General features: G+C 69.4%; 47 protein-coding genes, 1 pseudogene and 3 riboswitches (1 of these 51 only partly in view). Of the genes and pseudogenes, 31 read left to right on the top strand and 17 right to left on the bottom strand.

The window, feature by feature from the left end:
• The 15 genes from GH815_RS12320 to cobJ form a co-directional block, all read left to right on the top strand.
• Positions 1–564, top strand: the 3' portion of a protein-coding gene (locus tag GH815_RS12320; protein WP_343030836.1) for a substrate-binding domain-containing protein. It extends 294 nt beyond the left edge of the window; the window shows 564 of its 858 coding nt (coding positions 295–858); the start codon falls outside the window, past its left edge; it ends in the stop codon at positions 562–564.
• On the top strand, positions 561–1,991 hold the full coding sequence (locus GH815_RS12315) for a sensor histidine kinase (RefSeq protein ID WP_343030834.1): 1,431 nt from the start codon (positions 561–563) through the stop codon (positions 1,989–1,991). Before GH815_RS12320 ends, GH815_RS12315 begins: the two co-directional genes overlap by 4 nt.
• Positions 1,991–3,202, top strand: coding sequence for a sigma-54-dependent transcriptional regulator (locus GH815_RS12310; RefSeq protein ID WP_153749075.1), 1,212 nt, complete (start codon positions 1,991–1,993; stop codon positions 3,200–3,202). The genes GH815_RS12315 and GH815_RS12310 overlap by 1 nt, the downstream gene beginning before the upstream one ends.
• 150 nt (positions 3,203–3,352) lie before the next feature.
• The gene (locus GH815_RS12305) at positions 3,353–3,868 is read left to right on the top strand and encodes an arsenate reductase (azurin) small subunit (RefSeq protein WP_153749074.1); all 516 of its coding nucleotides are present in this window, start codon (positions 3,353–3,355) and stop codon (positions 3,866–3,868) included.
• Between the two features lie 12 nt (positions 3,869–3,880).
• Positions 3,881–6,337, top strand: a complete 2,457-nt coding sequence (locus tag GH815_RS12300) for an arsenate reductase (azurin) large subunit (protein ID WP_153749073.1) — start codon at positions 3,881–3,883, stop codon at positions 6,335–6,337.
• A 63-nt stretch (positions 6,338–6,400) separates the two neighbouring features.
• On the top strand, positions 6,401–6,958 hold the full coding sequence (locus tag GH815_RS12295) for a DUF2478 domain-containing protein (RefSeq protein ID WP_343030833.1): 558 nt from the start codon (positions 6,401–6,403) through the stop codon (positions 6,956–6,958).
• A 163-nt stretch (positions 6,959–7,121) separates the two neighbouring features.
• The gene (locus GH815_RS12290) at positions 7,122–8,888 is read left to right on the top strand and encodes an OmpA family protein (RefSeq protein WP_153749071.1); all 1,767 of its coding nucleotides are present in this window, start codon (positions 7,122–7,124) and stop codon (positions 8,886–8,888) included.
• A gap of 89 nt (positions 8,889–8,977) precedes the next feature.
• Positions 8,978–9,186: riboswitch (cobalamin riboswitch) on the top strand.
• A 34-nt stretch (positions 9,187–9,220) separates the two neighbouring features.
• On the top strand, positions 9,221–9,595 hold the full coding sequence (locus GH815_RS12285) for a hypothetical protein (RefSeq protein ID WP_153749070.1): 375 nt from the start codon (positions 9,221–9,223) through the stop codon (positions 9,593–9,595).
• Between the two features lies 1 nt (position 9,596).
• On the top strand, positions 9,597–12,026 hold the full coding sequence (gene tcuA, locus GH815_RS12280) for an FAD-dependent tricarballylate dehydrogenase TcuA (protein ID WP_153749069.1): 2,430 nt from the start codon (positions 9,597–9,599) through the stop codon (positions 12,024–12,026).
• 30 nt (positions 12,027–12,056) lie between these two features.
• A riboswitch (cobalamin riboswitch) is annotated at positions 12,057–12,270 on the top strand.
• Positions 12,271–12,391: 121 nt separating this feature from the next.
• Positions 12,392–12,763, top strand: a complete 372-nt coding sequence (locus GH815_RS12275; RefSeq protein ID WP_153749068.1) for a DUF1636 family protein — start codon at positions 12,392–12,394, stop codon at positions 12,761–12,763.
• Positions 12,760–13,797: a cobalamin biosynthesis protein CobW gene (gene cobW / locus GH815_RS12270; RefSeq protein WP_153749067.1), complete on the top strand. Its 1,038-nt coding sequence runs from the start codon at positions 12,760–12,762 to the stop codon at positions 13,795–13,797. The genes GH815_RS12275 and cobW overlap by 4 nt, the downstream gene beginning before the upstream one ends.
• Positions 13,798–13,803: 6 nt before the next feature.
• The gene (cobN, locus tag GH815_RS12265) at positions 13,804–17,112 is read left to right on the top strand and encodes a cobaltochelatase subunit CobN (RefSeq protein WP_153749066.1); all 3,309 of its coding nucleotides are present in this window, start codon (positions 13,804–13,806) and stop codon (positions 17,110–17,112) included.
• Positions 17,102–17,731 carry a precorrin-8X methylmutase gene (locus GH815_RS12260; protein WP_153749065.1) on the top strand — a complete coding sequence of 210 codons (630 nt, stop codon included), beginning with the start codon at positions 17,102–17,104 and terminating at the stop codon, positions 17,729–17,731. Before cobN ends, GH815_RS12260 begins: the two co-directional genes overlap by 11 nt.
• Complete coding sequence (cobI, locus tag GH815_RS12255; protein ID WP_153749064.1) at positions 17,728–18,456, top strand: precorrin-2 C(20)-methyltransferase; 729 nt, start codon at positions 17,728–17,730, stop codon at positions 18,454–18,456. The genes GH815_RS12260 and cobI overlap by 4 nt, the downstream gene beginning before the upstream one ends.
• Complete coding sequence (cobJ, locus tag GH815_RS12250; protein WP_153749063.1) at positions 18,453–19,205, top strand: precorrin-3B C(17)-methyltransferase; 753 nt, start codon at positions 18,453–18,455, stop codon at positions 19,203–19,205. Before cobI ends, cobJ begins: the two co-directional genes overlap by 4 nt.
• Here the strand turns inward: cobJ and GH815_RS12245 are convergent.
• A complete protein-coding gene (locus tag GH815_RS12245) occupies positions 19,178–19,933 on the bottom strand; it encodes a cobalt-precorrin-6A reductase (RefSeq protein ID WP_153749062.1) in 756 nt (251 codons plus the stop codon). The genes cobJ and GH815_RS12245 overlap by 28 nt on opposite strands.
• On the opposite strand from GH815_RS12245, the gene cbiE reads away from it, so the two are divergent.
• Genes cbiE through cobF form a run of 6 tightly spaced genes read left to right on the top strand, consistent with a single transcriptional unit; the run spans position 19,932 to position 25,042 of the window.
• Positions 19,932–21,131, top strand: a complete 1,200-nt coding sequence (gene cbiE / locus GH815_RS12240; protein ID WP_153749061.1) for a precorrin-6y C5,15-methyltransferase (decarboxylating) subunit CbiE — start codon at positions 19,932–19,934, stop codon at positions 21,129–21,131. The two genes, GH815_RS12245 and cbiE, sit on opposite strands and share 2 nt — an antisense overlap.
• Positions 21,128–21,496: a cobalamin biosynthesis protein gene (locus tag GH815_RS12235; RefSeq protein ID WP_153749060.1), complete on the top strand. Its 369-nt coding sequence runs from the start codon at positions 21,128–21,130 to the stop codon at positions 21,494–21,496. The genes cbiE and GH815_RS12235 overlap by 4 nt, the downstream gene beginning before the upstream one ends.
• Positions 21,493–22,269, top strand: coding sequence for a precorrin-4 C(11)-methyltransferase (gene cobM / locus GH815_RS12230; RefSeq protein ID WP_153749059.1), 777 nt, complete (start codon positions 21,493–21,495; stop codon positions 22,267–22,269). The genes GH815_RS12235 and cobM overlap by 4 nt, the downstream gene beginning before the upstream one ends.
• Positions 22,262–23,578 (top strand): cobyrinate a,c-diamide synthase, encoded by a 1,317-nt coding sequence (locus GH815_RS12225; RefSeq protein WP_153749058.1) that lies wholly within the window; start codon positions 22,262–22,264, stop codon positions 23,576–23,578. Before cobM ends, GH815_RS12225 begins: the two co-directional genes overlap by 8 nt.
• Positions 23,575–24,306, top strand: a complete 732-nt coding sequence (gene cobA, locus GH815_RS12220; RefSeq protein ID WP_343030832.1) for a uroporphyrinogen-III C-methyltransferase — start codon at positions 23,575–23,577, stop codon at positions 24,304–24,306. Before GH815_RS12225 ends, cobA begins: the two co-directional genes overlap by 4 nt.
• Entirely contained in the window at positions 24,299–25,042 is a 744-nt protein-coding gene (gene cobF, locus GH815_RS12215; protein WP_153749057.1) for a precorrin-6A synthase (deacetylating), read from the top strand. The genes cobA and cobF overlap by 8 nt, the downstream gene beginning before the upstream one ends.
• On the opposite strand, the gene GH815_RS12210 is transcribed toward cobF, so the two are convergent.
• From GH815_RS12210 to GH815_RS12190, 5 genes are read right to left on the bottom strand one after another with little or no spacing between them, the layout of a single operon-like run.
• The gene (locus tag GH815_RS12210; RefSeq protein ID WP_153749056.1) at positions 25,039–25,695 is read right to left on the bottom strand and encodes an energy-coupling factor ABC transporter ATP-binding protein; all 657 of its coding nucleotides are present in this window, start codon (positions 25,693–25,695) and stop codon (positions 25,039–25,041) included. The two genes, cobF and GH815_RS12210, sit on opposite strands and share 4 nt — an antisense overlap.
• Complete coding sequence (cbiQ, locus tag GH815_RS12205) at positions 25,682–26,461, bottom strand: cobalt ECF transporter T component CbiQ (protein ID WP_153749055.1); 780 nt, start codon at positions 26,459–26,461, stop codon at positions 25,682–25,684. Before cbiQ ends, GH815_RS12210 begins: the two co-directional genes overlap by 14 nt.
• A gap of 3 nt (positions 26,462–26,464) precedes the next feature.
• A complete protein-coding gene (locus GH815_RS12200) occupies positions 26,465–27,010 on the bottom strand; it encodes a cobalt ABC transporter permease (RefSeq protein ID WP_153749054.1) in 546 nt (181 codons plus the stop codon).
• Positions 27,007–27,624, bottom strand: a complete 618-nt coding sequence (gene cbiM / locus GH815_RS12195) for a cobalt transporter CbiM (protein WP_153749053.1) — start codon at positions 27,622–27,624, stop codon at positions 27,007–27,009. The genes GH815_RS12200 and cbiM overlap by 4 nt, the downstream gene beginning before the upstream one ends.
• Positions 27,625–27,635: 11 nt before the next feature.
• Positions 27,636–28,409 (bottom strand): DUF4198 domain-containing protein, encoded by a 774-nt coding sequence (locus GH815_RS12190; protein ID WP_153749094.1) that lies wholly within the window; start codon positions 28,407–28,409, stop codon positions 27,636–27,638.
• A 155-nt stretch (positions 28,410–28,564) separates the two neighbouring features.
• Positions 28,565–28,773: riboswitch (cobalamin riboswitch) on the bottom strand.
• 110 nt (positions 28,774–28,883) lie between these two features.
• Between GH815_RS12190 and cobO the strand changes: the two genes are divergently transcribed.
• The 4 genes from cobO to GH815_RS19530 all read left to right on the top strand — a co-directional run bounded on the left by cobO (position 28,884) and on the right by GH815_RS19530 (position 32,784).
• On the top strand, positions 28,884–29,504 hold the full coding sequence (gene cobO, locus GH815_RS12185; protein ID WP_153749052.1) for a cob(I)yrinic acid a,c-diamide adenosyltransferase: 621 nt from the start codon (positions 28,884–28,886) through the stop codon (positions 29,502–29,504).
• Positions 29,505–29,601: 97 nt separating this feature from the next.
• Complete coding sequence (locus GH815_RS12180; protein WP_170290342.1) at positions 29,602–31,137, top strand: cobyric acid synthase; 1,536 nt, start codon at positions 29,602–29,604, stop codon at positions 31,135–31,137.
• Positions 31,134–32,600 carry a cobyric acid synthase gene (locus tag GH815_RS12175; RefSeq protein ID WP_153749050.1) on the top strand — a complete coding sequence of 489 codons (1,467 nt, stop codon included), beginning with the start codon at positions 31,134–31,136 and terminating at the stop codon, positions 32,598–32,600. Before GH815_RS12180 ends, GH815_RS12175 begins: the two co-directional genes overlap by 4 nt.
• 109 nt (positions 32,601–32,709) lie before the next feature.
• Positions 32,710–32,784, top strand: coding sequence for a VPLPA-CTERM sorting domain-containing protein (locus tag GH815_RS19530; RefSeq protein ID WP_407072179.1), 75 nt, complete (start codon positions 32,710–32,712; stop codon positions 32,782–32,784).
• A gap of 207 nt (positions 32,785–32,991) precedes the next feature.
• On the opposite strand, the gene GH815_RS12165 is transcribed toward GH815_RS19530, so the two are convergent.
• The 6 genes from GH815_RS12165 to nadA all read right to left on the bottom strand — a co-directional run bounded on the left by GH815_RS12165 (position 32,992) and on the right by nadA (position 37,992).
• Positions 32,992–33,606 (bottom strand): DUF1989 domain-containing protein, encoded by a 615-nt coding sequence (locus tag GH815_RS12165; protein WP_153749049.1) that lies wholly within the window; start codon positions 33,604–33,606, stop codon positions 32,992–32,994.
• A 208-nt stretch (positions 33,607–33,814) separates the two neighbouring features.
• On the bottom strand, positions 33,815–34,108 hold the full coding sequence (locus GH815_RS12160) for a CcdB family protein (protein ID WP_153749048.1): 294 nt from the start codon (positions 34,106–34,108) through the stop codon (positions 33,815–33,817).
• A 12-nt stretch (positions 34,109–34,120) separates the two neighbouring features.
• On the bottom strand, positions 34,121–34,342 hold the full coding sequence (locus tag GH815_RS12155; RefSeq protein ID WP_153749047.1) for a type II toxin-antitoxin system CcdA family antitoxin: 222 nt from the start codon (positions 34,340–34,342) through the stop codon (positions 34,121–34,123).
• 184 nt (positions 34,343–34,526) lie between these two features.
• Complete coding sequence (nadC, locus tag GH815_RS12150; RefSeq protein ID WP_153749046.1) at positions 34,527–35,378, bottom strand: carboxylating nicotinate-nucleotide diphosphorylase; 852 nt, start codon at positions 35,376–35,378, stop codon at positions 34,527–34,529.
• The gene (locus GH815_RS12145; protein WP_343030830.1) at positions 35,375–36,955 is read right to left on the bottom strand and encodes an L-aspartate oxidase; all 1,581 of its coding nucleotides are present in this window, start codon (positions 36,953–36,955) and stop codon (positions 35,375–35,377) included. Before GH815_RS12145 ends, nadC begins: the two co-directional genes overlap by 4 nt.
• Positions 36,952–37,992, bottom strand: a complete 1,041-nt coding sequence (gene nadA, locus GH815_RS12140; RefSeq protein WP_153749045.1) for a quinolinate synthase NadA — start codon at positions 37,990–37,992, stop codon at positions 36,952–36,954. The genes GH815_RS12145 and nadA overlap by 4 nt, the downstream gene beginning before the upstream one ends.
• A 332-nt stretch (positions 37,993–38,324) precedes the next feature.
• Between nadA and repA (GH815_RS12135) the strand changes: the two genes are divergently transcribed.
• The 3 genes from repA (GH815_RS12135) (at position 38,325) to repC (ending at position 41,786) form a co-directional block, all read left to right on the top strand.
• Positions 38,325–39,515 carry a plasmid partitioning protein RepA gene (gene repA, locus GH815_RS12135; RefSeq protein WP_153749044.1) on the top strand — a complete coding sequence of 397 codons (1,191 nt, stop codon included), beginning with the start codon at positions 38,325–38,327 and terminating at the stop codon, positions 39,513–39,515.
• A complete protein-coding gene (gene repB / locus GH815_RS12130) occupies positions 39,505–40,449 on the top strand; it encodes a plasmid partitioning protein RepB (protein WP_153749043.1) in 945 nt (314 codons plus the stop codon). Before repA (GH815_RS12135) ends, repB (GH815_RS12130) begins: the two co-directional genes overlap by 11 nt.
• 182 nt (positions 40,450–40,631) lie before the next feature.
• Positions 40,632–41,786 carry a plasmid replication protein RepC gene (gene repC, locus GH815_RS12125; RefSeq protein ID WP_153749042.1) on the top strand — a complete coding sequence of 385 codons (1,155 nt, stop codon included), beginning with the start codon at positions 40,632–40,634 and terminating at the stop codon, positions 41,784–41,786.
• A gap of 169 nt (positions 41,787–41,955) precedes the next feature.
• Here the strand turns inward: repC and GH815_RS12120 are convergent, their stop codons facing one another.
• Positions 41,956–42,129: a hypothetical protein gene (locus GH815_RS12120; protein ID WP_153749041.1), complete on the bottom strand. Its 174-nt coding sequence runs from the start codon at positions 42,127–42,129 to the stop codon at positions 41,956–41,958.
• Between the two features lie 11 nt (positions 42,130–42,140).
• Between GH815_RS12120 and GH815_RS12115 the strand changes: the two genes are divergently transcribed.
• Positions 42,141–47,447: an ExeM/NucH family extracellular endonuclease gene (locus tag GH815_RS12115; protein ID WP_211365077.1), complete on the top strand. Its 5,307-nt coding sequence runs from the start codon at positions 42,141–42,143 to the stop codon at positions 47,445–47,447.
• Positions 47,448–47,481: 34 nt separating this feature from the next.
• The gene (locus GH815_RS12110) at positions 47,482–48,051 is read left to right on the top strand and encodes a hypothetical protein (RefSeq protein WP_153749040.1); all 570 of its coding nucleotides are present in this window, start codon (positions 47,482–47,484) and stop codon (positions 48,049–48,051) included.
• A gap of 14 nt (positions 48,052–48,065) precedes the next feature.
• On the opposite strand, the gene GH815_RS12105 is transcribed toward GH815_RS12110, so the two are convergent.
• The 3 genes from GH815_RS12105 to repA (GH815_RS12095) form a co-directional block, all read right to left on the bottom strand.
• Complete coding sequence (locus GH815_RS12105) at positions 48,066–53,159, bottom strand: RecQ family ATP-dependent DNA helicase (protein WP_153749039.1); 5,094 nt, start codon at positions 53,157–53,159, stop codon at positions 48,066–48,068.
• Between the two features lie 643 nt (positions 53,160–53,802).
• Complete coding sequence (gene repB / locus GH815_RS12100) at positions 53,803–54,795, bottom strand: plasmid partitioning protein RepB (RefSeq protein ID WP_153749038.1); 993 nt, start codon at positions 54,793–54,795, stop codon at positions 53,803–53,805.
• Positions 54,795–55,979 carry a plasmid partitioning protein RepA gene (gene repA, locus GH815_RS12095; protein WP_153749037.1) on the bottom strand — a complete coding sequence of 395 codons (1,185 nt, stop codon included), beginning with the start codon at positions 55,977–55,979 and terminating at the stop codon, positions 54,795–54,797. Before repA (GH815_RS12095) ends, repB (GH815_RS12100) begins: the two co-directional genes overlap by 1 nt.
• Before the next feature lie 121 nt (positions 55,980–56,100).
• Between repA (GH815_RS12095) and GH815_RS19485 the strand changes: the two are divergent.
• A pseudogene (locus GH815_RS19485) lies at positions 56,101–56,253 on the top strand (PIN domain-containing protein); the annotation flags it as partial.
• 20 nt (positions 56,254–56,273) lie between these two features.
• Here the strand turns inward: GH815_RS19485 and GH815_RS12085 are convergent.
• A complete protein-coding gene (locus tag GH815_RS12085; protein ID WP_153749036.1) occupies positions 56,274–57,158 on the bottom strand; it encodes a recombinase family protein in 885 nt (294 codons plus the stop codon).
• Positions 57,159–57,270: the final 112 nt, after the last annotated feature.

Genomic DNA, 57,270 nt, shown 5'->3' with positions numbered 1-57,270 from the left:
CGCCTTGTCGGGGTGCCGGTCTGGCGCGGGCGGCCGCTTTACCGATCCTACCTGATCGCGGCGCCCGGGGACGCGGCGGCCGACCTTGCCGGTCTCGAAGGTGGCAGCCATGCCTTTTCCGATCCCGACAGCAATTCGGGCTGGCTCGTGACCGCATCGGACCTCGCGCGCATGGGTCGGACGCCCGAGGATTTCTTCGGCCGCACCATCTTTACCTATGGCCACCGCAATGTCGTGCGCGCGGTGGCCAGCGGCCTGACCCGGTCGGGCAGCGTCGATGGCTATGTCTGGGAGGTGCTGGCCGCGGTCGAGCCGGATCTGGCGGGGGCGACGCGGGTGGTGCGGAAATCCGAATGGCTGGGTTTCCCGCCCGTCGCCATCCGCAAGGACAGGGCGGAGGATCCGCTGATCCGCCGCTTTGCCGAGGTGCTGGGCGACCTGCCCGAAACCGATCACGGGCGGGCCACCTTGCGGCTGCTCGACCTCGACGGCTTCATCGCGGGCACGCCCGCGCTGTTCGACGGGATCGCGGCGCGGATGCGCGATGTGGAGCGGCTGCGGTGATCCGCGCGTATCGCCGCCTGCCGCTGGCCGTGCGGGCCCCCGCGCTGGTGGCCGCGCTGATGGTGCTGGCCGGGCTTGTCGCGTCGCAACAGGTGCTTGCCGAACTGGCCCGCGGACAGGAGGCCCGGCTGCGGGAACTTGTCCGTCTGCATGTCGACGGGCTGTCGGTGGCGCTTGGCCCGTCGGTCCTGCGCAAGGATGTCTGGGAGGTCTACGACACGCTGGATCGCGCAGGCCGGGCGGGCGATGCGCAGCGCATGGCGCTGACGGTCGTGGCCGATTCCGATGACCGCATCCTGGCCGCAAGCGATCCGCTGCGCGCGCCGGTTGACGGACATCTCCGCGATCTTGCAGGTGTGGCGGCGGCCTTGCCGGTCGATGCGATCACGCTGGCCTCGGACGCGCCGCGCGTGCGGGTTCTGGCCCCGCTGCAGTATCAGGGCCGCAATGTCGGCTCGATACTGACCGAACTCGACGTGGCCGATCTGGTCGCCGAACGGCGGCGCGCGGTCCGCGCCTTGCTGGCCTTCAACGGGGCGGTCACCCTTGCCCTGGCCTTTGTCGGCTATGTCGCGGTCCGGCGGATGATGCGGCCGGTCTCGGTGCTGGCCCGGCACATGGGCACGGGCGGCGCCGATCCCGTGCCGATCCCGCTTGCACAGCTGCCCGGGGGCGATACCGAAATGGCGCAGCTGTTTCGCACCTATAACGGCATGACCGGCGCGATCCGCGCCCGGGCCGAGGCCGAACGGCGCCTGTCCGAGCGCGAGCGGCTTGTCAGCCTTGGCCGGTTGTCGTCGTCGCTTGCCCACGAGATCAACAACCCGCTGGGTGGGCTTCTGAACGCCGCCGACACGATCCGCACCTATCCCGACCGGCCCGACATCGTGCGCGCCTCGGTCGATCTGCTGTTGCGCGGGCTGAACCACATGCGCGACGTGGCCAAGGCGATCCTCGATCACAACCGGCTCGACCGCGCCGGGCAGGCGCTGACCCCCGAGGATTTCGACGACCTGCGGCTGCTGATCTCGCCCGAGATGCAGCGCCTTGGGCAGCGGCCGGTCTGGTCCGTCGCGGTCTCGCGCGCGGATCTGGCGGGCTTTCCCGCTGCGCCGGTCCGCCAGATCGCGCTGAACCTGATGCTGAACGCCTCTGCCGCAGCGGGGCCGGGCGGGCATGTGGGCCTGTCGGTGACATGCCCTGACGGCAGCCTGACGCTGTCGGTCAGCGATGAAGGGCCGGGCCTGCCCGAGGCGGCGCTTGCGCGCCTTGTGGGGGCCGAGGGCCAGTCCGGCGGCGGCGTGGGGCTTGGGATCGTGCGCGATCTGGTGCGCGATCTCGGCGGACGGATCGAACATGCCCGGCAGGGCCGCAGCACGGAAATCCGCGTCACCCTGCCCGCCGCACCGGCCGGGGCGGCCGCCTGATGTTCGGGGGGGCGCATATCGTGCTGGTCGAGGATGACCCGATCATCGGCGCCTCGATCGTCCAGCGGCTAGAGATCGAGAATGCCAGGGTGTCCTGGCTGCGCAGCGCCGCGCGCGCCGTGCCCGCGATACGGTCGCCCCGCGCGGCCGTGGACGTGGTGATCTGCGACATCCGCCTGCCCGATGGCAGCGGCGAAGAGGTCTTCACCACGCTCTGCCAGACCTCGACCCCGCCGCCCTTCCTGTTCATCACCGGCCAGGGCGAGATCGACCAGGCGGTGCGGCTGATGCGGGCGGGGGCGGCCGACTACATCACCAAGCCCTTCGAGATGGGCGTCTTCCTCGACCGGTTGCGCCTGCTCATCAGCCCCCGCGACGAGCAGGCGCTGCCGCCGCTGCTGGGCATTTCGTCCGCAGCGCGGCAACTGGAGGATCTGATCGCGCGCATGGCTGCCGGATCCGGTCCGGTTCTGGTGCAGGGGCCGCCCGGAACCGGCAAGATCCGGGTTGCGCAGCGCCTGCATGCGCTGTCCGATCGCCGCGCCGCGCCCATGGCCGTGGTCAACCTGGCCCGCGAACCCGACCATGCGGCGGCGCTGTCGGCGGCGGTCGCCGCGACGGGCGAGGGAACCCTTGTCCTCGTCGGGGCCGAACGCCTTGACGCTGCCGCCCAGACGGCCCTTCTGGGCTGGCTGCGCGCCGGGTTTGCCGGACGGCTGGTGGCGACCTGCGGTCCGGGCCTGGCCGGGCTGCGCGATGCGGGCGGCTTCCGGGCCGACCTGCTGGCGGCGCTCTCGGCCGGCACGATCCCGATCCCGCCGCTGCGCGACCGGCCCGGGGATGCGGTCTGGCTGACGCAGGAAATCCTGTCGCGGCAGGCGGCGCCACCCGGCGGGCGGTTGCGGCTTTCGGCGCTGGCCGAGGCGGCGCTGCGGGCGCATGACTGGCCCGATAACGGGCGCGAGCTGCGCGCCCGCGTGGTGCAGGCCTGCGCGCTGGCGCAGGACGGGATGCTTCAGCCCGCCGACCTGTTCCCCGAACGGCGGCTGGGGGCGGCGCTACCCACGCTTGCCGAGGGGCGCGAGGCCGCCGAGCGTGACCTGATCCTTGCCGCGCTGGAACGCACCCGCGGTCAGGTGGGCGAGGCGGCGCGCCAGCTAAACGTCTCGCGCACCACGCTCTGGGAAAAGATGCAGAAGCTGGGCCTGTAATCCGCCGCCCGGATGTTCGGATTTCCGAACATCGCGCGCAGCCCTTCGTTTTCAATGACTTGCCGCGCTGCGGAAAGCGATCCTGGCCGGTCGCGGAGTGCGGGTCATTCCCCCTATGATGGCGCTCAGACAGTAAGGGAGGACTGTTCCATGACATGCAAACGGATGGTCGATGCCGGCCGCCGCCAGTTCCTGCGCGGCAGCCTGATCGGGGCTGCGGCGGCAACGGTGATGCCCGCGAACCAGGCCCGGGCGCGCAGCCTGGCCCGGGTGGAATATCCGTCGAACCGGCTGGCGAACATCGCCGATCTGGCGGTCGATATGCCCCTTGAAATCGCCTATCCCGATGCCGACAGCCCGGGCGTGCTGCTCAAGCTGGGGCGCGCCGTCATGGGCGGTGTGGGGCCGGATGGCGACATCGTCGCGTTCTCGACGCTTTGCCCGCACAAGGGCTGGCAGCTTCAGTACCACGCCGCCGACCGCACCTTGAACTGCCCCGGCCACTACTCACGCTTCGACTGCGAGGCGGGCGGGCAGGAAGTCTGGGGTCACGCCACCCAGAACCTGCCGCAGTTCGAACTTCGCGTGGACGACAAGGGCGACATCCATGCAGAGGGCGTGGACGAGCTGATCTATGGCCGTCTGTCGAACGTGCTGGATGCCTGAGGGGGGATAACAATGGCCTACAAGCGTTTCATCGACCGCCTGCCGATCATCCCGGCGGATGCAAGGGAATTCAACGTCACCTGCCATTACTGCATCGTCGGTTGCGGCTACAAGGCCTACACTTGGCCGCTGAACCGGCAGGGCGGCACCGCACCCGGCGAGAACTGGCTGGGCGTGGATCTCTCTCGTCAGCAGGAAACCGAGACCGAGGCCTGGTATGCGCCCTCGATGTACAATGTCGTCAAGCAGGACGGGCGCGACGTGCATCTGGTCATCAAGCCCGACATGGGCTGTTCGGTGAATTCGGGCCTCGGCTCGGTCCGCGGCGCCCGGATCGCCGAGAACCGCCGCTCCGATGTCACCGGCACCCAGCAGCAGCGCCTGACCGATCCGCTGGTCTGGCGCTATGGCACCTGGCAACCCACCACCTGGGAGGATGCGCTGGATCTGGTGGCGCGGGTGACGGCGCGGGTGACCGACATCGACAACGAGGACGATCTTTTCGTGTCGATGTTCGACCATGGCGGCTCGGCGGGCGGCTACGAGAACACCTGGGGCACCGGCAAGCTCTATTTCGACAGCATGAAGGTCCGGAACTGCCGCATCCACAACCGTCCGGCCTATAATTCCGAGGTCCATTCCACCCGCGACATGGGCGTGGGCGAGTTGAACAACGCCTACGAGGATTACCAGATCACCGACACCCTCGTTCTGGTCGGCACCAACCCGCTGGAATGCCAGACGAACCTGTTCCTGAACCACATGATCCCGGGGATGCGGAACGGGGCGCGGGTGGTCGTGGTCGATCCCCGCCGCACGGTCACCGTGAACGCCTGCGAGGAGGCGGCCGGGGCCGAGAACGTGCTGCACCTTCAGATTGCGCCGGGCACCGATCTTGCGCTGGCCAACGCGATCTTCACGCATATCGCCGATCAGGGCTGGGTGGATGCCGGTTTCATCGCGGCCTCGACCTATCCGGGCGAGGTGGCCCAACCACAGGACGAGGCGCATCCCACGGCGCTCGGCTCGTTCGAGGCCGCGCGCGCGGCCTGCCGGATCTCCGCCGCCGAGGCGGCCGAAATCTGCGGCGTGGCCGAGGCCGATATCGTCAAGGCCGCCGAATGGATCGCCCGGCCCCATGCCGACGGATCGCGCCGGAAATGCGCCATCGCCTACGAAAAGGGGGTGATCTGGGGCAATGACAACTATCCCACCATCGGCGCGCTGGTGAACATCGCGCTTGCCACCGGCAATGTGGGCCGCGAGGGTGGCGGCGTCTGCCGTCTGGGCGGCCATCAGGAGGGGTATTTCCGCCCCTCCGACGCCCATGTGGGCCGCCCGGCCCCCTATCTCGACCAACTGGTGATTGCCGGGCTCGGCAAGGTCCACCATGTCTGGGCCGTGGATCACTACAAGACCACGCTGAACGCGTCCGAGTTCAAGCGCGTCTACAACCGCCGCAGCAACATGGTGAAGGACGCGATGGACGCCCGCGCCGGGGCCACGCGCGAGCAGATGGTGGATGCCATCGTCGGCGCCATCGAGGCCGGCGGCCTTTTCGTCGTCAACATGGACGTGATCCACACCCAGATCGGACAGGCCGCGCATGTGATCCTGCCGGCCGTCGAGTCGGGCGAAATGAACCTGACCTCGATGAACGGCGAAAGGCGGCTCAGGCTGACCGAGAAATACATGGACGGGCCCGGATCGTCCAGGCCCGACTGCCTGATCGCGGCGGGGATTGCCCAACATCTCGAACGGGTGCTGCGCGAACAGGGGCGCGACGCCTATGCCGACCGGTTCAGGGGCTATGACTGGCAGACCGAGGAAGACGCCTTCATGGACGGCTATCACACCGCCAACCCGGACGTGACCTATGACCGGCTGCGCGCCATGGGAAACAACGGCGTGCAGGAACCGGTCACGGGCTTTCAGGACGGCAAGCTGGTAGGCACCAGGCGGCTTTACAGCGACGGCACGTTCGGGTCGGCGGATGGCAAGGCGCGGTTCTGCCTTGCTGCGTGGCGCGGGCTTCAGGCGCCGGGCAAGGCCCAGCAGAAGGCGAATTACCGGTTCCTGATCAACAATGGCCGCTCGAACCTGAACTGGCAGAACTGGTTCCTCGATCAGGACAACGATTTCGTGATCGACCGCTTCCCCCTGCCCTTCATCCAGATCAATCCCGAGGATGCGGCGGAACTGGGCTTGAAGAACGGCGACATGGTCGAGGTCTTCAACGATGTCGGCGCCACCCAGGCGATGGCCTATCTCGAACCGACCGCGCGGCGGGGCGAGACCTTCATGCTGTTCGGCGCGCCCTCGGGCAGCCAGGGCAACGTCATCAATGCCGGGGTGAACGAACTGGTCCTGCCGAACTACAAGCAGACCTGGGCCAACATCCGCAAGATCGCCGATCCGAGCCCCGCAATGGCGAAGGTCAGCTTCAAGTCATGGGAGGTCGAACTCTGAGCCCCGCGCCCGTTCCGGTGTCGGGACGGGCGGCTGACCTGTCGGATGAAGGGATCTTGCGGAGTGAAACTCGCCTACACCATGCTGCCGGGCCGCGGCGATGCCGGTCTTCTGTTCCACCAGCTTGCACAGGAGCTGACGGGCCGGGGCATCAGCGTCGCGGGCCTGGTCCAGACCGAAGCCGCCGGACCGGACCGGCACCCTTGCGACATGTATCTTCGGGTTCTGCCCGGTGGCACGGTCTATCGCATCTCGCAATCCCTCGGGGCGGGTTCGCGTGGCTGCCGTCTGGATGCCGATGCCCTCGAGGCGGCGGCGTTCGAGGTCGGCCGCGCCCTGTCGCGCGGGACCGAACTGCTGATCGTCAACAAGTTCGGCAAGCTCGAGGCACAGGGACGCGGATTCCGCACGGTCATTGCCGAGGCGATCGGCAATGATGTCCCCGTGATCGTCGGCGTGAACGATCTCAACCTCGAGGCGTTTCTCGACTTCACCGACGGGCTCGGCTCTGCGGTGCTGCCACGGCATCAGGCCCTGCTGGACTGGGTTCTGCCCGTGCTGCGCGCGCCCGTCGCCGGCCGGTCGGCATGGCCTCCCGGCCCGATGCTTCGCGCCTTCTGAGGTCACGCACCCTTGAGGGCGGGCTTGCGACGATTTGCACGGCGGCGCGCGGGCGAAACCCGATCCGGGGGCAGCGCTTGCCGATCGAAAAGCCGCACGAAAAGCTGATTTCGCGACATCCCTGCGGGCCGCTATCAAGGGTCGACCGAAGGGAGAAATCGCAATGCACCGCCCGCTCTGGAAGACCTCGACCGCCCTGACGCTTTCGCTGTCGCTGTTGCAGCCGGGTCATCTGGCCGCGCAAGCTAGCCCCGCGCTCGAGGCATGCCGGGCCGATCCCGACGGCGAGGGCTGCGATGCGCTGCTGTTGCAGGCCGGTATCTGCGATGCCGATCCGGGCCTCGAAGGCTGTGCGGAGCTTCTTGGCCTCGATCCCGCGCCCGAAATCATGCCCGAGCTCGTTCCGGAGCCCGACCCTGAACCCGTGCCCGAACCCGAACCCTTGGCTGCCGAGCCAGAGGCCCTGCCGTCCGGGATTGCGGACCCGGCCCCCGAGGCCGCGCCGGTCGAGGATGCCCCGCCCGAGCCTGCGCCGCAGCCCTTGGCCGCGCCCGCACCGGCCCCCGAACCTGATAGCCCGGACCCCGCGCCCGAACCGGCCCCGCCGCCGGAGGCTGCACCGCCCATGCCAGCGCCCGAACCCGTCACCGAGATCGCACCCGAACTTGTGCCAGCCGAGGCGCCCATGGCGTCGGGCACCTTCGCGCCGCCGCCCGAACCCGCGCCCAAGCCCACGGTCGAGGAGGCCGCCGTGCTGGAGGTGCTGACCGCCACGCCCGAAGTGGCCGAGGCGCTTGACACGCTGGACCGTGCACTCGGGTCACAGGCGCGGCCCGCGCTTGTTGCCGCGGACACCGCCGGGGACGATGTCGGCGCCGAGGCGGTTGCCCCGGCGCTGCCCGCGGCGGCGGCCCTGCCCGAGGCCACCGCCCCGGCCACAGAGGTCGAGGTCACGGCGCGTGTCGTCACCGAGGAAACCAGCCGCGGCGCCGACGAGGAGTTCACCAGCACGATCTCGACCAGCGCCCCGCGCGAGGCGCGCCGCGACCGGGGCATGAGCGATCTGGAGCGCGCCGGTCTCGTCGCGCTCGGGACACTGGCGGTGGGAATGATCGTCGCCAACAATCGTGTCGTCGCCAGTTCGGACGACCGCGTGGTGGTGGACCGTGGCGGCGGCGACCTTGCTGTGTGGCGTGACGACGACGCGATCCTGCGCCGGCCGGGCGTGACCGAACGCATCGAGCGCTTTGCCGACGGGTCGACCATCACCACCATCGACCGGCCGGACGGCACCCGGCTGGTCACGATCCGCGATGCCACCGGGCGGACGCTGCGCCGCGAACGGGTCGAGCACGACGGCAGCCGGATGCAGATCTTCGACGACACCCGCCCGTTCGAGCCGGTCGAGGTCAGCATTCTGCCCGCCCCGCAGGTGGCCGAATTGCGGCTGCGGCCGGGGACGGACCCGGCGCTGTTCCGCGCGATCCTGGCCGAGATCGACCGGCAGCCGATCGGGCGCACCTTCAGCCTGGCCCAGGTGCGCGAGATCCGCGAGGTTCGCGATCTGGCGGCCGAGATCACCACGGACCCGATCCTGTTCGAAACCGCCTCGGCCATGGTGCGCCCGACAGAGGCGGCGAAGCTCGTCGATCTCGCCCGGGTGATGACCGCGCTGATCGCCGAGAACCCGCGCGAGCTGTTCCTGGTCGAGGGACATACCGACGCCACCGGCAGCGCCGCCTTCAACCTCGCGCTTTCGGACCGCCGGGCGGAATCGGTGGCGCTGGCGCTGACCCAGTTCTTCGGCGTCCCGCCCGAGAACATGGTGGTGCAGGGCTACGGCAAGCGGTTCCTGAAGGTTCCGACATTGCAGGCCGAACCCCTGAACCGCCGCGTGGCGCTGCGCCGGATCACCCGCCTGATCCACTGAGCCGCCGGGCCGCGCGCGCCCTCTCGGGGACACCGCGCCACAACATACCCCCCTGCCCCCGACTGCGTTGACCTGCGCACGTTTTGCGGGCTATTCCGGGCGCCGATGGTTCCCGCGGTCCACGATCCGCGGGTGAAAAGGGAATGCGGTGCGCCGGGTCTTCGGCAAGTCCGCAACTGCCCCCGCAACTGTAGGCGGCGAGCGTCCCCCGAAGCGACCACTGGGCCAGCGGCCCGGGAAGGATCGGGAAACGCCACGACCCGCAAGTCAGGAGACCTGCCATCGTCACGACCTGTTCAACCCGGGCGGGGTGCCCCGGAAAGGAGAGTCCGATGACCGATCGACCTGCCGGGCGGCGCCCGCTGCCAGAGGACCAGCCCGCCCGGGGGGCGGTGGACCGCCCGATGATGCTTGAACTGGTCCTGTTGCAGATGCAGGCGCGTGACCGCGACCCCGCGTGCGGGCGCGAGACCGGGCAGCTTGGCTTCATGCAATGGCTGGGCGGGCTGCCGGGCGGGTGCGACTACGCGGCCGCGGCGCGCGCCGCGCTGGCGCGTCTGGGCCCCGATGCGCCGTCATCGCCCGCGCTGGCGACATTCCGCGCTCTGCTTGTCGCCTCGCTCGCCGTACCGCCGCGGCCGCTTGGCCTGAGCCTGCCGGTGCCGCGCCGCCGGGGTGGGACCCGCGCGCGCCGGTTGCCGCACTAGAATGGACAAGACGCTTCACACCGGCGTTCTGGTCATCGGCGGCGGCTTCGCGGGGCTTTGCGCCGCGATCGAGGCGCGGCTGGCGGGGGCGCCGGTGCTGCTGCTCGACGCGGCCCCCCATGCGTTGCGCGGCGGAAATGCCCGCCATTGCCGCAACATCCGGCTGGCCCATGGGGCCGAAACGCCGTTCCAGCGCGCGCGCTATCCGGTGGCGGATTTCCTGAACGACCTGACGCGGATCGGCTCACCCGATCCGGCGCTGGCGGCGGTGCTGGCCGAAGGCTCGGCCGATCTTGGCCCCTGGCTGACCGCGCAGGGCGTGGCGTTCGAACCCTGGGCCGAGGGCAACCTGCCCTGGTCGCGGCGCACGGCTTTCCTGCGCGGCGGCGGGCAGGCGCTGGTGAACGCGCTTTGCCGCCGTGCGCAGGGGCTGGGGGTCGATATCCGCCATGGCTGGCGGGTCGAGGCGCTGAACCCGGGCATCTGCGCGGGGAACGGGCCGGGCCGGATCACGGCGCAGACACAAGGGGGCGCGCAGGTCGTGCAGGCCGATGCGGTCGTGCTGGCCGCGGGCGGGTATGGTGCCGACCGCGACAGGCTTGCCGCGCATCTGGGTCCGGGCGCCCGGGCGTTCGCCAATCGCGGCACGCCCTTTCAGCGGGGCGAGCCGCTTCTGTGGCTGCTCGACAATGGCGCCGCGGCGGCAGGGCGGCCGGGCGACGGGCATCTGGTGGCGGTCGATGCGCGCGCCCCGATGGAGGATGCGGGCATCGTCAGCCGGGCGGACGGGATGCCTCTGGGGCTTGTCGTGGGGGCGGACGGGCGGCGGTTCCATGACGAGGGCGCAGTTACCGGCCCCGCGCGCTATTCGCATTGGGGCGATGTTCTGGCCGCGTGCGCCGATCCCCGCGCATGGCTGGTGCTGGGGGCCGAGGCCGCGGCGCGGCTGCCGCCGATGCTGTACCCGCCGATGGCTGCCGACAGCCCCGCCGCGCTGGCCCGACTGTGCGGCATCGACCCCGCCGGGCTGGAGGCGGAGCTGGCCGCGCGTGATCCCGCCCCGCTGGTGGCCATCCCGCTGCGGCCGGGGCTGGCCTTTACCCGCCATGGCGTGGCGGTCGATGCAACGGCGCGGGTGCGTCTGGCCGCGGGCGGCCCGGCGCCGCGCCTGTTCGCGGCCGGGGCGGCGATGTGCGGGGCGGTGCTGGGGCAGGGCTATCTGTCGGGCAGCGCGCTGACCATCGGCGGCGTCTTCGGCCGGATCGCGGGACAACAGGCGGCGGCACTTGCCGGGCGGGCGGCTGTGCAGCGCCCCCCTGCCCGCAGGCCCGCGCCCCTGACGCACCCGGCCGCGCCTCCCCCCGATCCGCTGGCCGAGGCGCGGCGTGCGCTGAACATCTGCAACACCTGCGGCTTCTGCACGGGGCTGTGCGATGTCTTTCCGGCAGCGCAATTGCGCGCCTCCCTCCGCCATGGCGATCTGCGCCACCTGGCGCATCTGTGCCATGATTGCCGGTCCTGCCATGACGATTGCCAATATGCCCCGCCGCATGAACTTGCGGTGAACCTGCCCGCCACGCTGGCCGCCCTGCGGGCCGAGGAGTATCGTGGCGGCCTGCTGCCGCGCGGATCGGCCACCGCATGGCTGGCCGGGGTTTACGCGCTGTGCCTGATCGGCCTGCCGCTGGCGGCGCTGCTGCTGGTGCCGCCCGACCGCCTGTGGATGGCCCATGCCGGTCCGGGCAGCTTTCATGCCGTGATCCCGCGCGGGGCCATGGCGGGGGGCGCGGGGCTGGCCTTTGGCGCGGCGGCCGCGATCACCGGGCTGCGGCTCTGGCGGTTCTGGCGGGCGGGTGCGGGGCCTGCACTGCGGCCCTCGGCGGGCACGGTGCTGGCGGCGCTGCGCGATATCGCCACCTTGCGCAATCTCGACCGGTGCGAAACCCGCGACGGCCCCGTGGCCCCGACCCGCCGCCGGGCGCATCACCTTGTCGCCTATGGCTTCGGGCTGACCTTTCTGGCGACGCTTGCGGGGGCGGCCCAGCATCACATCCTTGGGCAGATCGCGCCCTATCCGCTGGCCAGCCTGCCCGTGATCCTGGGCACGCTGGGCGGTGTCGCGATGCTGGCGGGGCTGGCCGGGCTGTCGCTTCTGCGCCGCCATGCCGATCGCCGCCCGGCCGATCCGGGGATGGAGGCGGCCGACCGTTTCACCCGTGCCAGCCTTGCCATCGTCGCGGCAAGCGGTCTGGTGCTGCTGGCCCTGCGCGAGACGCCCGCGATGGGCCTGTTGCTGGCGCTGCATCTGGGCAGCGTGGTGGGGCTGGCGCTGACCCTGCCCTTTGCCAAGCTGTCGCACGGGTTCTATCGCGCCGCGGCGCTGTTGCGCCACCGCGCCGAACGCGCCGCAAGGCCGCCGCCGCAGATGTGACCACCCGGCTTGACAATCGGGCTGTCACATGGGCATGACACCCGCGCTGGTGCCTGCCTTCGGGCAGGTGAAAAGGGAATGCGATAAGGGCCGCAAGGTCCGAAGCGCAGCCGCCCCCGCGACCGTGACCGGAGAGGTTGCCCCACCGCCACTGGCCGACAGGCTGGGAAGGCAGGGCAACCGCCAGGGACATGAGCCCCTGAAATCCGCAAGCCGGGAGACCTGCCAGCCGAAGACGACGTTGAACCGGACGGGGTGTTCCGGTGTCGGGTCCGGCTGCGGCTTTACCCGTCATCTGCCCTTGTCCCCTGATCGAAGGGGCCAGACATGACACGATTCTTGCGCTTTTGCGGGGCCGAACGGCAATGAACACCGCGCATCCGGGTGCGGTCGATCTGCTGGTCTGCACGACCTGCCGCCGCGCCGACCCCGACGCCCCCCGCCCCGGCGCGCTGCTGCATGATGCGCTGGCGGCCCATGGCCTGCCCGAAGGCGTGCGCCTGATCGCCACCGACTGCCTGTCGAACTGCACCCGCGGCTGCACCGTGGCGCTGCGCGGCCCGGGCCGCTGGAGCTATGTCTACGGCAATCTCGACCCCGCCCAGGCGCCCCTGATCGCCGAGGGCGCTGCGCTTTTCCGCGATGCGCCCGGCGGCCTCGTGCCCTGGCGCGACCGGCCGGAGCATTTCCGCAAGAACTGCATCGCCCGCATTCCCCCCATGGAGGCCCCCGAATGACCGACCTTTCCAAGCTGCCCGTCACCGTCATCACCGGCTTTCTGGGCGCGGGCAAGACGACGCTGATCCGTCACCTGATGCAGAACGCGGACGGGCGGCGGCTGGCCGTGGTGGTCAACGAATTCGGCGATGTGGGCGTGGATGGCGACATCCTGAAATCCTGCGCGCTGCCCGATTGCCCCGAGGAAAACATCGTCGAACTGGCCAATGGCTGCCTGTGCTGCACCGTGGCCGACGAGTTCATCCCCACGATCGAGGCGCTTCTGGCGCTGGATCCGCGCCCCGATCACATCCTGATCGAAACATCGGGGCTGGCCCTGCCCAAGCCGCTGCTCAAGGCGTTCGACTGGCCCGATATCCGCTCGCGCATCACCGTCGACGGGGTGATCGCGGTCGCCGATGCCGAGGCGGTGGCCGCAGGCCGCTTTGCCCCCGACATCGCCGCCATCGACGCACAGCGGGCCGCCGATGACAGCCTGGACCACGAAACGCCGCTGTCCGAGGTGTTCGAGGACCAGATCTCGTGTGCCGATATCGTGCTCCTGACCAAGCCCGATCTTGCCGGCCCCGAAGGCGTCGCGACCGCGCGCGCCGCCATCGCGGCCGAGGCACCGCGCCCGCTGCCGGTGATCGAGGTGGCCGAGGGCGCGGTCGACCCCCGCGTGATCCTGGGGCTTGGCGCCGCGGCCGAGGACGATCTGCATGCCCGGCCCAGCCACCATGACGGCGCGGACGACCACGACCACGAGGATTTCGACAGCGTGGTGATCGAGCTGCCCGAACAGGCCGATCCGGCGATCCTGGCCGGTCGCATCGAAACCCTTGCCCGCAAGCAGAACATCCTGCGCGTCAAGGGCCATGCCGCCGTCGCGGGCAAGCCGATGCGCCTGCTGGTGCAGGCGGTGGGCGCGCGGGTGCGCCACCAGTACGACCGTCCCTGGGCGCCCGACGAGCCGCGCGTCACGCGGCTGGTGATCATTGCAGAGCATGACGATATCGACGAAGGCGCGATCCGCGCCGCGCTGGGGGGCTGAGGCGGAATGCATGTCGTCTTCCGCGAAAGCCACGGGCTGGACGAAACCGGCACGCCGACCGATCTGGGGCAGACGCCCGCCGATCTGGTGGTGTTGTCCTTTTCGGACAGCGATCTGGGGGCATTTGCGGCGGGCTGGCAGCGGGGCGGCGGGGCCGAGGGGCGGATGCCGACGCTGCGGCTGGCGAACCTTGCCGCGCTGAAACATCCGCTGTCCGTCGATACCTATGCCGAGCGGACGCTGGCGGGCGCCAGGGGCATCCTGATCCGGCTGATCGGCGGGCGGGCCTATTGGGAGTATGGCCTGCAACAGGTGCAGGCGCTGGCCCAGGCGCGGGGCATCGCGCTGGCCGTGCTGCCCGCCGATGGCCGCCCCGATCCGCGGCTCGATGCGGCCTCGACGCTGCCGGTTTCTACCCTGCGGCGGCTGGCGCAGCTTTGCGATACCGGCGGCGCGGTGGCGGCGCAGGCGGCACTGGCGCAGATGGCGCTGGCTGCGGGGCTTTATGCCGGGCCGGTGATCGGCGCCAAGGCGGTGCCGCAGGTCGGGGCCTGGACGCCCGAGCATGGCGTCACCTGCCCCGCGCGGCTGACGCCCGAACCCGGGCGGCCGCATATCGCCCTGACCTTTTACCGCGCCTATCTGACCGCGGCCGATCTGGACCCGATCGAGGCGCTTTTCCATGCCTTCCGTGCCCGCGGCTGCGATGTGACCGCGCTGTTCGTGCCCTCGCTCAAGACGCCCGAGGCGGCGGGCTGGCTGGCGCGGCAACTGGCGCATCTGGCCCCCGATGCCATCGTCAACGCCACCGCCTTTTCGGGCCGCGGCGCTTGCGGTGCCTCGCCGCTGGATGCCGCGGGGGTGCCGGTGTTTCAGGTGGCGCTGGCGACCTCGACCCGATCCGCCTGGGACGGGGCCGAGCGGGGGCTGTCGCCCGCCGATCTGGCCATGCATGTCGTCCTGCCCGAGGTGGACGGGCGCATCCTTGCCGGTGTCGCCTCGTTCAAGGAGGCGGGCGCGCGCGATCCCCATCTGCAATTCGCCCGCATCGCCCACCGCGCCGACCCCGAGCGCATCGCCGCCATCGCCGGGCGGGTGCTGGCCTGGCTGCGGCTGTCGCGCAGCCCGGCCGCCGACCGCCGCCCCGCGCTGATCCTGTCGACCTATCCCGGGCGGCCCTGGCAGATGGCGCATGCGGTCGGCCTTGACGCGCTGGCCTCGGCCGAGGCGGCGCTGGCGGACATGGCCGAGGCGGGCATCCCCACCGCACCCGGCGCGCCGCTGGCCGAGGCGCTGGCCCGTGAAACTCTGGACTGGCCGCTTGACGCCTATCGCGTGGCGCTGGCCCGCCTGCCCGTCAGCCTGCGCGACGCGCTGGACAAGGCTTGGGGGCCGCCCGAGGCCGATCCGGCGGTGCGGGACGGCGCCTTTCGCTTTGCCGCCACGCGGCGCGGTTCGGTGCTGGTCGCGCTGCAACCCGAACGCGGCGATGGCCAGACCCGGGACAGCGACTATCACGACCTCGGCCGCACCCCGCGCCATGGCTATGTCGCCTTCTACCTGTGGCTGCGCGAGGCCGTGCATGCCGATGCGCTGATCCATATGGGCGCGCATGGCACGCTTGAATGGCTGCCCGGCAAGGCCGTGGCTCTGTCGCCCACCTGCTGGCCCGAGGCGCTGATCGCCACCTTGCCGGTGATCTATCCCTTCATCGTCAACGACCCCGGCGAGGCCGCGCAGGCCCGCCGCCGGATCGGGGCCGTCACCATCGGCCATATCCCCCCGCCGCAACGCACAAGCGGCACGCCCGACCGCCTTGCCCGGCTGGAATCGCTGCTGGACGAGTTTTCCAATGCCGACGGGCTTGATCCCCGGCGCCGCGACCGGTTGCAGGCCGATATCCGCGCCGAGGCGCAGGCGCTTGGCGTCGAGGACGATCTGGGCCTTGATGCCGCCGCCAGCCCGGCCGAGGCGATCACCCGGATCGATCGCTTCGTGTGCGACATCAAGGAAAGCCAGTTCGGCGACGGGCTGCATGTCTTCGGCCGCCTGCCCGCGGGCGGGTGCGGCTTCGATCCCGCCCCTTCGGTCGCCGCCGAACGCGCCGCGCTGCTATGTGCGCTGGCGGGCGGACGGATCGCGCCGGGGCCTGCGGGCTCGCCCCATCGCGGGCGGCGCGACGTGCTGCCCACGGGGCGCAACCTCTTTGCCACCGATCCCCGCGCCGTGCCCACCCGCGCGGCGCATGCGCAGGGCGTGAAACTGGCCGAGGAACTGGTGCGCCGCCACCTTCAGGACCATGGCGACTGGCCGCGCGGGCTGGTGGTGGACCTGTGGGGCTCGGCCACGATGCGCACCGCAGGCGAGGATTTCGCCATGGCGCTTCATCTTCTGGGCGTGAAACCGCTCTGGGACGAGGGCACCGACCGGGTTTCGGGGATCGAGGTGCTGCCCATCGCGCTGCTCGACCGGCCCCGTCTGGACGTGACGCTGCGCGTCTCGGGGCTGTTTCGCGATGTCTTTCCCACGTTGTCGGCGTTGTTCCAGCAGGCGGTGCGCGCACTTGCGGCCCGGGACGAGGCGCCCGACTGGAACCCCTATGCCGGGCAGGCCCCGGCGCCGCGCGTCTATGGCCCCGCGCCCGCAAGCTACGGGCTGGGCATGGGCGCGGCGCTGGACGAGTATACCGACGCCGCCCGCCACGCCGCGGGCGAGGCATGGCTTGCCGCAAGCGCCTGGGCGCTGGATGGCGAGGGCGCGCGACCCGACGCGCCGGGGCTGCGGGCGCGCGTGGCGGGGGCGGATGCGTTCGTGCATGCGCAGGATCTGCCCGAAACCGACCTGCTTCTGGCAGCCGATTATGCCGCGCACGAGGCCGGGTTTGCCGCCGCGCAGGCCGTCACGGGCGGCGCGGCTGCGCTTTATCACCTTGACAACACCGATCCCGCCCGCCCGCGCGCCCGCCCCCTGACCGAGGAAATCGCCCGCGTCGTGCGCGCCCGCGCCACCCATCCCGGCTGGCTTGCCGGCATGCGCCGCCACGGCTTTCGCGGCGCCGCCGAGATCGCGGCAACGCTCGATCACCTTGCGGGCTTTGCCCATCTGGCGGGCGTCGTGCCGCCGCATCTGTTCGATCTTTACTATGACGCGACGTTGGCCGATGCGGATCTGTGCGCCTTCATGCAGGCCGAAAACCCCGCCGCGCTGGCCGCGCTACGCGCCCGGTTCGAGGCGCTGGTCCAAGCCGGGCTCTGGCAGACCCGCCGCAATTCCATCGCCGCCGCCCTGATGACGGAGACCCAGAATGCCCCATGATTACGAAAAGGACGGCGCCGCGATCTACCGGCAGTCCTTTGCCATCATCCGCGCCGAAACCAACCTCGCCCGCTTCGATGCCGAGGAGGAACCTGTCGCGGTGCGCATGATCCACGCCGCCGGGATGGTGGGGCTCGCGCCGCATATCCGCTTTTCCCCCGGTTTCGTCGCCACCGCCCGCGCCGCGCTGGAGGCGGGCGCGCCGATCCTGTGCGATGCGCGCATGGTGTCCGAGGGCGTGACCCGCGCCCGCCTGCCCGCCGATAACGCGGTGATCTGCACCTTGCAGGCCGACGGCATCGCCGAGCGTGCCGCCGTCATGGGCAACACCCGGTCCGCCGCCGCGCTGGAATTGTGGCGCCCGCAGCTTCAGGGCGCGCTGGTCGCCATCGGCAACGCGCCCACCGCGCTGTTCCATCTGCTGAACATGCTCGAAGACCCCGCCTGCCCGCGCCCCGCCGCGATCATCGGTTGCCCGGTGGGGTTCGTCGGCGCCGCGGAATCCAAGGCAGCGCTGTGGGAGGCCCGCCCCGTGCCCTGCTGCATCGTCGAGGGTCGGCTGGGCGGCAGCGCGATCACCGTCGCCGCCATCAACGCCATCGCGAGCCGCGCGGAATGAGTGCAGGCACCGTCTATGGCCTTGGTCTTGGCCCCGGCGCCGCCGACCTGATGAGCGTGCGCGCCGACCGTCTGCTGCGCGGCGCCGCCCATGTCGCCTTTTTCCGCAAGGCCGGCCACGCCGGACAGGCCCGCCAGATCGTCGAGGGGCTGATCCCCGCGGGCGCGACCGAGCACCCGATGGAATACCCGGTCACGACCGAGATTCCCTTTGACGATCCGCGCTACGCTCAGGCGCTGTCGGGCTTCTATGCCGAGTGTGCCGCGCGCCTTGCCGCGCTGGCCGAGGGCGGCGCCGATGTCGTGGTGCTGTGCGAGGGCGATCCGTTCTTCTACGGCTCGTTCATGCATCTCTATACCCGCCTTGCGGGCCGCGTGCCGGTCGAGGTGGTCCCCGGAATCACCGGCATGTCGGCCGCCTGGACGGCGACGGGCGCGCCGATCACCTGGGGCGACGACATCCTGACCGTGCTGCCCGGCACCTTGCCCGAGGCGGCGTTGATCGACGGAATCCGCGCCGCCGATGCGATCGTGGTGATGAAGATGGGTCGCCACCTGCCCAAGCTGCGCCGCGCTCTGGCGCAGGCGGGCCGGGCCGGGCAGGCATGGCTTGTCGAATACGCCGCGATGCCGGGGCAGAGCGTGACGCGGCTGGATGACTATCCGGGCGAGACCGCCCCCTATTTCTCGATCGCGCTGGTCCACGGTCAGGGGCGCCGGCCATGAGAGGGTGGCTCGCCATCGCCGGGCTGGGCCCCGGATCGGAGGCGCTGGTGACGCCCGAGGTGACGGCGGCGCTGGCCGAGGCGACCGACGTGGTGGGCTACATCCCCTATGTTGCCCGCGTGGCCCGGCGCGAGGGGCTCACGCTGCACGCCTCCGACAACCGGGTGGAACTCGACCGCGCGGCCCATGCGCTGGCAATGGCCGCTGCGGGGCGGCGCGTGGTCGTGGTCTCCTCCGGCGATCCGGGGGTCTTCGCGATGGCCTCGGCGGTGTTCGAGGCGGTGGAGGCAGGTCCCGAGCCCTGGCGCGATCTCGACATCCGCGTGCTGCCCGGCATCAGCGCAATGCTGGCCGCCGCCGCGCGGGCCGGGGCGCCCCTGGGCCACGATTTCTGCGCGATCAACCTGTCCGACAACCTCAAGCCCTGGGCGCTGGTCGAGAAACGCCTGCGCCTGGCGGTCGAGGCCGACTTCGCCATGGCCTTCTACAACCCCCGCTCGAAGGCCCGGCCCGAGGGCTTTGCCCGCGCGCTTGGCGTGCTGCGCGACGCCTGCGGCGATGATCGGCCGGTGATCTTCGCCCGCGCCGTCACCACCCCCGAGGAAGCGATCCGCGTTGTCCCGCTGCCCGAGGCCCGGCCCGAAATGGCCGACATGCGCACATTGGTCATCGTCGGCTCGTCGCTGACCCGGATCATCGCCCGCGATGGCGCGCCCATCGTCTATACCCCGAGGTCCGCCCCGGAATGAGCCAGCCAGTCCAGAACCTCGGCCGGGGTCGAGACCTCTCGCCGCTCGGGCAGCGCCGGACGGTCGATCATCACCACCTTCAGGCCCAGCGCCCGCGCCGCGTCGATCTTGGCCCGCGCGCCCGTGCCGCCCGCGTTCTTCGACACCACGAGGTCGATCCTGTGGTCCTGCATCAGCGCGCGATCGTCTGCCTCTGTGAAGGGGCCGCGCGAGATAATGGCGTGATGATCGGGCAGGGGGATGGCCCCGTCCGGCGGATCGACGAGGCGCAGCAGGTAGAAATGCTGGGGCTGTACGGCGAAGGCATCCAGATGCATGCGCCCGACCGCCAGCATCACGCGCCGCGGGGGGCCGGCCAGAGCCGCGACCGCGCCTGCTATGTTGGGCACGCGCTGCCAGCGGTCCCCCGGCCCCGGTGCCCAGGCGGGCCGGGTCAGCGCAAGCAGCGGCACGCCGGCGGCGGCGCAGGCGGCGACGGCATTCCGGCTCATCTGTGCGGCGAAGGGATGGGTGGCATCGACCACATGGCTGATGCGCTGCGCCGTCAGCCAAGCTGCCAGTCCCTCGGCCCCGCCGAAGCCGCCGATCCGAACCGGGACGGGCTGCGGCTTGGGGCGCTCCACCCGGCCCGCGAAGGACATCGTGGCGGCGATGCCCTGCGCGGCCACGACCTGCGCCAGCGCGGTTGCCTCGGTCGTGCCGCCAAGGATCAGAAGGTTCGGGCGCATGGCTGAACGTCCGTGGTTGAACATCGTGGGTCTGGGAGAGGATGGCCCGGACGGCCTGCCGCCTGCAAGCCGCGCCGCGCTGGAAGCGGCCGAAATCATCATGGGCGCGCCCCGGCATCTGGCGCTGTTGCCCGATCTGACGGCCGAGCGCATCGCATGGCCCGTGCCCTTTGCCGACGGCTTGCCGATCCTTCAGGCCCTGCGCGGCCGCCCGGTTGCCGTTCTGGCCTCGGGCGATCCGTTCTGGTTCGGCGCGGGCGCGGTGATCGCCCGGCATTTCGCCCCCGGCGAATGGCACGCGCTGCCTGCGCCATCTGCCTTTTCGCTGGCCGCCGCCCGGCTTGGCTGGGCGCTGGACATCACAGCCTGCCTTGGCCTGCACGCCGCCCCCCTTGCCCGGCTTCGCCCGCATCTGGCGCCCGGCGCGCGGGTGCTGGTGCTGGTGCGCGACGGGCCGGCGGTGGGCGATCTGGCCGGATGGCTGAGCGCGCAGGGCTTTGGCGAAAGCACGCTCTGGGTGATGGAGGCGTTGGGCGGTCCGCGTGAACGGCTGCGCCGGGCAAGTGCCGGAACGCTCGATCCGGGCGATATCGCGCATCCGGTCTGCGTCGGGCTGGAGGTTGCCGGGACGGGCGCGACGATCCCCGCGGCCAGCGGCTGGCCCGACGCCATGTTCGCGCATGACGGCCAGATCACCAAGCGCCCCGTCCGCGCGCTGGCGCTGTCCGCGCTGGCGCCCCGGCCGGGCGAGCATCTTTGGGATATCGGCGGCGGCTCGGGCTCGGTCTCGATCGAATGGCTGGGCTGTCACCCCGCGATGCAGGCCACCGCCATCGAGGCCGATCCGGCCCGTGCCGCCCGCATCCGCGCCAATGCCGATGCCCTGGGCGCCGACCGGCTGCGCGTGGTCGAAGGCCGCGCGCCCGGGGCGCTGGACGGTCTTGACCCGCCGCAGGCCGTTTTCATCGGCGGCGGACTGTCCGAGGCGCTGTTGTCCGACCTCTGGGCGCGTCTTGTCCCCGGCACCCGGCTTGTCGCCCATGCCGTGACGCTTGAATCCGAGGCGCTGCTGGCCCGCTGGCATGGCGCAGAGGGCGGCAGCCTCCTGCGCATCGAGCTGGCCGAGGCGCAGCCGCTGGGCCGCAAGCGCGGCTGGCGCGCGGCCTATCCGGTCGTGCAATGGAGCGTGACGCGATGAAGGTGGCAGGCTTCGGGTTTCGTGCCGCCGCCGGGGCGCACAGCCTGGCCGATGCGCTGGCCCGCGCAGGCGGGGCACAGGGGCTGAGCGCGCTTGCCGCCCCCGCCGACAAGGCCGCCGCGCCCTGCCTGACCGCGCTGGCTGACCGGCTGGGCCTGCCGATCCGCGCCATCCCCGCCGAGCGTCTTGCCGCCATCGATACCCCCACCCAGGCGCCCCGCGTGCGCGCCACCCGCGGCACCGGATCGGTGGCCGAGGCCGCCGCGCTGGCCGCCGCCGGGCCGGGCGCGCGGCTGACCTGCCCGCGCCGGATTTCCAAAGACCGGATGGCCACCTGCGCCATCGCAACCGGAGACACCCCATGACCGTCCATTTCATCGGCGCCGGCCCCGGCGCGCCCGACCTGCTGACGCTGCGCGGGCGCGACCTGATCGCCGCCTGCCCGGTCTGCCTGTATGCCGGGTCGCTGATCCCCGAGGCGATCCTGGCCCATTGCCCGCCCGGCGCGCGGATCGTGAACACCGCGCCGCTGGATCTGGACGCGATCATCGCCGAATGCCGCGCCGCGCATGAGGCGGGGCTTGGTGTCGCGCGGCTGCATTCGGGCGATCTGTCGATCTGGTCGGCGATGGGGGAACAGATCCGGCGGCTGAAGGCCCTTGCCATCCCGGTCAGCGTCACCCCTGGCGTGCCCTCCTTCGCCGCCGCGGCGGCGGCGCTGGGGGCGGAACTGACCCTGCCGGGGCTTGCGCAATCGGTGGTGCTGACCCGAACGCCCGGCCGCGCCTCGTCGATGCCCGAGACCGAAAGCCTGGCCAATTTCGCCGGTACCGGCGCGACGCTGGCCATTCACCTGTCGATCCACAACCTTGCCCGCGTGGTGGCCGACCTGACGCCCGCCTATGGTGCTGATTGCCCGGTGGCCGTGGTCTATCGCGCAAGCTGGCCCGATCAGCGCATCCTGCGCGCCACGCTTGCCACGATCGAAGCCCTGCTGCCCGAGGACATCGAGCGCACCGCGCTGATCCTGGTCGGCCCCACGCTGGGCGCCGAAGGCTTCGACGAAAGCTGCCTTTACGCCCCGGATTACGACCGGCGCTTTCGTCCGCAGCGGGCCGGGGGCCGGGACCATGTCTGACATCCCCCCCGGGCTGGTGATCGCCGCCCCCGCTTCCGGCACGGGCAAGACGACCGTGACGCTGGGCCTCTTGCGCGCCTTTCGCGATCTGGGGCTGGCCGTCCAGCCCTTCAAGAACGGCCCCGATTATATCGACCCTGCCTTTCACGGTCTGGCGGCGGGGCGGGTATCGTTCAACCTGGACAGCTGGGCGATGGATCCCGGCCTGCTGGACGCGCTGGCGCAGCAGGCTGCGGGCGCCGATCTGGCGATTGCCGAGGGGTCCATGGGCCTGTTCGACGGGACCACGGCGGCGGGTGTCTCGGGGCGCGGCACAAGCGCAGGCATCGCGCGGCGCTTTGGCTGGCCGGTGGTGCTGGTGCTGGATGTCTCGGGACAGGCGCAATCGGCGGCGGCCACCGCGCTGGGATTTGTCCGCCATCCCGACGCGCCGCCCCTGGCCGGTGTGATCCTGAACCGCGTGGCCGGAGCCCGGCACGAGGTGATGATCCGCGAGGAAATGGCCCGGCTCGGGATCGCGGTCTTCGCGGCGCTGCCCCGGCGCAGCGATCTGGAACTGCCCGAACGGCATCTGGGGCTGGTACAGGCCCAGGAACAGGACGGGCTGGAAACGGTGCTGGCCCGGCTGGGCGCCTTTCTGCGCGACCATGCCGATCTGGCGGCCCTGCGCGCGGCGGCGCGCGGCGGGGCCACGGGCGCGCCGGGGCGCTGGCCCACGCCGCCCGCGCAGCGGATCGCGCTGGCCCGCGATGCGGCGTTTTCCTTTGCCTATCCGCACCTGATCGAGGGCTGGCGACGCAAGGGCGCCGAGATCCTGCCGTTTTCGCCGCTGGCCGACCAGCCGCCCGACCCGTCGGCCGATCTGGTCTGGCTGCCGGGCGGCTACCCCGAGCTTCACGCCGGGCGGCTGGCTGCCGCGACCCGCTTCCGCGCCGGACTGCGCAGCCATGCCGAAACCCGCCCGGTGCACGGCGAATGTGGCGGCTACATGGTTCTGGGGCAGGCGCTGATCGACGCCGACGGCACGCGGCACGCGATGGCGGGGCTGCTTGGGCTGGTCACCAGCTATCAGAACCGGCGGCTGCATCTGGGCTATCGCCGGGCGGTGCTGGCCGCACCCATGCCGGGGCATGGTGCGGGGACCAGCCTGCGCGGGCACGAGTTCCATTACTCGACGATCCTGGACCAGCCCGACGCGCCGCTTGCCCGCGTCACCGATGCCGGGGACAACCCCGTGCCGGAAACCGGCTCTGTCCGGGGGCATGTCACCGGCAGTTTCTTTCACCTGATCGCAGAGGATGTCGCGTGAGCGGTTTTGTCAGTTTCGTAAGCTCCGGCCCGGGCGATCCCGAGCTTCTGACGCTGAAGGCCGTGGACCGGCTGAAGCGCGCCGATGCGGTGCTGTTCGACGATCTGTCCTCGGGGCCGATCCTGGCCCATGCGCGGGCGGGGGCCGATCTGGTGGGCGTGGGCAAGCGGGCTGGCCGCGCCTCGCCGAAACAGGATCATGTCAGCCGGTTGCTGGTCGATTACGCCGCCACCGGCGCGCGGGTGGTGCGGCTGAAATCGGGCGATGCGGGGCTGTTCGGACGGCTGGAGGAGGAGATCACGGCGCTGCGCACCGCAGGCATCGGCTACGAGATCGTGCCGGGCGTCACCGCCGCCTGCGCCGCGGCGGCCGCGGCGGGCATTCCGCTGACCCGCCGCCTGACCGCGCGGCGGGTGCAGTTCGTCACCGGCCATGATGTCACCGGCCAGTTGCCCGCCGATCTGGACCTTGCCGCGCTGGCCGATCCCCACGCGACCACGGTGGTCTATATGGGGCGGCGCACCTTTCCGGGGCTTGCCGAGGCGCTGATCGCGCGCGGCCTGCCGGGCGACACCCCCGCCCTTCTGACCGAGGGCGTGACGACACCCGACCAGCGGCTTGAACGCAGCAGCGTCGCGGCACTGGCCGGGGCGCTGGCCGCGGCATCCTCGCCCGCGCCGGTCCTGATCCTGTACGGGCCGCTGGCCGGGGAGGCGGGCAATGGATGAACTGTTCCTGATCGGCATCGGCACCGGCAATCCCGATCACCTGACCGGGCAGGGCATCGCCGCGATCCGGGGCGCCGATCTGGTGCTGATCCCGCGCAAGGGCACGGACAAGGCCGATCTGGCAGACCTGCGCCGCGACATCTGTGCCCGCGTGCTGGGCAAGGATGGCGGGCGGATCGCGGAATTCGATCTGCCGGTGCGCGACGACAGCGGCGATTACCTGTCCGGGGTCGGCGACTGGCATGACGCCATCGCCCGGGTCTGGGCCGCGACGGTGGCCAGCGCCCACCCCGCGCCGCGGCGGGTGGCGCTGCTGGTCTGGGGCGATCCGTCGCTTTATGACAGTTCGCTGCGCATCGCGGCGCGGCTGGTGCCCGAACCGCGCGTGACCGTCGTGCCCGGCATCACCGCGCTTCAGGCGCTTTGCGCCGCCCATCGCATCCCGCTGAACGATCTGGGCGCGCCCTTCCTCGTGACCACCGGGCGGCGGCTGCGCGACGGCGGCTGGCCCGATTGCGCCGATACGCTGGCAGTGATGCTGGATGGCGGCTGCGCCTTTCAGACCCTGGACCCGGCGGGGATCTCGATCTGGTGGGGGGCCTATCTGGGCATGGCGCAGCAGATGACGCTGTCGGGGCCGCTGGCCGAAACCGGCCCGCGCATCCTGGCGGCGCGGGCCGAGGCTCGGGCGCGGCATGGCTGGATCATGGATATCTACCTGATGCGGCGGGGCTAGGGCGTCTCGTCGCGCAGGCACCCCCCGCTCAGCCGCAAGGCCCGTGGCGCCAGTTGCGCACGCAGCGCCGCATCGTGGCTGACCAGCACCATCGCCTGCGGCAACGCTTGCAGGATGGCGATCAGCCGCGCGGCGTTTGCCTCGTCCAGCGCGTTGGTCGGCTCGTCCAGCAGCAGCACCTCGGGTTCCATCGCCAGCACGGTGGCCAGCGTCACCAGCCGCTTTTCCCCGCCCGACAGCTTGTAGGTCACCCGCTCGCGCAGATGGCTCAGGCCCAGCCGGTCCAGCACCGCATCGACGATCGCCAGCGCCTCGGCCCGGTTCTTGCCCAGGTTCATCGGGCCGAAGGCCACATCCTCGGCCACGGTCGGGCAGAAAAGCTGGTCGTCGGGATCCTGGAACACCAGCCCGGCGCGGCGGCGGACCTCGTGGAAATCTGCCTCTTGCCGTCGTTCCTGCCCAAAGGCCAGCACCCGCCCCGATACCGGGCGCAACAGCCCGACCATCAGGTGCAGGAGCGTCGACTTGCCCGAGCCGTTCGCCCCGGTGATCGACAGCCGCTGGCCCGGCTCCAGCCGCAGGCTTGCCCCGCGCAGCACCGGGGCATGGCCCGGATAGCCGAAATGGATATCGTCCAGCTCAAGCAGCGGCATGGGCCGCCTCGGCAAGGCACAGCGCCAGAAGCGCCGCGCCAAGGGTGACGGCAAAGACGGCATCGCGGCGGCCATAGGCCAGCGCATGCAACAGCGGGATGCGTCCTGCGAATCCCCGGCATTTCATCGCGCCCAGCACCCGTTCCGAGCGATCCACCGCGCGCACCAGAACCATGCCCAACAGATAGCCGAAGCTGCGATAACTGTGCCAGCCGGTCGCGGGCCGGAAGCCGCGCGCCCGCATCGCCAGACGCAGCCGCAGGTATTCGCCGCGCAGCACCTCGACATAGCGGATGTTGAACATCATCAGATGCACCAGCCTTTCGGGCGTTCTCAGCCGGTGCAGCGCATGGCCCAGCGTCACCGGCTCCAGGCTGCCGACCAGCGCCAGAAGCGCCAGAACCACCGCGTTCGCCGTCAGCAGGATTTCGGCGGCCAGCACCAGCCCCTCGCGGCTGGCGGGCAGTCCCCACAGCGTGAAGACCGCGGCGCCCGGCGTGGTAAAGGGCAGCGTCAGCACCAGCAGCAGGATGAAACCGTCCATCGCCGCCATGCGCCGAAGCGCGCGCCCCGGCGGCAGGCCCGAGGCCAGCAACAGCCCGAAGGCCAGCGCCAGCGCCGCAGCCAGCACCGCCAGGTGCGTGCAGGCCACCGTCACCACGCCAAAGGCGGCCGCCCCCAGGATGCGGGCGCGCGGATCCAGCCGCTCGAGCGGGCCGTCGGCCCGGCCCGGCCCATGCAGGCCCTCGGTCAGCACATGGCCCATCCGCTAGCCCCGCAACCGCCGCCGCGCGGCGAGATAGAAGCCAAGCCCGAACAGCCCCGCGATATAGCCGATCCCGCCCAGGATCGACTGCATGCCATTCCGTTCCTTCAGCGCGGCAATCTCGCGGCGCAGCGGGCGCAACTCGTCGCGCAGCATCGAGGCAATGGCGGCCCTGTCGGCCTCGGACAGCCCCGCAAGGCTGGCAGCGGGCGCGTCGGCCGGCTGGCCAAGGATGGCGGCAATCTCGTCCGCGCCCAGCTCGAACTCCGCAACATGGCCCGCGCCCAGATCGGCGCGAAAGACATGGCGGCCTTGCCGGTCGGGCCGGTAGCGGAAGACCCCATTGGCATCGGTCATCGCCTCGCCCAGACGGGTGCCGTCATCGCCGAACACCTCGATCAGCTGATGCGCGGCCATGTCGCCATTGGAAAACCCCACCTCGCCCTCGATCATCTCGCCCGCCGGATAGGCCGCGGCGACGACGCGGTGCGCCTGTGCGCTCAGCGGCGCGAGGGCAAGGCACAGCAGCAGAACACCCGTGCGGATCATGCCGATCTTCCTTTCAGCGTGTCGAACAGGTCGGGCTTGACCTGCGCCGCCAGATAGACGGCGGTTGCGGTCAGCACCCCCTCGATCGCCATGACCGGGACATGGGCAACCAGAACCAGTTTCGCGGCCGGAACAAAGCCCGCGCCCGACAGTGCCAGCGCCGCGCCCACCGCGCCCGCGGTCAGGGCGATGGCCAGCGCACCGCCCATCCCCGCCCAGATCGCAGCACTCAGGGGCGCACCCTGCGTCACGCCGCGACGGAAAAGGTAATGCACGATCACCGCCGGCAGGGCGATGGCCACCGTGTTCACCCCCAGAACCGTCAGCCCGCCGAAACCGAAGAACACCGCCTGAAGCAACAGCCCCACGAACAGCGCCGGAAACGCGGCCCAGCCCAGCACCAGCCCGGCCAGACCGTTCAGGATCAGATGTACCGAGGACGGGCCGACCGGCACATGGACCAGCGAGGCCACGAAGAACGCCGCCGACAGCACCCCCGCAGCCGGTATCCGTTCCAGCGGCAGATGCCGCAGCCCCAGCGCGATGCCGCCCGCAGCCAGCACCGCCCCGCCGATCACCACCTCGCCCGCAAGCGCCCCGTCCACGATATGCATGGCGCCGCTCCCTAGTCGAGGTCGTAGGCGCGGATCCAGATCACCGCGTCCTGACTGAGTTCCTTGCCCTCATGTTCGGTGTCCGGTCCCACGCCAAGCGCGGCAAAGCCCCACCAGCCCGCGCGCGGGATGCCGAAGGTGAAATAGCCGTTCCCGTCCGCAATCGCGACCACGGCGCCGCCCGGCATCGGGCTTGCAGTGGGCGGTCCGGCGCGGCCGGTGGCCATGTCGGGCTCTGCCGCCATGAACTCGATCTCGATCTCGGCACCCGGGACGGGCGCGCCGTTCGACATCACCCGCCCGGTAAAGGTCGAGCCCGCAATCACGTTGTAGGGCTTTACCATCGGAACGATCTCGGCCTTCAGGCCCTGCGGCTCGGTCCAGTCCGTGGGCATCTGGCCGCGGTTGAGATAGGTCTTGGTGATCTGCTGGATGTAGATGTCCTCGGAACCTTCGAGATACGGGGCCGGAACCGTCACCAGAACGTAATCGCCCGCGCGTCTGACCGGCAGGCTGCCGTCCCAGGACAGGCCCGTGTTGCCCGCGCCCGCGAAGGTGGTCTGCGTCAGGCTCCCCTTCAGGTCGATCTTCTCGCCCCGATGGATGGCATAGAATTCCAGCGGCTCGGCCATGTCCATGACGTGGCCGTTGTCGAACGGGTGCCAGAAGATCAGCTTGACCGGGACATCGCCCGGCCGGTCGATCTGGGCGTCCCCGGCATGGGACAGCTGGAAATGCGCCGTGGCCAGCCCGGGCACCAGCGTCAGGGCAAGGGCGGCGGTCATCAGATTGCCGTGGAAGATCAAGGGTCGTCTCCTTTCATCGGTAGCGGCAGCGCCGCGATCGGAAAGGACGAACGGGGACAGAGGGCTCGAACGGGCCGACATGGCCGATCCGGGCCAGACGCGCACCCCGGCGTCCGGTGGAAACCGCGCCGGTCAGGCGGCACGGGGGATCGGCAGGTCTCCTGGCTTGCGGGTCGTCGCTTGGCTGGCCTTCCCGGGGGTTGCCCCAGTGGCATAGACAGCCGCGCTCGCCGCTTACAGTTGCGGGGGCAGCCGCGGAATTGCCCGTTGCCGGGCGCACCGCGTTCCCTTTTCACCTCCGGCCACGCAGGCAGCCGAAGGAACCGATCACGCCCCTGTCTTGTCAGCGCGACACCGGGTTGTCAATTGCGCCGGACATTTCCCTGCGCAGCGGTTTGACGCGGGCGCCATCGCGGCCCATCCTGAGCGGCGGAACAGACGCAAGGACAGGACATGACCGGGATCGAGACCGACGAGAACGCGCGCCACGCCGCCAAGATGGCCAAGCGCAAGGCCGCGCAGGAGCGCAAGCTGGAGGGCGCGATCGCCGAAAAGGGGCTGATCATCGTCCATACCGGCGCGGGCAAGGGCAAGTCCTCGGCGGGGTTCGGGATGATCCTGCGCTGCATCGCCCACGGGATGCCCTGCGCGGTCGTGCAATTCGTCAAGGGGGCGTGGGATACCGGCGAGCGGCGGCTTCTGAGCGAGCATTTCGCCGATCTGTGCCAGTTCCACGCGATGGGTGAGGGATTTTCCTGGGAAACCCAGGACCGCGAACGCGACATCGCCGCGGCCGAACGCGGCTGGCAGAAGGCGCAGGAGCAGATCCGCGATCCGGCGATCCGCATGGTCCTGCTGGACGAGATCAACATCGCGCTGCGCTATGGCAATCTCGATGCGGGCAGGGTGCTGGCCTTCCTGCGGGACGAGAAACCGCCCATGACCCATGTCGTGCTGACCGGCCGCAACGCCCCCGAGGCGCTGATCGAGGCGGCGGACCTGGTCACCGAGATGACGCTGGTCCGGCATCCGTTCCGGGCCGGGATCAGGGGCCAGCCGGGGGTCGAGTTCTGAGCGGCTTGACAGGGCCCGGCCCGGGCCGCATCACCCGCGGCCTGACAAGGACTGCGCGATGACCTTTGACCTGCCCCCCGACGACGCCCCGCCACCGATGCCCGAGATCGCGGTGCCGATCCTCGACCCTGCCCCGCCGCGTCTGGGCCGGGCGCTGATGATCCAGGGCACCAGTTCCGATGTGGGCAAGAGCCTGCTGGTCGCGGGGCTCTGCCGTGCCTATGCGCGCCGCGGCCTCAAGGTAGCGCCGTTCAAGGCGCAGAACATGTCGAACAACGCCGCCGTGACGGTGGACAGCGACCTGCCACCCGGCCCGGACGGGGTGCAGCCGCGGGGCGAGATCGGCCGGGCGCAGGCGTTGCAGGCCCGCGCCGCGGGGCTGGCCCCGTCGATCCACATGAACCCCGTGCTTCTGAAACCGCAGGCGATGGTCGGCTCGCAGGTGGTGCTGCGCGGCCGACCGCTGGGCAACTGGCCCGCACGGCATTACCACGGGCTCAAGCCGCTTCTGCTGCCTGCTGTGCTGGACAGCTACCGGCGCATCGCGGCAAGCGCCGATCTGGTGCTGGTCGAGGGCGCGGGCGCCGGGACCGAGACGCATCTGCGCCGGTCCGACATTGCCAACATGCTGTTCGCCGAGGCCGCCGACCTGCCGGTGGTGCTGCTGACCGACAATGACCGCGGCGGCGCGATGGCGGCGCTGGTCGGAAGCTGGCTTCTGCACACGCCCGAGGAACGCGCCCGGATCGCGGGCTATGTCGTCAACAAGTTCCGCGGCTACTTCTCGCTTTACGAACCCGCCTGCCGCACCATCACCGGGATCACGGGCTGGCCGCTTCTGGGCGTGGCGCGCTGGTTCGAGGGCGCGGCGCTGCTGCCGGCCGAGGATGCGCTGGCGCTGGAACGCCCGGCGCGGTCGGCGGGCGGTGCGCTGGTGATCGCGGTGCCACAGATCGACCGGGTGGCGAATTTCGACGATCTGGACCCGCTGTCATCGGAACCCGGCGTCGATCTGCGCTGGGTCCGCCCGGGCCAGCCGATTCCGGCCGAGGCCGATGTGGTGCTGCTGCCGGGCTCCAAGACGACGCGCCAGGCGCTGGATGCGCTGCGCACACAGGGCTGGGATATCGACATCCGCGCCCATCTGCGCCGGGGCGGTCGGGTGCTGGGCATCTGCGCGGGGTTCCAGATGCTGGGCCGCATGGTGCGCGACCCCGACGGCATCGAGGGCCCGCCCGGCGAGACGCCGGGACTGGGTCTGCTGGAGGTCGATACCACCATCACCCGCGAAAAACGGCTGGTCGAGCTGGACGCGACCGACCGGATCAGCGGCGCCCGCGTGACCGGCTACGAGATGCATATGGGCCGCACGACCGGCCCCGGGCTTGCGCGGCCATGGCTGGTCCTTGACGGCCAGCCCGAGGGGGCGGTTTCGGCCGATGGCCTTGTGATGGGCGGCTATGTGCACGGGCTGTTCGGTGCCGATGCCTACCGGACGCACTGGATCGGGGCGATGGGGGGTATCGGCTCGGGACTTGAGCATGGCGCCCAGATCGAGGCGGCGCTCGATGCGCTGGCCGATCAGATCGAAACCGATCTCGATCTGGACGCGCTTCTGGCGCTGGCGCGATGACCGCGCGGCGGCTGATGGTGCTGGGCACCGGCTCGGATGTGGGCAAGAGCCTGCTGGTCGCGGGGCTCTGCCGTGCCTATGCGCGGCGCGGCCTCAAGGTGGCGCCGTTCAAGGCGCAGAACATGTCGAACAACGCCGCCGTCACCGCCGATGGCGGCGAGATCGGCCGGGCGCAGGCGTTGCAGGCGCGCGCGGCGGGCGTTCCGCTGTCTGTCCACATGAACCCCGTCCTGCTCAAGCCCGAAACGGATGTCGATGCGCAGGTGGTGGTGCAGGGCCGCGTGCTGGGGCGGTATTCGGCAAGCGCCTATCAGCGGCTGAAACCCGGGCTCCGGGCCGCGGTGGTCGAAAGCCTGGGGCACCTGTCGGCCGCCCATGATCTGGTGCTGATCGAAGGCGCGGGCAGCGGGGCCGAGCGATACCTGCGGCCGCAGGACATTTCCAACATGGGTCTGGCCGAGGCCGCCGACCTGCCCGCGCTGCTGGTGGGCGACGATTCGCGCGGAGGCGTCACGGCGGCCGTCATCGGGCATCACCGACTCTGGACCGACCCCGAACGCGCCCGCATCGCGGGCGTGATCGTGAACAAGTTCCGCGGCGATCCGGACATCTTCGCCCCCGCAGCCGCGGATATAAGGGCCGAAACCGGCTGGCCCGTGCTGGGCCTTGTGCGCTGGTCCGACGCCGCGCGCGCCCTGCCCGAGGAGGATTCGCTGGGCTTCGGGCGCAAGCGCGGTGCAGCGGGCGGGCTGGTGATCGCGGTGCCGGAACTGCCGCGGATGGCGAATTACGACGATCTCGACCCGCTGGCCGCCGAACCCGGCGTCGATCTGCGCTGGGTCCGCCCCGGCCAGCCCATCCCGGCAGAGGCCGACATCGTCCTGCTTCCCGGCTCCAAGGCGACGCGCACCGCGCTGGAGGCGGTCCGGGCCGAGGGCTGGGACATCGACCTGCGCGCGCATCTGCGCCGCGGCGGACGGATCGTCGGGCTTTGCGCCGGGTTCCAGATGCTGGGACAAGCGGTGCGCGATCCCGAGGGCATCGAGGGGCCGCCCGGCGAAACCGAGGGGCTGGGTCTTTTCGATGTCGTGACCACGCTCACGGCCGACAAGCGGCTGGCCGAGATCGACGCGACGGACGAAATCACCGGCCTGCGCGTCACCGGCTACGAGATGCATATGGGCCGAACCGCCGGCCCGGGGCTCGACCGCCCGTGGCTGCGGATCGGCGGCAGGCCCGAGGGCGCGATTTCGGCCGATGGCCTTGTGATGGGCAGCTACCTGCACGGGCTGTTCGGCGCGGATGGCTTCCGCGGTCACTGGCTGACGGCGATGGGCGGGCGCGCGACGGAAACGCAGCATGCCGCGCGGCTTGACCACGCCCTGAACGCCCTTGCCGACGAGATCGAGGCAGATCTGGACCTGGATGCGCTGCTGCGCCTGGCCCGCCCGCAATCGCGCTAGGACCGACTCCGGTCCGCATTCTGCGCAGCCGCGCGCGGGCGTCAGAAACCGGATTGCGCGGCGTAATGTTATCTTATAACGCTTATGCGGCCCCGCTTCTGGGTGGCCCATCCCGCTCCCGGCCTCGGCACTTCTGCTTCTCGGGGGACTTGGGCTGCTCGGCATCGCGCGGCGCCGATCCTGACCGTCCCCGACCGGTTCGCTCGCGACCTGCGGGCGAGCCAGCACGAGAATACATCCGGGACCGCACCGACGGCGGAAAAACAGGATCGCCAACGATCTCGCCGGTGGAGCGCAGCTTCCGGCGATCACCCGGACCGCGAAGGCGTGCTGCGGCGACATCCCGGCGGATGCGGAACCGGCAAGAATTGCGGCCGTCGCCAGGGTTTCGTCAGCGGGCGGCCAGAACGCGGTAATGCGCCTCGGTCGGCCGACATGCTGCACCGTTGATCGGCAGAATGTCCTGCGGGCAGGCGGACATGGCCACGATGCAGTCCATCTGCGCACGCAGGACAACGTGATCGCCCGGCCTGGACAAGGGTTCGCCCCAGCTCGTGCTGCCGTCGGCCGCAACCGGGATGTTCATCCACAGGTTCAGCGGGCTGGGACATGCGGACAGGTTGATCCCGATCCGACGCAGCGCGGCATGAAGGTTGTCCGTGCAATTGTCGTGATAGTCGGCGCATCCCAGCAGCCCGTAGCGATAATCGTCGCAGGCCGCGATCAGCGTGTCGTGCCGACCGGGCGAGGTGTCCTTTTCCAGAACCATGATCGGCCGGCGGCGGTTGGTGATCAGGGCATCGCCCTCGCCCGGCCACAGCTTGCCCAGCGTGGCGCGCATGTGCTCGTTCGACAGGAACTCGGTCGGATCCTCGGCATTGAACACCCAGGTATCGACGACCTGCGAGCCATGGGTATTGATGATCTCGATGGCTTCCCCCGCCGAAAGCCGCACGGCCCGGCCCTTGCGCGCCGGTATCGTGATGCGCTCAGGATCTTCGGACATCGCCACCCCTCCGGTTGATCCGTGTTGGCCAATCCGATCAGTTTCGCGGGGCCTTGGCAAGCCAGCCTTCGGATATTGCGCATTCGCAGCGCGGTCAGACCCGCGCGAACGTACCGGGCGGGGCATGGCCTGCCGGGGCTCCGGACAGGTCATCCCGCGCGGCAAGGGGCTTCGACCCCTTCGACAGGACCAGATCATTGACGCCGGGTCAGAAACCGTCGATCAGGATATCCAGCGCGCGTTTCAGAGAGTCGCGATGTTCGGCCAAGGAGCCGACCGGTTCGCGCAACTCTGCCCTTGGCACGGCGGCCAGTTCCTGAACCCGGACGATCCACGCCATACCGTCAAAGTCGACAGAGGGTGTGAGGCCCGGGAACGCGGCATAACGACCTGCGTCACGCAACGGGGCCACGATGCGCGACGCATCAATGCCGATGAGATCCGTCTGAAGGTCGACGACAAGCTGTCCGCCTTTCAGACGAAAAAGATCGAACTGCGCCATGGCCCTGACGCCTCAGAAGCTTCGAAACTGCGCAAGGGGCAGTCCCTCTCGGGCAATCTCTTCGGCATAGGCATCAATCGCCGCCCGGTTCTCTTGGCGCCATAGACGATTGCGTTCGACCTTGGCCGCCTCGATGATGGCCGCCTCGGCAAGTCGCGACATGTTCAGGCCAAGAGACCGCGCCGTTTCCGCAACTTGCGCGTCCAGCGTCAGATTCACTTTCACACGCGCCATCTCTGCCTCTCGCAAAAGGCGTATCGAGAAGGAGTATAATCGAGGCGCCGTCCCCGGGCAAGACGCGGCTAAGGCTCTCGCCCCCAAGACGGGATGGTTGTCGCCCTCCCCTGACGGCATCGCAATCTGCCAGGATCGTGGCGTTCAACCCCACGCAAGCGGAGAAGACGGCGCCTGGGACAGGTCAGCCGTCGATATCCAGCCCCAGATCCAGGGCCGGGGCCGAATGGGTCAGCGCACCGGACGAAATGTAGTCGACCCCGGTCGCCGCGACCTCGGCGATGCGGTCCAGCCGCATGTTGCCCGATGCCTCGGTCACCAGCCGCCCGTCCACGCGGCGCACGGCCTCGGCCAGTTGCGCGGTCGTCATGTTGTCCAGCAGCACCACATCGGCGCCACCGATCCGCAGGACGGTATCGAGTTGCTCCAGCGTGTCGACCTCGACCTCGATCTTCATCATGTGCGAGACGGCGGCGCGGGCCGCAGGCAGGACATGCGCAAGCCCGCCCCCGGCGGCGATGTGGTTGTCCTTGATCAGGATCGCGTCGGACAGGTCAAAGCGGTGGTTCGTGCCCCCGCCATGCAGCACGGCCTGTTTCTCGACCATGCGCAGCCCCGGCGTCGTCTTGCGCGAACAGGTGATCCGCGTGCGCGTTCCCCGGGTTTCCGCAACAAAGGCGGCGGTCAATGTGGCGATGCCCGTCAGCCGCCCGGCAAAGTTCAGCGCGACGCGCTCGGCCGACAGGATCGCGGCGGTATCGCCCGAGACGGTCATCAGCGTCTGCCCGGGCGCGCAGGGCGTGCCATCGGCCGCATGGGGCAGGATCGAAAGGCGCGGATCGACCAGCCGGAAGGCCAGCGCCGCCACCGCCAGCCCCGAGACGGTGCCGCCCTGACGGGCGCGCAGATGGGCGGTGCAACTTGCCCCCGCCGGGATCACCGCCCGGCAGGTGACATCGCCCTGGCGGCCCAGGTCTTCCAGCAGCGCGGCACGGACAAGCGGTTCGAGGATCAGGTCGGGCAAGGGCGGGATCATGCGGGAACCTTCAGGGACTGGCGTCGGATGCTGCGCGCCTGATCCAGCGTCAGGCGGCGGATATGGGCCAGACGCGGATCGGGTGCGGGGAAATCGGTGCGGAAATGGCCCCCGCGCGATTCCTCGCGCAGGAGCGCGGCGGCGGCGATCAGCGTGGCCGCGGCGGTCATGTTCAGAAAACGCTCGTCACCGGGACAGGCCGCTTCGAGCGCGGCAATCCCGGCCAGCGCATGGCGCAGCCCCTCGGCATCGCGCAGCACGCCGACATGATCGGTCATGAGCTGGCGCAAGGCGGCCTCGTCCGCGTCTGTGGTGCGTCGGGTCGGGTCGTCTGCCCAGTCCAGCACGACCGGGGGCGCGAAATCCGCCCCGACCGGCCCCGCATGCGCCGCTAGATCGGCCGCAGCCGCGCGGCCCAGCACCAGGGCTTCGAGCAACCCGTTCGAGGCAAGCCGGTTCGCACCATGCAGCCCCGTGGCGGCGGTTTCCCCCGCGACCCAGAGCCCGGGCAGGCTGCTTTGGCCGCTCAGGCAGGACGCCACACCCCCCATGTGGTAATGCGCGGCCGGGGCGACGGGGATGGGCTGGCGCAGCGGGTCGATCCCGGCGCGCAGGCAGGCTGCGTGCACGGCCGGAAACTCGTCCTTCAGGCGCGCGCCCAGGGCATCGCGGGTGTCCAGAACGGGGCGGTTGCCGGCGCGAATCTGCGCAAGGACCGCGCGGGCCACCACGTCGCGCGGGGCAAGTTCCGCATCGGGATGGATCTCGGGCATGAAACGGTGGCCATCGGCGCCACGCAGCACCGCACCCTCGCCCCGCAGGGCTTCGGTGGCCAGCGCCGCGACGGGGCCGCCCGTGTCGATCGCTGTGGGGTGGAACTGCACGAATTCGGCATCCGCCACCACCGCACCCGCACGCGCCGCCATGCCAAGCGCCTCGCCCCGGATTTGCGGCGGGTTGGTGGTCAGGGCAAACAGCCCCGCCGCACCGCCGCCCGCCAGCAGGACCGCCGGACATCGCAGCAGGACCGGCCGGGTCGGGGCCCCATCCGCACGGGCCAGCCAGACCCCGCGAACCCGCCCGGCCACGACGTGCAGCCGCAGGGCGCGCACGCCTTCGACAAGCTGGATCGACGGCGCCGCGCGCACCGCCGCGATCAGCCGGGCCATGATCGCACCGCCCGCTTGGTCGCCCATGACGCGCACGATGCGCGCGGCACTATGCGCGGCCTCCAGACCCAGCCGATAGCCGCCCTCGCCATCGCGGTCGAAGGGCACGCCCAGATCGGTCAGCTCCGCGATCCGCGCGGGTGCGGCGGCGGTCACCTGGCGGGCAATCTCGGCGTCGACCGTTCCGGCGCCTGCGCGCACGGTATCGGCGGCATGCGCCTCGGGACTGTCCCCCGCCCCCATTGCCGCGGCCACGCCCCCCTGCGCCCAGGCCGAGCCCGTCCCCTCGCCCAACGGGGCGGGCGAAACCACCAGCACCGGCCGCGGCGCCAGGGCCAGCGCAGCGGACAGCCCCGCAATGCCAGCGCCGAGGATGACAACCCGCGCCGTCCGGACCCCGTCGCTCACGCGCGCCCGATCTCGATCATCCGCTCGACCGCGCGCCGGGCCGGGGCGATCAGGTCGGGCGCCACGCTGACCTCGCCGGTCATGCCATGCAGGCAGGCAAGGATTTTTTCCAGCGTGATCTTCTGCATGTGCGGACACAGGTTGCAGGGCCGGGTCAGCGACACCTCGGGCAGTTCGGCCGCGATATTGGCCGCCATCGAACATTCCGTGACCAGCAGCGCCGATTGCGGGCGGCGCGCGCGCAGCCAGCCGATCATTGCGGCGGTCGAGCCTGCGAAATCGGCCTCGTCAACCACATCGGGCGGACATTCGGGATGGGCGATCACGGTGGCCCCCGGATTCGCCTCGCGCCAGGCGCGCAGGTCTTCGGGGGCAAAGCGTTCATGCACGATACAGGCCCCGCCCGCGGGGATCACCCGCTTGCCGGTCTCGCGCGCGACATTCGCCGCAAGATGGCGGTCGGGCGTCATGATGACGGTATCGCCCGGCATCGCCTCGACCACCTGCACCGCATTGGCCGAGGTGCAGCACACATCCGAGGCCGCCTTGATCGCCGCGGGCGTGTTCACATAGCACACGACCGCCGCGCCGGGATGGGCGGCGCGCAGCGCCTCGATCTCGGCCAGGCTGGCGGCTTCGGCCAGCGAACAGCCGGCGCTGGCATCGGGGATCAGCACGGTCTTGCCGGGGTTCAGCACCTTCGACGTCTCGGCCATGAAATGAACGCCCGCCTGCACGATCACCTCGGCCTCGACATCCCTGGCCGCCAGCGCCAGTTGCAGACTGTCGCCCACGATGTCCGAGACGCCGTGATAGACCTCGGGCGGCATGTAGCTGTGGCCCAGGATCACCGCATTGCGCTGCACCTTGAGCGCGTCGATCGCCAGGATCAGGGGCGCATGCCGGGCCCAGTCCTCGGGCGGCACGGCATGGGCGACACGGGCATAGCGGTCGCGCGTGGCCTCGAACTTGTCGGCCGAGGGGGTAAGGTCGTAGTGATCGGACAGGGCCAACAGGGCCGTCCCGGCGTCGAACATCGCGCCCTCCGTGGCTGGGGATGTTAGCGCTATCGCGTCTGCCATCCTCCCCGTCCAGCACCCGCACCCGCGGCCCTTTGCCGCAGTCGCCGCGGCGGGTCGGCCGCGCCCCCACGCCCCCGGACATTGCAACCTTCCAAGGGGTCATCCTGCTGTCGGCGGGCAGCCCCGGATGTCCGGTCAACGGGGCCTTGCCGTTGTGCTGCCCCCTGCCCTGCCCACAAGATACAGAAAAGACTTGCCCGAATCCCGCGCCTTGGCCAGTAATATACGGTACAAACGGAACAAAACGCGGGAAACCGTAACAAACGGTTCCGGCTCCGAGGGCAGAAATGGCGCACAGGCAGGAACGCATCGACCTGTTGGTCGGCGAGCACGCTCAGACACTTTCCGAGCGATTGCAAGCACATAGGGCACAGCTTTTCCCGCCGGACGCACGGCGCACGCTGCGCAAGTTCACCAGCGGAGAGGTCGCGCAACTGCTGGGCGTCAAGGATGCCTACCTGCGCAAGCTGCATCTGGACGGCAAGGGTCCAAGCCCCGAGATTCGCGGCAACGGGCGGCGCTATTACACGCCCGAGGACATCCAGGCGCTGCGCAAGTTCCTTGAGGCCGGCGCCAAGAGCCCCGGCACCTACCGGCCCGGACGGCGGGCGGGCGATCATCTTCAGGTCATCACCGTCATCAATTTCAAGGGCGGCTCGGGCAAGACCACGACCGCCGCGCATCTGGCGCAAAAGATGGCGCTGGACGGCTACCGCGTGCTGGCGGTGGATCTTGACCCGCAGGCCAGCCTGTCGGCGCTGCACGGGTTCCAGCCGGAATTCGACCTTCTGGACGGCGGCACGCTTTATGACGCGATCCGCTATGACGACCCCGCGCCGCTGGGCGACATCATCCAGAAGACCTATTTCACCAATCTCGACATCATCCCCGGCAATCTCGACCTGATGGAGTTCGAGCATGAAACGCCGCGGGCGCTGGCCAACCGCTCGGGCAGCCTGTTCTTCACCCGTGTCGGCGACGCGCTGGCCCAGGTCGAGGAAAACTACGATGTCGTCGTGATCGACTGCCCCCCGCAGCTTGGCTTTCTGACCATGTCCGCGCTGTCGGCCGCAACGGCCGTTCTGGTGACGGTCCATCCCCAGATGCTCGACGTGATGTCGATGTGCCAGTTCCTGCTGATGGTCTCGAACCTTCTGGGCGTCGTCTCCGAGGCGGGTGCCGACATGTCCTATGACTGGCTGCGCTACCTGATTACCCGCTACGAACCCGGCGACGGGCCGCAGAACCAGATGGTCAGCTTCATGCGCTCGATGTTCGGCGATCATGTGCTGAACCACCCGATGCTGAAATCCACCGCGATCTCGGATGCCGGGATCACCAAGCAGACGCTTTACGAGGTGGAAAAGACCCAGTTCACCCGCGCAACCTATGAACGCGCGATGGAAAGCCTCAACGCCGTCAATGACGAGATCGAGGCGCTGGTGCAGAAAGCATGGGGGCGCGGCGATGGCACGTAAGGATCTGTTGAAAGGGCTGCTTGAGACGAAATCGGCCGATCCCGGGGCCGCCCCCCCCTCCCCTGCCCCGCCGCAGGCGCGCGTCGATGCCGCGAAGCCGCGCTATTCCAAGGGTGCGATCGGGGCGGTCAGCCAATCCATCGCCGAACTGAAATCCCGCGCAATCTCCGAGGTCGATCCGCGCATGATCGACAGCGGCGGGTTTCGCGACCGGCTGGACGCCGAAGACCCAGATCTGGCGCAACTGATTGAATCCATACGGCTTTACGGCCAACAGGTGCCGGTGCTGCTGCGGCCCAATCCGAATGACGCGGAACGCTATCAGGTGGTCTATGGTCGCCGCCGCGTTGCCGCGCTCAAGGCGCTGCACATGCCGGTCAAGGCGATGGTGCGGGTGCTGGACGACCGCGCGCTGGTGATCGCGCAGGGCCAGGAAAACGCCGCGCGGCGCGATCTCAGCTTTGTCGAACGGGCGAATTTCGCGCGCCAGATGCGCGATGCGGGCTATGACCGCAAGGTGATCTGCGACGCCCTTCATGTCGACAAGACATTGATTTCACGCATGCTTTCCGTGGCCGACCGGGTGCCCGTCGCGCTGATCGAGGCCATCGGCTCGGCCCCGGGGATCGGGCGCGACCGCTGGATGGCGCTGGCCGACAGGCTCAAGGGCCGCGACCTGACCGCCGAGGCCAGGGGCGAAACCTCGGATGCACGGTTCGAGGCGGTGATGGCCGCGCTGGTCCGCCCGCGCCCCCCTGCGCCCCCGCCGCAGACCGTGCTGACCGAAGGCGGCGCCGCATTGGCCCGTGTTGCCCGCAAGCGCGGAACCACCGTTGTCGCCGTCGAGAACCGGACCGCCGAGGGTTTCGAGGATTGGCTCGTCGACAACCTCGCCCGTCTTCACCGCGAATGGGCCACCGCCCGCGGGAAGTGAGAGCAAGAGCAGCGCAACCAAAAAGGAGGCACAGGACAGGCAGGACCAAAGAAGAAGCCCCCCGAGACGTATCCCGAGAGGCCCCAATCGTTGTCTAGCACCTCCGATTCTGGGCCATGAGTTGACAGCTGTCAACAGGCGTCGTTGCGGGCGGCCGAAAAAGTTTTGCCTCGTGATCGACCATGCAGCATCTGACAACGACGCCCTTTGGGCGGCGGCCCGTGACGGCTGCCCTGCTGGAGCGCGCGCGCGAAGCCCGCCGCCCCGCCAGCATCGCCGAACTCGACAAATGGCACCTGTTCCGCGAGCTTTGCACCGCCCGCGCCGCCTTTGGCGTCAGCGACCGCGACCTGACGGTTCTGAACGCCTTGCTCAGCTTTCACCCCGGCACGATGCTGTCCGCCGACACGCCGCTGATCGTCTTCCCCTCGAACACGGCGCTGTCCGAACGCGCGCATGGCATGGCCGAAAGCACGCTGCGCCGCCATCTGGCCGCGCTGGTCGCCGCTGGCCTGATCGCCCGCCATGACAGCCCCAACGGCAAGCGCTATGCCACCCGCGGCCCCGGCGGCACGATCGCCCGCGCCTTCGGCTTCGACCTGCGCCCGCTGCTGGTCCACGCCCGCCAGATCACCCATGCCGCCGCCGAGGCCCGCGCCGCCGCGGCCCGGATGCGCCGCCTGCGCGAAGACCTGACCCTGCTGAAGCGCGACGCCGTCAAGCTGATCGCCTACGCAACCGAGGCCGGCCTGCCCGGCGACTGGGCCACGCCAGGCGCCCGGCTGCACGACATCCACAGCGCGATGCGCCGCAAGCTGCCCCTGCACGAACTGGAAGCCCTGCGGGAAAAGCTGACCGCGCTGCATGACGACATCGCCGCGTTGCTGCTGGAAACAGAAGAAATGGGCGGCAGTGACCGCGAAAATGAGCGGCACTATCAGAATTCAGACTCCAATATCCTTGAATTTGAACCTTGCCGTGAAAAGACGCAGGCAGAAGGCAACCCTGCCCGCCCTGCCCTCCCCTTGGCGCTGGTGCTGAAAGCCTGTCCCGATATCCTGGACTACGCCCCCAGTCCGCCGCGCCACTGGCACGAACTGGTGGCACTTGCCGGGCATGTACGCGGCATGATGGGCGTAACCCCCGATGCCTGGGCCGAAGCGCAGCGGAAAATGGGGCCCGAGGCGGCCGCGGTCACGCTGGCCGCAATCCTGCAACGGGTCTCTGACATCCAGTCGCCCGGCGGCTATCTGCGCAGCCTGTCACGCAAGGCCGCCGATGGGCAGTTTTCGCCCGGCCCGATGGTGATGGCGCTGCTGCGACCAAGGGCGGCGTGAGTTGACAGCTGTCAACTTGGCCGCCCCTGTCACTTGCTGCGCTCTCAGGTGTGACCGCCTCCTGACTGCACGGAGCGCGCTCGCAGGCACGGGCTTCGGATGACGATCCGGACCGGCCCGAAACCCCTGGAGAAACGCGAGCAACAGGAGGGGAGTTGGCTACCCTCCGTCAAATTCCCGCTGCCGAAAAGAAAATAACAATACGAACAACAGGTTGAACGATACTCATGCAGATCTCACGCCCTTCCGGCGTCATCGAACTGTCAGGAAAGCTTCGGCTAGCGGTGCACAAATCGTTAACAATCGCCGCTACGCCCCGGATTGCTTTCGTCAGCGCGAACAACAGGGGTTCTCATGTCCAGCTTGCTGATCACCGGCGTCTTCGACGGCCCGCTAACGGGCGGCCTGCCCAAGGCAGTCGAGCTTTATGTCATTGAGGATATTGCCGATCTGTCGATCTACGGGCTTGGCTCGGCCAATAACGGGGGCGGCACGGACGGGCAGGAATTCACCTTCCCCGCGATTGCGGCCAGCCGGGGCAGTCATATCTACGTCGCGACCGAAAGCACCGGGTTTGCCGCCTATTTCGGCTTCGCGCCCGATTTCACCTCTGCCGCGGCCACGATCAATGGCGATGACGCGATCGAGCTGTTCCGCGCGGGCGTGGTGGTCGATCTGTTCGGCGAGCCGGATGTGGACGGCACCGGAACGGTCTGGGATTACGAGGATGGCTGGGCCTATCGCAAGGCGGGCGCGACCCCCAGCGCCACCTTCGACCCGTCCGAATGGCTGTTCTCAGGCAAGGATGCCAATGACAACCAGACCTCGAATGCCGCTGCGGCGATGCCCTTCCCGCTGGGCTCCTACGGTGCCGCGCAGACGCTGGTGATCAACGCGGTGCTGGGCTCGACCGTCAGCACCGATGTCGAATATGTCGAACTGTTCGGCCAGCCCGGCCAGTCGCTGGCGGGCCTCAGCCTGATCGTGGTCGAGGGCGATGCGGGCAGCGCGATCGGGCAGATCGACGCGCGCTTCGATTTTGCCGACGATCACGCCCTCGGCGAGAACGGCTTTTTCCTTGTGGGCAATGCCCTGGTGGCAGGCGCCTATGGCGCCACGCCGAACGCGGATATTCCGCTGAACTTCATCGAGAACGGCAGCTACACGCTGGCGCTTGTCGAGACCGCCTCGATTGCGGGCGGAACCGTCACCGGGGCCGAGATCGTGCTGGACGCGGTCGGCGTCACCGATGGCGGGGCAGGGGACACGTTCTTCTTCGGCGCGCCGGTGGTCGGGCCGGACGGAACCTTCCTGCCTGCGGGGGCGGCGCGCGTGGTGGACGGGGTCGATACCGATACGGCGGCGGATTTCCGCATCCTCGATTTCAACAACGATCCCGCCGTGAACAATCCCAGGGCGGGGACGTTCGGCATCGACGAGGATGCCTATCAGGACGTCAAGATCCATCAGGTTCAAGGCTCGACCAACCTTGTCGATGGCACGCTGGTCGGGGTGCCGGGCGCGGCGGATGAAAGCCCGCTGCTGGGCCAGTCGGTGCGGGTGCAGGCCATCGTGACCCAGGTCCTGCCGGGGCTGGGCGGGTTCTACATCCAGGAAGAGGATGCCGATGCCGATGACGACCCCTGGTCGTCCGAGGGGATTCTCATTGCCGCAACCGCCGCGGTTGCGGTTGGCGATCTGGTCACCGTCGCGGGCGTGGTGCAGGAACATTTCGGCGAGACGCGGATCGCTGCGGCCTCGGTCAACGTCGAATCGGGCGGCCATGACCTGCCCCAGGCGGTGGTCCTGACCTTTCCCACGGCCACGGTGCTGCGCGATGCGGATGGCGATTACGTCGCCAACCTCGAAGCCTATGAGGGGATGCGCGTCACCATCCCGCAGGAGATGACGGTCAGCGAACTGTTCCAGCTCGACCGCTTCGGCACGATCCGGCTGACCTCGGATGGACGGATCGAGACCTTTACCCAGGTCAACGAGCCCAGCGTCGAGGGCTATCAGGAGCACCTGAAACAGGTCGCCGCGCGCTCTGTGGTGCTCGATGACGGGCTGAACGTGCAGAACCCGGCCGAGTTGCTGGTGCCGTTTCTGGGCGCGGACGGGCGTCTGGACGGGGGCGACGTGTTCCGGATGGGCGATGTCTATACCGGGTTGACCGGGGTGCTCAGCTATTCCGAGGATTCCGCCTCGTCCAGCGAAGAGCCCGAATACCGCATCCACCTGCCCAGCGAAGGCAATCTGATCCAGACCAACCCGCGCGCGGCTGCGCCGCCGGATGTGGGCGGCACGCTGAAGGTCGCGGCCTTCAACGTGCTGAACTATTTCACCACCATCACCGGCACGACCGGCCCCGATGGCACGCTTGCCCCGCGCGGCGCCAATTCGGTGGCCGAGTTCGAGCGGCAGGAGGCAAAACTCGTGGCCGCGATCAAGGCGGTGGCGGCGGATGTGGTCGGCCTGATCGAGATCGAGAACGATCCGATGGGCTCGACCTCGCTGATTGCGCTGGTTTCCGCGCTGAACGCTGCGGGGGGCAGCTATGCACATGTCGACACCGGCCCGATCGAGGGCGCGATGGGTGGCGTGCTGGAGGGCGACGCGATCAAGGTCGCGTTCATCTACGACACCACCACCGTCACGCTGAACGGCGATTTCGCGCTGCTGGACGAAACCGTGGATGTCCGCTTTGCCAGTGTCGGCGTGCAGCGCCCGGCGCTGGCGCAGACCTTCACCGAGATCGCCTCGGGCGAAAGCTTTACCGCCGTGGTCACCCATCTGAAATCCAAGGGCTCGGCCGTGGGCGGCGATATCGACATCGGGGACGGGCAGGGGGCCAGTTCCACCGTGCGCACGCTCGCGGCCGAGGCGCTGGTCGACTGGCTGGCCAGCGATCCGACCGGCACAGGCGAGGATGACATCCTGATCCTGGGCGATCTGAACGCCTACCGGAAGGAAGACCCGATCACGACGATCCTGCGCGGCGCCGATGGTGTCGCGGGCACGGCGGACGATTACACCGATCTGGGCGCGATCCATGACCCCGCGGGCATCAGCTATGTCTTCGACGGCCAGACCGGCACGCTGGATTATGCGCTGGCCTCGCGCGGGCTGGCGGCCAAGGTGACCGGCGCGGCCTATTGGAACATCAATGCCGACGAGCCGGACGCCTTCGACTACAATCTCGATTTCGGCCGCAACCCCGCGCTTTACAGCGATGATGCGTTCCGCTCCTCGGACCATGACCCGATCCTTGTCGGGCTCGATTTCGGCATCGCGCCGATGGTCTACACGCTGGAAATCCTGCACATGGCCGATCAGGAAGGCTCGGGCAGCTCGATCCTTTACGCGCCCAACGCCTCGGCTGTGCTGAACGCGCTGGAGGCGCAGGATCTGGGCAATGACGGGCTTCCCGACAACACGATCCGGCTGGCCTCGGGGGATTCGTTCATTCCGGGGGTGTTCTTCGATGCCTCGGCGGCGGCGTTCGGCTCGGGCGGGATCGCGGATATCCAGATCCTGAACGAGATGGGCTTCCAAGCCGTCGCCTTCGGCAATCACGAATTCGACAAGGGCACCGCGGTTCTGGCCGGGTTGATCAGCGGCGCGGCGCCGGGCAATTTCTCGGCGCTGTCGGGCACGGCGCTGGGGGGGCTGGATTTCGCAGGCACGGCGATGCCCTATCTCGGGGCCAATCTCGACGTCACGACCGACGCGAACCTTGCCCCGCTTGCGGTGGCTGGCGGGCAGGCGCCGCAGGCCAATTCGATCACCTCCTCGACCGTGATCGACGTGAATGGCGAACCGATCGGCGTCGTGGGCGCGGTCACGCCGACGCTGGGCCGCATCTCCAGCCCCGGCAACGTCACCATCGCACCGGTCTGGGCCGGCACCACGCCGACCGAGGCCGAGCTGGACGCGCTGGCCGCGATCATCCAGGCCGAGGTCGATGCGCTGCTGGCCGCAACGCCCGAAATGAACAAGGTCATCCTGCTGGCGCATATGCAGGTGCTGAATATCGAGATCGCGCTGGCCGGCCGCCTGTCGGGCGTCGACGTGATCGTGGCGGGCGGGTCGAACACGCGGCTCTTCGATGAGAATGACCGGGTGATCGACGGCGACAGCGTGCAGGGAACCTATCCGATCTTCGTCGACAATGCCGATGGCGGGGTGACCGCGGTGGTGAACACCGATGGCAGCTACAAATATGTCGGCCGCCTGGTCATCGATTTCGACGCCGAGGGCCGGATCATCCCCGAAAGCTACGATCCCGCCGTTTCGGGGGCCTATGCCACGGATGCTATGGGCGTCGCCGCCCTTGGGGCCGAGGGGATGGTCGATCCCGAGGTGGCCGCCATCGTGTCGGCCATCGAGGCCCAGATCATCGCGACCGAAAGCAATGTCTTCGGGATTTCCTCGGTCTTCCTGAACGGCAACCGTTCGGGCACGGCCTCGGGCAGCGATCCTGACGGGGTGCGGGTGCAGGAAACCAACCTGGGCAACCTGACGGCGGATGCCAACCTTGCCTATGCGCGGCAATATGATGACGCCGTGATGGTCTCGATCAAGAATGGCGGCGGCATCCGCGCCTCGATCGGCGAGACGGTGGTGCCCGCGGGCGGCACCGGCTATGTGCGGCAGGCCAACAGCGAGATCACCGACAGCGCGGGCAATGTCATCAAGCCCGAGGGCGGCATCTCCGAGGCCGACATCAAGGCGGCGCTGGCCTTCAACAACGACCTGACGCTGCTGACCGTCACCCGGGCCGAGCTGGTGGCGCTGCTGGAACATGGCGTTGCCGGTCTGCCGGGCGCGGCGGGCCAGTTCCCGCAGGTCTCGGGCGTGCAGTTCAGCCATGACCCCTCGCAGCCCGCAGGCGCGCGGATCGTCAATGCCGCGATCACCGATGCCGAGGGCAACGATCTGGATGTCCTGATGCGCGACGGCGTGCTGGTGGGCGATGGATCGGCCGGGGTGCGGATCGTGACGCTGGGCTTCCTGGCCGATGGCGGGGACGGCTATCCCTTCCCGACCGGGGCGGCGACGAACCGGGTCAACCTGACCGATCTGGATGGCGACGGGGTGGCCGACGGTCTGCGCGACGGCGTGGCGGTCTTTGCCGACAACGGCACCGAACAGGATGCCTTTGCCGAATATCTGGCGGCCAACCATGCCACGCCCGAAACCGCCTTTGCCATCGAGGATGCGGGCCGCGACAGCGACGCGCGGATCCAGAACCTGCAATGGCGCGCGGATACCGTGATCGACGAGCCCGAGTTCAACTTCGTCTTCGGCAGCGCGGGCCGCGACCGGCTGGTGGGCACCGATGGCGACGATGTGATCGTCAGCGGGGCGGGCAATTTCGACACCCAGACGGGCGGGGCAGGGGCCGATGTCTTCTTCTTCGGCGACGAGGCCCTGAACGGCGTGCGCGAGCGCGACACGATCCTCGATTACGAGGTCGGCGTGGACGCGATCGGGCTGGGTGTGGGGGTCAGCGTGGCCAGCATCCAGAAGGCCGGGTCCAGCGTGGTCGTCTATCTCGACGATCCGCTGGGCATGAACGACGCGATCTATATCCAGGGCGCGGGCGTCGATGTGGACAACATCACCTTCATCGAGAACTTCTCCTGGGCGATGGCCTGAGCGTCGGTTTGAAAAGGTAAAAGGGGACAAGAACATGCGCAACCTGCTTGCTTCGCTCGCGCTCTCGCTGGCGGCCGCCTTTCCGGCGCTGTCCGCGGGCGCCGCGCCGGTTATCGACCTGCCCTATGGCGAGGCCGCGTTCACCGCCTTTGGCGGCGCGGGCGACCTGACGCTGTTCGGCGCCGATGCGCTGGTGAACGGCCCGGGGCTTTCGGCCGGGCTGACCGTCGATCTGGCCCTGTTTTTCGATCAGGCCGACCCCTACCGCACGCTGGGCGGCTTTCTCGATCTCTACCAGGGGGCCGAGCTCTTCCTCGGCGGTCTGCTGACCTCGGTGTCCGCCGAGGAGGATCTGCTGACGCTGGTCTTTGGCATGCTCATCGGCAGCGGCGCCGCGCTGTTTGGCGACGCGCTGCGGGTCGAGCTGTTCTTCATCGACCCTGTGGGCGCCGATCCGCTGGCCGGGCTGCAAGATGGCGCGGTCTATGCGGTCGCGGCCCTGGGCGAGGGCCAGCTTGCGCCGGTGCCGCTGCCCGCGGGGCTGCCGCTGTTGCTGGCGGGGCTGGGGGCGATGCTGGCCCTGCGCCGCGGCGCGCGGGCCTGAGGGACAGGGGGCGGTCACGCGGTCCGGCCGAAGACCAGTTCGGGCAGTATCGCCTCCCATTCCTCACGCCTGATCTGGTCGCGGTATTCCTCGGCATTGTCGGTCTTGCGCCAGCGCAGGACGGCGCCAACCTTGCCGCTGAGAAGCTCCAGCCCCGCGGGGGGCGCATAGGCGCGCGCCATGCGGCCCAACGGGCGCGCGGCGGCGTCGTGCAGCATCCAGCGATCGCTGTGCAAGGCCAGCGTGACGGGATCGCCCACCTGCGCTGCCGTGATCGCCGCAAGGGCCGGGTGGTCGTCGCGCAGTCGCCCGGCATAGGACAGATCGACCAGCTTGGGATCGGGCATCAGGTAGCGATGCGCGGGCACGGGCGGGCCGTCGGGGCAGGGGGTGACATCGCGCGCCAGAACGGCCCCCGCGCCGGGCGTCAGGAAGGGATGCGTGCCCTGCGCGATCACCGAAAGGCTGCGCCGCGCACGGGTCATGGCGACATAGAACAGCCGCCGCGGCGCATCGGCATCCTCGCCGCGCGACGGTGCATGCCAGCCGCCATCGAGGATCGCCACGTCGTCGAATTCCAGCCCCTTGGCCCGATGCGCGGTCAACAGCAACAGCCCGCGCTGTTCGCCGCGTGTATCGCGCGCCCAGTCGGCGAACCAGTCGATCACATCGGGCACCGGCATCGCCTTGTCGGCAAGGTCGCGGGCAAGGGCGGCCACACCCTCGGCGATCAGGTCGGTCCAGCGGTTGCGCGCAATCTCGTCCAGTTCGGCCAGAAGATCGCCGATCCCCATCAGCCGCGACGGGTTGCGGCGCAGGCGGGCGACGAAGGCCTGCATCTCGCGCAGCCGCCAGATGCCCGGCAGGCTTTCATTGGCCAGCTCGACCGGGATGCCGCGGGCCTCGGCATGGGCGCGGACGGGTTCCAGCCTGCGCCAGTCGCGGGCGATGATTGCGGCGCGCGACCAGCGCCAGTCGGGATCGAGCCGGGCAAGGCGCTGCAATTCGTCCAGTGCGGCCATGGCCTGCGCCTCGTCACCCGCGGGACAGCGCAGAAGCTGCACGCGCCCCTGCGCCACCGGATCCAGCGCGGCCAGCGCGCCGCCCGGCAGGTCGCTGGCGCGGCGGCGGTCGATGGTGATCTCGTGCCCGGCCTTCATCCGGTCGGCGGCGGGGCCGATCACCGCATTCGCGGCCTCGATGATGTGGCGGGTCGAGCGGTAATTCTCGACCAGGAATTCGGGTTTCGCGCGATAATCGGCCTCGAACTGGCGGATGAAGCGGATCGAGGCGCCCGCGAAGGCATAGATGTTCTGGTCGTCATCGCCCACGGCGAACAGGCTCAGCCGCAGGTCCGGGTCGTCCAGCGTGCGGCCCGCCACGGCGGCGATCAGGGCGTATTCCTCGGGGCCGATATCCTGGTATTCATCGACCAGAATCCAGCGATACCCCTGGATCAGGGTCTCGCGCTGTGCCTCGGCCTCGGTTCTGGTCAGCCCCTCGCCGGTCAACTGGCGCACGGCCTCCAGCACGATGCCGTCGAAATCGCGGGTCTCGGCGGCGAAACTGGCGCCGACAAGGCGCATCGCCAGCGCATGGCAGGTCGAGACCGTGACGCCATTGGCCTCGTCGCCGATCAGATGGCGCAGGCGTGCCCGGATTTCGGCGGCGGCGTGGCGGTTGTAGCTGAGCACGAGGATGCCGCGCGGGTCTTCGCGGCGCACCCGGATCAGCCAGGCGATGCGATGCACCAGCACCCGCGTCTTGCCCGAGCCCGGCCCGGCCAGAACCAGCACGTTGGTCTGGTCGCGCTCGTCGGTGACGATCTTCTGCTGGACGGGATTGCCCAGTACCTCGACGATCGCCTTCCACGAGGCCGGGGTGGTCTGGCGCCGGATTTCCGCGCCCTTGCCGGGCATCCAGCGGCGCAGGAAGGCATCGCGGTCCAACATGAAATAATCCTCGGATAGCCGCTGGGCCTGATCCATTGCGGCAAGCCCCGTCTGGGCATAGGCGGCCATGACATGGGTTTGCAGCGTCTGTTCGACGTAATGTTCGTCGAGGGGCGTGAAATGCGTCTGGGTAAAGCGTTCGCCGCCGGGTCGCAGGTGGATCGTCATGGCGGGCCGGAAGACCGTCAGCCCCCGGCCCAGCGTCACCGCCTCCTGTTCGTGCATCCACAAGAGCGCGCGATGCATCAGCCGGGTCATGTCCTGCACCGCGCCGCGCAGGAAGGCATCGCCGGTCAGCGCGGCCAGCAGATCGCCCAGCGTCGTCTCGACCTGGATATCCTTGCCGCGCGTGCCGCGCGACACCTTGCCGACCAGATGGCCCAGCAGCAGATCGCCGGCCTGGCGGCGCAGCGCCGCGGTCTGTTCCAGCACCGCCCAGGACCGTTGCAGTGTCACCGCGACCGTGTTGCGGCTTGCCTTGCGCAGCCGGATATTGCCCCGCCCGCCATCCATGTCGCGCCCGTCCTGCGTCATGCCGCGCAAAAGCCGCTCGATCTGGTCCGGGCGCACGGCGCTGTGGCCGCTGTCGCGCAGCGCCTGGCAGGTTTCGGCCAGATGCAGGGGCAGGGCGCCCGCGCCTTCGGCATCGGGTGCGGCCTCGCGCATCAGCGCGATCAGGTCGGCTTCCAGCCGTCCGGCCTGTGCCAGCCGATGGGCCGAGGCACCGTCGCCCCCGACATGGACAAAGACCGTCACGGCCACGTCATTCGTGGCGATCCCCAGGATTTCCAGATCGGCCATCGCCCGTGTCAGCCCGCCGCCCGTCAGCCCGCTGATCCCGGTCAACTCGTCGGTCGAGATGCCCTGATCGGGCGGGGCGTTCATCAGGTGGCGCACGATATCGGCCAGTTGCCGCCGCCGCGTGCCGGTGATCTCGGCCGCCGAAAGGATCCTCTCGGCCTCGGGCAGGCTGCGCACGCGCAGCGACGACGGGAAGACATTGACCCGGTTCTCCTCGCGGCTGAGAAGCGCGGCCTCCTCCAGCCAGGAGACGGCAGTCTTGACGCGGGTGTCATCGGTGGCGCTGTCGCGCTCGAATTCCTGATCGCGCTCGGCGCGCAGGATTTCGCCCGGCGTGGCAACCACCATCCCCGATTGCCTTGTGCGCGCGTCGATCCGTTTCAGCGCCTTGAGGATCGCGCCGATCTCGTGGCGCGCCAGCCGCGAGCGTGCCGACAGCGCGAATTGCCGTTCCACATCGTCCGAGGCGAACAGGAGCACGCAATTCGCAGGCGCACGGTCGCGGCCTGCACGGCCTGCCTCTTGCAGGTAGTTTTCCAGCGAGCCGGGAATGTCGCTATGCACGACCAGCCGGATATCGGGCTTGTCGATGCCCATGCCGAAGGCGTTGGTGGCCGCGATCACGCGCAAGTCGCCGACGCGGAACCGTTCCTGTATCTCGCGTTTTTCCTCGGGCTTCAGGCCGGCATGGAACCGTTCGGCGGCAAGCCCCTGTGCTTTCAGGAACTCGGCCACCCGTTCGGTTCCGCCGCGGGTCGCGCAATAGACCACCGCGCCCGAGGCCCCCTCGGCCGGCAGCTTCTGCCCGATCACGTCAAGGATGTCGGCCAGCTTGGCCTTGGACTCGGTCTCGCGCACCTCGAAGCTGAGATTGGTGCGCACCGTGCCGCCATCGAGATAGAGCAGATCGACCCCCAGCCGGTCGCGGAAATGGGCGCGGATGTCGCGCACCACCTCGGGCTTGGCGGTGGCGGTCAGGCACAGGATCGGGACAGGGGGCTCGTCGCCCGAAAATTCGCGGATGAAGCGGCCGACATAGCGGTAATCGGGCCGGAAATCATGGCCCCATTTCGACAGGCAATGCGCCTCGTCCATGACCCACAGGCCCACCTCGCGCTGCGCCAGCACCGAGCGGACCGAGACGCTGCGCAATTGTTCGGGCGAGATCAGAAGGATCGCCGCATCGCCCATCCGCACCCGGTCCAGCGCCTGCTGGCGTTCGGGCAGCGACAGCATCCCGTTGACCGTCACCGCCGAGGCGATGCCCGCCCGCTCCAGCCCCGCCACCTGATCGGCCATCAGCGCGACCAGCGGCGAGATCACGACCGAAAGCGCCCCGGTCCGGTCGAACAGCGACAGCGCGGGTACTTGGTAACAGACCGATTTCCCGGTGCCGGTGGGCAGGATGCCCAGCACGCTGGCCCCCTGCATCGTCTCGTCCACGATGCGTTCCTGAAGCGGGCGGCCCATCTCGTCGACGGGGTTCGGGCGGAAGGCGTCGAAGCCGAACCAGCGGGCCAGCGCGCGCCGCGGATCGGCCTGTTCGCGGCACCACCGGCAGGCGGGGTCGTCGCAGGCCGTGTCCCGCAACTGCCGCACGATGCGGGCCGCCTCGGGGAATGTCGCGCGTACCCAGGGCGGCATCACCGACTCGCCGCCCGCCACGGAAATCCAGGACAGCGCATAGGCGGTCGGCCAGCCCTGTTGCGGCGCGCCGATCCGGTCCAGCATCTCGGCGATCCGTATCCCGCAGGCCCGGTCCGCCAGAAGCCGTCCGATCGCGGCCGCTGCCTCGGGGGCCGCGGGCTGGGGCTGGCCCCTGAGATGGGCGAACAGCCCATCGAAGCCCGCAAAGGGCTCGGCCCTTGTGGTCAGGTAGTGATAGGCCGTCAGGGCGTCGGGCGTTTCGGCGGCCAGCCGGGAAAAGGCGTCGATCTGGTCCTCCAGCACCTCGAAGACCAGCCGCGCATCCCGTTCGGGATCGTTGACATGACCCGCCTGCAACCGCCCGTCATGGTGATGCTTGACCAACCGGTGATAGGGGTTGCGCGGAAAGGCCAGCGGGTTCAGCCACAGCGTATCCAACGCCCGCCCCGCCAGTGCCGCCAGCCGCGGGCGCGCTGCCGCCAGATGGGGCAGGTCGTGGCGCAGGATGTTGTGGCCGATAAGGTGGTCGGCATCGCCCAGCAACGCCTCCAGCCGATCCAGCGCGTCGTCCAGCCCGGCCCCCCTGGCCAGCACCGGCGGGGCATCATGGCGCACCGCCGCCAGCGCGAAGATGCGTGCGGTGCTCGGGTCCACCTCCAGATCGACGGAAACGCAGCGCGCCGGAAAGGTCGGGGAAGTGTCGGACATTCAGGAATATTTCCGCCGGGCCGCTGTCGCAGGTTCGCGAACGACCTTCGCCGCGAGTTGCGGGCAAGGTCAAGTCGACGAAGCCCGATGCGCCGGAACGTCCCCCTGGCGCGGCAAGGGCGCAATGCGGGGCATTTCCTGGGGGGACGCAAGCCTTGGACATCTTCCGCGGCACGGAAGATTTGCATGCCAATTGAACTCAGCCGAGCAACTCCAGCCGTGCCAGCGCCTGGCCGCGAAAACCACCGGCCGGGGTCTCGAACAAGGCGGCCGTGACACCGTCAGCATGGCGTGCGGGCCGCACGCAGGGCCGGCCTACCAGAAGATTGTCAGAGCGAATGGGCTGCGATGTGGACTGCTTTGGTCACAGGGCCTTCTTCCTGACGGGTGCAAGGTGCCGCTCTCGCGATCTCAGGGCCCGCAGCCCTTCCGCTCCCTCCAGGCTTCGTTCGTGAGACAATGACCAGAGTTCACAGCTGTGAACCTCAAGCTGCGCTTCGCCGACCGATCAGGGCCATGACCATCGGCCCTCAGGAGAACTCACCCGCCGCGGCCCTGGACGTCAGGGTGCGCAGGTATCCGCCGGGGGCTGATGTCGCCATGTTTGCGGGCATGGCGTTTGCAGAGGCTGCTCTGCCGTTGTTCACGTCTCGCGTCTCCAGCGATCGTGAAGCTCTTGAAGGACGTCCTGAGCGCGGGCATCGAGCCACTCTGCGAAGGCCTCGTCCACATCTGTCAGGTCCAGCCGAAGCGCCCGACTTGACTTCTTGATGGCGCCTGCAGTCTTGCCGTCGATCACAAGCGCCTTGGTCTTCGGTCTCGGCCTTGTGCCACCTGCCCGGGCGGCACTCTTTTTCATGTGCCGCGCGACGGCTTCAAAAGCTGATACGGATGGATCGGCTCGGGGCTCTTCGTCTTTCTGTTCGGTGGCTGCTGCCTTGGTGCGAACATCAAGGGCCACTTGGCATAGTTCGTCTTGATCGATCCCTGTGTCGGAAAGCTCCTTCGCCAAAGCCTCCCACCGGGGGCGGCCGACGCCGTGGGCCGGTCCGATTGCATGGGCCAGGGCTGGACCGACGGCCTTGGCGACCGAGATCGACATCGACACCGACGAACGGGTCACGTTCAGCACTTCGGCAATCTGTGCCTGGGAGCCGAAGCCACTATCGAGCAGTTCCTGCGCGAAAAGCGCACGCTCGATGTAGCTGAGTTCACGTCTGCCGGTGTTCTCCGAAACCTGGGCGCGAAGCGCCGCCGTATCATCAAGGTTCGCGATAAGGGCGCGAACCTTGCTCACCCTGTCGGAGGCACGGATTGCCTCCAGCCGCCTGCGTCCATAGACGAGGAGATAACGGTTGGTCTCGGCAGGGTGACGCCGAACGAGGATGGGGACGGTCTGCCCGTTCTGTTCTATCGACGCGCGAAGATCGTGCACATCCCGGGGATCGAGGCGCTCCGAATACCGCTCGTCCTGGATCTCGGCCGGATCGAGTTCCCAGACGTGGTGAGCATCCACAGCATCACGCGCAGAGCGCAGCGCGCGGTTGCTCGACATCATGCTGCCGGCCGCCGGGGGCGTCCCCGCCGTTGCGAGACTGTCGAGCATGGACATCCGCTTCTTCTTGCTGTCGGTCATCAGCGCCCCCAGGTCTTTTGAATGAGTTGGGCGATCTCGTCGTTGACCGCGTTCAGGCTTTCGATGGCCCGGTCATAGGTCGTGCGCGTGAAGGCGCTTCGCTCGACCTCGTAGAGGGTCTGCTTGGTCAGTCCCGCATCGGAAATCGCCGTCGACTTGAGCATGGGAGCGTTCAGGACCTTGTCGCCATACATCATGCGCAAGAACGCGACGATGCGGTTCTGGGGTGCGTCCGTCGGCTCGTAGCGGGTCAAGAGATACCGCATCCAGTCGTGGGACATGTCGGCGCCGCTGTCGGCAATGACGTCCATCAGGTCGGCGGTCATCCTGAGGAACTGGCTCATCGACATCACGTCGAGCATCTCGGGATGGATCGTCACGAGAACGCCGGTCGCGGCCGACAGGGCGGACATGGTCAGAAACCCGAGTTGCGGCGGGCAGTCGATCACGACAACGTCGTAGTGCTCATCGACCTGCGCCAGTGCTTCCTTCACCCGAAAGAAGAACAGGCCAGCGTTGCTCCGGGCGAGTGCCCGAGGGGTTTCGTGCTCGAACTCCATGAGTTCGAGGTTGCCGGGGATCAGGTCGAGGTTCGGGATGTAGGTCTCGCGGATGACCTGAGCGATCGGAACCGGGTCTTCGTAGCGGATTGCGTCGTATAGCGTACCGCCATCCAGAAGGTCGAATTCGGGTTGAACCCCATGCAGGGCCGTCAGCGACGCCTGGGGATCAAGGTCGATTGCCAGCACACGGTAACCCTTGAGGGCCAGCCGCTGTGCGAGATGCGCCGAGGATGTCGTTTTTCCGGAACCGCCCTTGAAGTTCATCACGCCGATGATCTGGAGATGATCGCCCGCGCGACGGCCCGGCAGGTAGTCGCCCGGTTTCCGGGCCGTTTTCTCCAGCAAAACCCGCAGGTTCTGGATATCCTTCGCCGAGTAGTGCCGGCGGTTTCCCGAAGAGATTTCAGGTGAAGGCCCCTTGCCATCGAGGTGGAGCTTTCTGAGGTATGAGTCGTTGACCCCCAGCAGGGCCGCCGCTTCGCCCGAGGTGAACTTGCGCATGGACTTCGATGCGTCAGGCGGGAACAGGCTCTCACGCTGCGAATGCAGTTGCGCCGCCAGCAATTCGGAGTGCTGACGGATAACGGCGTTCAGGTCTTCCTGTGTATCGGCACTGCTCATCTGCCCTCGCGCGCCTGCGGCGTGTTCACGGATTTTGGCGTTTGGCCGTTATTTTCCGTGACTATTGCCGAAGGCCCGGATTCACGCAAGCCCTTTCCAGATTTGGTGCCCAGCCAGGCGCCGCGCCCTGTCGGAACGCTACGGCTTTTCGATCTGCGATGCGATGATCGTTGCCAGCGCCTTGATTGCGGGTTGCACCACGCTGTGGAGCGAGGACATGCAAGATGGCCTGCTCGTTGAAAACCAGTTGCGGATTGTGAACCCGTTTGCATGAGCGGGTCGTTTCCTCCTTGCTCAGCCGAGCAAGCCCAACCGTTCTGCCCGGTCCAGCAGCATCTTGACCGATGACACCTGCCAGCGTGTCCGGCCGCGGGGGGTGCGTTCGCGCATCGCCTCAAGCCGGTCGCAGATGGCTTGCAGGGTGATGTCGGGGTCGGCGCCCTTGATCGCGGCAACGATGGCGGGCAGGCGGTCGTCGGTTTCGCGGCGTCCGGCGCGGCCCAGGACCGTGTCGGGCAGGTAGCCGTCGCGGACATAGGACTTGACCGCGCGCAGCAGGCGGCTCTGGGTCCAGCGCCGGTCCGGGGGCAGGGGGGCGTTGATGATGCGCAGCACATCCTCCCACGCCATGTCGGGGCGCAGGCGGCGGACATGCGGCACCCAGTCCTGCGCGGTCTCGCCCAGACGCTGCATGTAGCCGTCCAGCCGGGCGAGCCGCACCTTGCGCAGCGCCGCCGGATCGCGGGCGCGCAGGCCGGGATTGCCGCCGATCCGGCCCTGGGCGCGGGCGCTGGCCAGCCCGGCCACGGTGCGCTCGCGGATCAGGGCACGCTCGAACTCGGCCGCGGCGCCCAGCACCTGAAGCGTGAACTTGCCCTGCGGCGAGGCCGTGTCGATCGGGTCTTGCAGCGAGCGGAAATGCGCGCCCTTGGCCTCCAGCCGCTCGATCACCTCCAGCAGATGCGACAGCGACCGCGCCAGACGGTCGATGCGCACGACCACCAGCGTGTCGCCCTTGCCGATCCTCTCCATCACGCGGGCCAGCACGGGGCGGGCACGGTTGCCGCCCGAGGCCTGTTCCTCGTGGATCTCGGCGCAGCCCGCTGATTTCAGGGCCTGGGTCTGGGGCAGGGGGGTCTGGTCCTCGGTCGAGACGCGGGCATAGCCGATCAGGGGCATGGGGCAGGGCGCCTTACAATTCGCGATGTCGCCAGTAAACGGCCAGTTGGTATCGCATGCAAGGGTGTTTGCGGGGTGCGCGGGGGCCCGGTTTCCTGCGGTTCGGGCCGGA

Origin of the sequence: Rhodovulum strictum (genome assembly GCF_009649175.1) — a bacterium.
In the GTDB taxonomy this organism is placed as follows: domain Bacteria; phylum Pseudomonadota; class Alphaproteobacteria; order Rhodobacterales; family Rhodobacteraceae; genus Rhodovulum; species Rhodovulum strictum.
This window is presented reverse-complemented; position numbering and strand designations above follow the sequence as displayed.

What these genes read in the sequence shown, in the direction of transcription:
- GH815_RS12310 (WP_153749075.1), top strand. Translation starts at nt 1,991, where the DNA reads ATGTTCGGGGGGGCGCATATCGTGCTGGTCGAGGATGACCCGATCATC.
- GH815_RS12305 (WP_153749074.1), top strand. Translation starts at nt 3,353, where the DNA reads ATGACATGCAAACGGATGGTCGATGCCGGCCGCCGCCAGTTCCTGCGC.
- GH815_RS12300 (WP_153749073.1), top strand. Translation starts at nt 3,881, where the DNA reads ATGGCCTACAAGCGTTTCATCGACCGCCTGCCGATCATCCCGGCGGAT.
- GH815_RS12290 (WP_153749071.1), top strand. Translation starts at nt 7,122, where the DNA reads ATGCACCGCCCGCTCTGGAAGACCTCGACCGCCCTGACGCTTTCGCTG.
- GH815_RS12285 (WP_153749070.1), top strand. Translation starts at nt 9,221, where the DNA reads ATGACCGATCGACCTGCCGGGCGGCGCCCGCTGCCAGAGGACCAGCCC.
- tcuA (WP_153749069.1), top strand. Translation starts at nt 9,597, where the DNA reads ATGGACAAGACGCTTCACACCGGCGTTCTGGTCATCGGCGGCGGCTTC.
- GH815_RS12275 (WP_153749068.1), top strand. Translation starts at nt 12,392, where the DNA reads ATGAACACCGCGCATCCGGGTGCGGTCGATCTGCTGGTCTGCACGACC.
- cobW (WP_153749067.1), top strand. Translation starts at nt 12,760, where the DNA reads ATGACCGACCTTTCCAAGCTGCCCGTCACCGTCATCACCGGCTTTCTG.
- cobN (WP_153749066.1), top strand. Translation starts at nt 13,804, where the DNA reads ATGCATGTCGTCTTCCGCGAAAGCCACGGGCTGGACGAAACCGGCACG.
- GH815_RS12260 (WP_153749065.1), top strand. Translation starts at nt 17,102, where the DNA reads ATGCCCCATGATTACGAAAAGGACGGCGCCGCGATCTACCGGCAGTCC.
- cobI (WP_153749064.1), top strand. Translation starts at nt 17,728, where the DNA reads ATGAGTGCAGGCACCGTCTATGGCCTTGGTCTTGGCCCCGGCGCCGCC.
- cobJ (WP_153749063.1), top strand. Translation starts at nt 18,453, where the DNA reads ATGAGAGGGTGGCTCGCCATCGCCGGGCTGGGCCCCGGATCGGAGGCG.
- cbiE (WP_153749061.1), top strand. Translation starts at nt 19,932, where the DNA reads ATGGCTGAACGTCCGTGGTTGAACATCGTGGGTCTGGGAGAGGATGGC.
- GH815_RS12245 (WP_153749062.1), bottom strand. Translation starts at nt 19,933, where the DNA reads ATGCGCCCGAACCTTCTGATCCTTGGCGGCACGACCGAGGCAACCGCG.
- GH815_RS12235 (WP_153749060.1), top strand. Translation starts at nt 21,128, where the DNA reads ATGAAGGTGGCAGGCTTCGGGTTTCGTGCCGCCGCCGGGGCGCACAGC.
- cobM (WP_153749059.1), top strand. Translation starts at nt 21,493, where the DNA reads ATGACCGTCCATTTCATCGGCGCCGGCCCCGGCGCGCCCGACCTGCTG.
- GH815_RS12225 (WP_153749058.1), top strand. Translation starts at nt 22,262, where the DNA reads ATGTCTGACATCCCCCCCGGGCTGGTGATCGCCGCCCCCGCTTCCGGC.
- cobF (WP_153749057.1), top strand. Translation starts at nt 24,299, where the DNA reads ATGGATGAACTGTTCCTGATCGGCATCGGCACCGGCAATCCCGATCAC.
- GH815_RS12210 (WP_153749056.1), bottom strand. Translation starts at nt 25,695, where the DNA reads ATGCCGCTGCTTGAGCTGGACGATATCCATTTCGGCTATCCGGGCCAT.
- cbiQ (WP_153749055.1), bottom strand. Translation starts at nt 26,461, where the DNA reads ATGGGCCATGTGCTGACCGAGGGCCTGCATGGGCCGGGCCGGGCCGAC.
- GH815_RS12200 (WP_153749054.1), bottom strand. Translation starts at nt 27,010, where the DNA reads ATGATCCGCACGGGTGTTCTGCTGCTGTGCCTTGCCCTCGCGCCGCTG.
- cbiM (WP_153749053.1), bottom strand. Translation starts at nt 27,624, where the DNA reads ATGCATATCGTGGACGGGGCGCTTGCGGGCGAGGTGGTGATCGGCGGG.
- GH815_RS12190 (WP_153749094.1), bottom strand. Translation starts at nt 28,409, where the DNA reads ATGACCGCCGCCCTTGCCCTGACGCTGGTGCCCGGGCTGGCCACGGCG.
- cobO (WP_153749052.1), top strand. Translation starts at nt 28,884, where the DNA reads ATGACCGGGATCGAGACCGACGAGAACGCGCGCCACGCCGCCAAGATG.
- GH815_RS12180 (WP_170290342.1), top strand. Translation starts at nt 29,602, where the DNA reads ATGCCCGAGATCGCGGTGCCGATCCTCGACCCTGCCCCGCCGCGTCTG.
- GH815_RS12175 (WP_153749050.1), top strand. Translation starts at nt 31,134, where the DNA reads ATGACCGCGCGGCGGCTGATGGTGCTGGGCACCGGCTCGGATGTGGGC.
- GH815_RS12165 (WP_153749049.1), bottom strand. Translation starts at nt 33,606, where the DNA reads ATGTCCGAAGATCCTGAGCGCATCACGATACCGGCGCGCAAGGGCCGG.
- GH815_RS12160 (WP_153749048.1), bottom strand. Translation starts at nt 34,108, where the DNA reads ATGGCGCAGTTCGATCTTTTTCGTCTGAAAGGCGGACAGCTTGTCGTC.
- GH815_RS12155 (WP_153749047.1), bottom strand. Translation starts at nt 34,342, where the DNA reads ATGGCGCGTGTGAAAGTGAATCTGACGCTGGACGCGCAAGTTGCGGAA.
- nadC (WP_153749046.1), bottom strand. Translation starts at nt 35,378, where the DNA reads ATGATCCCGCCCTTGCCCGACCTGATCCTCGAACCGCTTGTCCGTGCC.
- nadA (WP_153749045.1), bottom strand. Translation starts at nt 37,992, where the DNA reads ATGTTCGACGCCGGGACGGCCCTGTTGGCCCTGTCCGATCACTACGAC.
- repA (WP_153749044.1), top strand. Translation starts at nt 38,325, where the DNA reads ATGGCGCACAGGCAGGAACGCATCGACCTGTTGGTCGGCGAGCACGCT.
- repB (WP_153749043.1), top strand. Translation starts at nt 39,505, where the DNA reads ATGGCACGTAAGGATCTGTTGAAAGGGCTGCTTGAGACGAAATCGGCC.
- repC (WP_153749042.1), top strand. Translation starts at nt 40,632, where the DNA reads ATGCAGCATCTGACAACGACGCCCTTTGGGCGGCGGCCCGTGACGGCT.
- GH815_RS12115 (WP_211365077.1), top strand. Translation starts at nt 42,141, where the DNA reads ATGTCCAGCTTGCTGATCACCGGCGTCTTCGACGGCCCGCTAACGGGC.
- GH815_RS12110 (WP_153749040.1), top strand. Translation starts at nt 47,482, where the DNA reads ATGCGCAACCTGCTTGCTTCGCTCGCGCTCTCGCTGGCGGCCGCCTTT.
- GH815_RS12105 (WP_153749039.1), bottom strand. Translation starts at nt 53,159, where the DNA reads ATGTCCGACACTTCCCCGACCTTTCCGGCGCGCTGCGTTTCCGTCGAT.
- repB (WP_153749038.1), bottom strand. Translation starts at nt 54,795, where the DNA reads ATGACCGACAGCAAGAAGAAGCGGATGTCCATGCTCGACAGTCTCGCA.
- repA (WP_153749037.1), bottom strand. Translation starts at nt 55,979, where the DNA reads ATGAGCAGTGCCGATACACAGGAAGACCTGAACGCCGTTATCCGTCAG.
- GH815_RS12085 (WP_153749036.1), bottom strand. Translation starts at nt 57,158, where the DNA reads ATGCCCCTGATCGGCTATGCCCGCGTCTCGACCGAGGACCAGACCCCC.